The sequence below is a fragment of the Algoriphagus aquimarinus genome (assembly GCF_007997215.1).
Taxonomy (GTDB): domain Bacteria; phylum Bacteroidota; class Bacteroidia; order Cytophagales; family Cyclobacteriaceae; genus Algoriphagus; species Algoriphagus aquimarinus_A.
This window is the reverse complement of record NZ_VORW01000016.1, coordinates 57,672-98,871: the sequence shown is the minus strand read 5'-3', so window position 1 is coordinate 98,871 and position 41,200 is coordinate 57,672. Positions and strand designations below refer to the sequence as shown.

Annotated in this window: 31 protein-coding genes and 1 pseudogene (1 of these 32 running past the window's edge); 15 read left to right on the top strand and 17 right to left on the bottom strand. The window is 40.5% G+C overall.

What is annotated here, in order from left to right; translation table 11 throughout:
* The first annotated feature begins 400 nt into the window (after window positions 1-400).
* The gene (locus ESV85_RS17385; protein ID WP_146919846.1) at window positions 401-592 is read left to right on the top strand and encodes a hypothetical protein; all 192 of its coding nucleotides are present in this window, start codon (window positions 401-403) and stop codon (window positions 590-592) included.
* Window positions 593-600: 8 nt separating this feature from the next.
* On the opposite strand, the gene ESV85_RS17380 is transcribed toward ESV85_RS17385, so the two are convergent.
* On the bottom strand, window positions 601-2,418 hold the full coding sequence (locus tag ESV85_RS17380) for an alkaline phosphatase (protein WP_146919844.1): 1,818 nt from the start codon (window positions 2,416-2,418) through the stop codon (window positions 601-603).
* 252 nt (window positions 2,419-2,670) lie between these two features.
* Between ESV85_RS17380 and ESV85_RS17375 the strand changes: the two genes are divergently transcribed.
* Window positions 2,671-3,750: a phosphatidylinositol-specific phospholipase C1-like protein gene (locus ESV85_RS17375; protein WP_146919842.1), complete on the top strand. Its 1,080-nt coding sequence runs from the start codon at window positions 2,671-2,673 to the stop codon at window positions 3,748-3,750.
* Between the two features lie 17 nt (window positions 3,751-3,767).
* Window positions 3,768-5,603, top strand: a complete 1,836-nt coding sequence (locus ESV85_RS17370) for a metallophosphoesterase family protein (protein ID WP_191322043.1) — start codon at window positions 3,768-3,770, stop codon at window positions 5,601-5,603.
* A 258-nt stretch (window positions 5,604-5,861) separates the two neighbouring features.
* Here the strand turns inward: ESV85_RS17370 and ESV85_RS17365 are convergent, their stop codons facing one another.
* Window positions 5,862-7,607 (bottom strand): RagB/SusD family nutrient uptake outer membrane protein, encoded by a 1,746-nt coding sequence (locus tag ESV85_RS17365; RefSeq protein ID WP_146919839.1) that lies wholly within the window; start codon window positions 7,605-7,607, stop codon window positions 5,862-5,864.
* 45 nt (window positions 7,608-7,652) lie between these two features.
* A complete protein-coding gene (locus tag ESV85_RS17360) occupies window positions 7,653-10,739 on the bottom strand; it encodes a SusC/RagA family TonB-linked outer membrane protein (protein WP_146919837.1) in 3,087 nt (1,028 codons plus the stop codon).
* A 231-nt stretch (window positions 10,740-10,970) separates the two neighbouring features.
* Between ESV85_RS17360 and ESV85_RS22785 the strand changes: the two are divergent.
* From ESV85_RS22785 to ESV85_RS17340, 4 genes and pseudogenes are all read left to right on the top strand, one after another.
* Window positions 10,971-11,159, top strand: a pseudogene (locus ESV85_RS22785) (IS1595 family transposase); the annotation flags it as partial.
* A 397-nt stretch (window positions 11,160-11,556) separates the two neighbouring features.
* A complete protein-coding gene (locus ESV85_RS17350) occupies window positions 11,557-13,350 on the top strand; it encodes a hypothetical protein (RefSeq protein WP_146919835.1) in 1,794 nt (597 codons plus the stop codon).
* Window positions 13,351-13,633: 283 nt separating this feature from the next.
* Window positions 13,634-14,776, top strand: coding sequence for an acetylxylan esterase (locus tag ESV85_RS17345; protein WP_223276034.1), 1,143 nt, complete (start codon window positions 13,634-13,636; stop codon window positions 14,774-14,776).
* Between the two features lie 61 nt (window positions 14,777-14,837).
* Window positions 14,838-15,836 (top strand): sialidase family protein, encoded by a 999-nt coding sequence (locus tag ESV85_RS17340; RefSeq protein ID WP_146919831.1) that lies wholly within the window; start codon window positions 14,838-14,840, stop codon window positions 15,834-15,836.
* 236 nt (window positions 15,837-16,072) lie between these two features.
* On the opposite strand, the gene ESV85_RS17335 is transcribed toward ESV85_RS17340, so the two are convergent.
* From ESV85_RS17335 to ESV85_RS17315, 5 genes are read right to left on the bottom strand one after another with little or no spacing between them, the layout of a single operon-like run.
* Entirely contained in the window at window positions 16,073-16,528 is a 456-nt protein-coding gene (locus ESV85_RS17335) for a DUF4268 domain-containing protein (protein ID WP_146919829.1), read from the bottom strand.
* Window positions 16,529-16,530: 2 nt separating this feature from the next.
* Window positions 16,531-17,394 carry a ChaN family lipoprotein gene (locus ESV85_RS17330; RefSeq protein WP_146919827.1) on the bottom strand — a complete coding sequence of 288 codons (864 nt, stop codon included), beginning with the start codon at window positions 17,392-17,394 and terminating at the stop codon, window positions 16,531-16,533.
* Window positions 17,387-17,752, bottom strand: a complete 366-nt coding sequence (folB, locus tag ESV85_RS17325; RefSeq protein WP_146919825.1) for a dihydroneopterin aldolase — start codon at window positions 17,750-17,752, stop codon at window positions 17,387-17,389. Before folB ends, ESV85_RS17330 begins: the two co-directional genes overlap by 8 nt.
* Window positions 17,752-18,696 carry a DivIVA domain-containing protein gene (locus ESV85_RS17320; RefSeq protein ID WP_146919823.1) on the bottom strand — a complete coding sequence of 315 codons (945 nt, stop codon included), beginning with the start codon at window positions 18,694-18,696 and terminating at the stop codon, window positions 17,752-17,754. The genes folB and ESV85_RS17320 overlap by 1 nt, the downstream gene beginning before the upstream one ends.
* A gap of 3 nt (window positions 18,697-18,699) precedes the next feature.
* Window positions 18,700-19,614, bottom strand: coding sequence for a WD40 repeat domain-containing protein (locus ESV85_RS17315; protein WP_146919821.1), 915 nt, complete (start codon window positions 19,612-19,614; stop codon window positions 18,700-18,702).
* A 35-nt stretch (window positions 19,615-19,649) separates the two neighbouring features.
* On the opposite strand from ESV85_RS17315, the gene ESV85_RS17310 reads away from it, so the two are divergent.
* Window positions 19,650-20,279, top strand: a complete 630-nt coding sequence (locus tag ESV85_RS17310) for a 4'-phosphopantetheinyl transferase family protein (protein ID WP_146919819.1) — start codon at window positions 19,650-19,652, stop codon at window positions 20,277-20,279.
* Window positions 20,280-20,858: a redoxin domain-containing protein gene (locus ESV85_RS17305; protein ID WP_146919817.1), complete on the top strand. Its 579-nt coding sequence runs from the start codon at window positions 20,280-20,282 to the stop codon at window positions 20,856-20,858. It begins immediately after the preceding gene.
* Here ESV85_RS17305 and ESV85_RS17300 read toward each other — a convergent pair.
* The 3 genes from ESV85_RS17300 to ESV85_RS17290 all read right to left on the bottom strand — a co-directional run bounded on the left by ESV85_RS17300 (window position 20,852) and on the right by ESV85_RS17290 (window position 24,443).
* Window positions 20,852-21,697, bottom strand: coding sequence for a transglutaminase-like domain-containing protein (locus ESV85_RS17300; protein WP_146919815.1), 846 nt, complete (start codon window positions 21,695-21,697; stop codon window positions 20,852-20,854). The two genes, ESV85_RS17305 and ESV85_RS17300, sit on opposite strands and share 7 nt — an antisense overlap.
* Before the next feature lie 57 nt (window positions 21,698-21,754).
* Window positions 21,755-23,350, bottom strand: coding sequence for an acyl-CoA carboxylase subunit beta (locus ESV85_RS17295; RefSeq protein ID WP_223276035.1), 1,596 nt, complete (start codon window positions 23,348-23,350; stop codon window positions 21,755-21,757).
* 292 nt (window positions 23,351-23,642) lie between these two features.
* Window positions 23,643-24,443, bottom strand: a complete 801-nt coding sequence (locus ESV85_RS17290; protein ID WP_146919811.1) for an N-acetylmuramoyl-L-alanine amidase — start codon at window positions 24,441-24,443, stop codon at window positions 23,643-23,645.
* A gap of 106 nt (window positions 24,444-24,549) precedes the next feature.
* Here ESV85_RS17290 and ESV85_RS17285 point away from each other — a divergent pair, with 106 nt between their 5' ends.
* Window positions 24,550-27,243, top strand: coding sequence for a putative LPS assembly protein LptD (locus ESV85_RS17285; RefSeq protein ID WP_146919852.1), 2,694 nt, complete (start codon window positions 24,550-24,552; stop codon window positions 27,241-27,243).
* A 10-nt stretch (window positions 27,244-27,253) separates the two neighbouring features.
* Here the strand turns inward: ESV85_RS17285 and ESV85_RS17280 are convergent, their stop codons facing one another.
* Window positions 27,254-28,468, bottom strand: coding sequence for an arginine deiminase family protein (locus tag ESV85_RS17280; protein ID WP_146919809.1), 1,215 nt, complete (start codon window positions 28,466-28,468; stop codon window positions 27,254-27,256).
* A gap of 521 nt (window positions 28,469-28,989) precedes the next feature.
* On the opposite strand from ESV85_RS17280, the gene ESV85_RS17275 reads away from it, so the two are divergent.
* Entirely contained in the window at window positions 28,990-29,730 is a 741-nt protein-coding gene (locus ESV85_RS17275; RefSeq protein WP_146919807.1) for a DUF4197 domain-containing protein, read from the top strand.
* Between the two features lie 313 nt (window positions 29,731-30,043).
* Window positions 30,044-30,544 (top strand): GreA/GreB family elongation factor, encoded by a 501-nt coding sequence (locus tag ESV85_RS17270; RefSeq protein ID WP_146919805.1) that lies wholly within the window; start codon window positions 30,044-30,046, stop codon window positions 30,542-30,544.
* A gap of 169 nt (window positions 30,545-30,713) precedes the next feature.
* Here ESV85_RS17270 and ESV85_RS17265 read toward each other — a convergent pair whose 3' ends face one another.
* Both ESV85_RS17265 and ESV85_RS17260 read right to left on the bottom strand, forming a co-directional pair.
* Window positions 30,714-33,140 (bottom strand): ABC transporter permease, encoded by a 2,427-nt coding sequence (locus tag ESV85_RS17265; RefSeq protein WP_146919803.1) that lies wholly within the window; start codon window positions 33,138-33,140, stop codon window positions 30,714-30,716.
* 291 nt (window positions 33,141-33,431) lie between these two features.
* Window positions 33,432-34,358 carry a DUF4097 family beta strand repeat-containing protein gene (locus ESV85_RS17260; protein WP_146919801.1) on the bottom strand — a complete coding sequence of 309 codons (927 nt, stop codon included), beginning with the start codon at window positions 34,356-34,358 and terminating at the stop codon, window positions 33,432-33,434.
* Window positions 34,359-34,775: 417 nt separating this feature from the next.
* Between ESV85_RS17260 and ESV85_RS17255 the strand changes: the two genes are divergently transcribed.
* Window positions 34,776-35,762, top strand: coding sequence for a bestrophin family protein (locus tag ESV85_RS17255; RefSeq protein ID WP_146919799.1), 987 nt, complete (start codon window positions 34,776-34,778; stop codon window positions 35,760-35,762).
* 118 nt (window positions 35,763-35,880) lie between these two features.
* Here ESV85_RS17255 and ESV85_RS17250 read toward each other — a convergent pair whose 3' ends face one another.
* The 3 genes from ESV85_RS17250 to ESV85_RS17240 all read right to left on the bottom strand — a co-directional run bounded on the left by ESV85_RS17250 (window position 35,881) and on the right by ESV85_RS17240 (window position 40,084).
* Window positions 35,881-36,576 carry a head GIN domain-containing protein gene (locus tag ESV85_RS17250; protein WP_146919797.1) on the bottom strand — a complete coding sequence of 232 codons (696 nt, stop codon included), beginning with the start codon at window positions 36,574-36,576 and terminating at the stop codon, window positions 35,881-35,883.
* Between the two features lie 259 nt (window positions 36,577-36,835).
* On the bottom strand, window positions 36,836-39,262 hold the full coding sequence (locus ESV85_RS17245) for an ABC transporter permease (RefSeq protein ID WP_146919796.1): 2,427 nt from the start codon (window positions 39,260-39,262) through the stop codon (window positions 36,836-36,838).
* Between the two features lie 117 nt (window positions 39,263-39,379).
* The gene (locus tag ESV85_RS17240; RefSeq protein ID WP_146919794.1) at window positions 39,380-40,084 is read right to left on the bottom strand and encodes a head GIN domain-containing protein; all 705 of its coding nucleotides are present in this window, start codon (window positions 40,082-40,084) and stop codon (window positions 39,380-39,382) included.
* Window positions 40,085-40,410: 326 nt separating this feature from the next.
* Here ESV85_RS17240 and ESV85_RS17235 point away from each other — a divergent pair, with 326 nt between their 5' ends.
* Together ESV85_RS17235 and ESV85_RS17230 are read left to right on the top strand one after the other, a co-directional pair.
* Entirely contained in the window at window positions 40,411-40,824 is a 414-nt protein-coding gene (locus ESV85_RS17235) for an OsmC family protein (protein ID WP_146919792.1), read from the top strand.
* A gap of 95 nt (window positions 40,825-40,919) precedes the next feature.
* On the top strand, window positions 40,920-41,200 hold the 5' portion of the coding sequence (locus tag ESV85_RS17230; RefSeq protein WP_146919790.1) for an endonuclease/exonuclease/phosphatase family protein. Its footprint extends 634 nt past the window's final position; the window shows 281 of its 915 coding nt (coding positions 1-281); its start codon is at window positions 40,920-40,922; the stop codon falls past the right edge of the window.

Here is a 41,200-nt window from a genome sequence, read left to right as displayed (position 1 = left end):
TGAAAGCCAACCAAACGGCCCTATTTCCAACCTAGTGGGCTTACATTCCAATTTCACCCAAAAATCTCCTCTGATTAAGTTCTTTTCAACCTCTCTGAGAAATTCTTACTTTAGTCGGACACTAGTGATTTTTTATAAAAGGTAAGCAGAGCAAAAATAGGCCTTTCGTACTAATTAATTTATATTTTTTCATGCTTTGCTACCAAATAAAGACAGAAGACCCTCTGATAATTTATCAACAAGGTGTTGGACACTTCTCCGGCATTCCAAATTGTCCGAAACACAGGTATTCGTGTACGATATTGATACAGCAAATCATTACTTATCATCACTCATTTCCAATTAAGCCCTATTTCCGAATATGGAACAGGTATTGAAGTTAGGTTTCTAAACAAAAAATATGATAAGCTTCCTACTCTGGTGTATTCTATTCGTGCTATGCTGGCCATTGGCGATCATAGGCTTACTTCTTTATCCTATCTTCTGGTTGATTTTGCTTCCTTTTAGACTTTTGGGCTTTGCTGTAGACCTATCGTTTGACTTTATCAGAAACCTCTTTATGCTTCCTTTTACTATAGCAGGAAGAAGGTAAGAAGAAGGTTATTTCTGGTGATATCGTTTTACTAAGTTCATGACCTTGTGAAATACGGCTGAGTTCTCATATACTCCTCTGAAGTCATCTGAATGAGCTCCATAGGCAAATACCGGAACCATTATACCGGTATGGTCATCGCTATGATAAGCCAATTCCACAGTTGCCGAAGCTATATCTCCCTGCGGAATGGACACTCCACCTGTCTCGTGATCTGCAGTGATGATTAATAAGGTATTTGGGTTCGTATCCACATACTGAATCACTTTCCCGATTACCTCATCAAAATCCAGCATTTCAGAAACAATCGTTGAAGTACTATTGGAATGTCCCCCCGAATCAATATTTGCTGCCTCCACCATCAAGAAGAATGGAGCCCCTTTTTGATCGAAAAATTCAAGTGCGAATGCTGTGCTGTTTAACAAAAAATCGCCTCTCCCATCCAACTTTTTTGGCAGAGAGCCTTTTGCTGCAAAATAGCCAACACGACCTGCCTCAGTCTGTTCTAAACTTTCAACTAGGGTAAATCCTGCGCTTTTCAGGTTTTCAAGCTGGGCTTCGAACGAATCTCTTCCCCCACCGATGAATAGATCCAATTTACTTGTTGATAAATAAGCTGCAATCTGATCAGAATCATCGCGCTCCGGATGATGTGCATAGAAGGATGCCGGAGTAGCTCCAGTCAACTGATCTGTGGTGATGATTCCACTTGAGAATCCATACTCATAAAGAATATCTGGCAAATTACTTAGCCATTTTTCTTCCGTATCAACTCCTATCGCACGGTTATTTGTTTTCTCACCAGTCGCATAGGCAGTTGCTCCTGCAGCAGAGTCAGTAGTAAAATCATCTGCCGCCTGAGTTTTGATCAAGCCCATGTTCTTCAACTGAGTAAGGTTGAGTTGATTTCCATTAGAAAACAATGCAGAGGATATCTGTGCCAATCCATTCCCGTCCCCTATCATCAAAATCACATTTTTCACAGGCATTTCAGCTCCGTCTGCTTCAAAAGTCGGCTGGTAGATCTCATGTATTGAAGTATTTTGATAGATATTTTCACCCAACTTATTCAAGTAATCTGCTGCCTCAATCGGATGATCGGTATTGATATAATCCTCTCCCATTTCATGGAAAGCCTTCCAGGCAGACTTGCTATCCGGAGAACCCCAAAAGCGGACTGGCTTATCAAAACTATGAACTAGTTCAATGAAGTCCTGAAGCTTTACTCGTTGCTCCTCCACCATTCTCCCTTTTCCATTCCAGATGGAAAATTGACGAAAGCTCAGACTCACCATCCCAATTTTGTCCCAGGGTAGATCTTTTGTCAATTCCATGCTCTGGTAATCAAAAAGCATCCATGAGGGGTAATTCTTATAGTCGGCAGGCTTTGGTCTATTTCCTGAAATTATCAATTTCAATCCTCCAGGATTATCCTCAGAATAGAGAACATCTTGATAGTTCTTCATACTTTCCTCCAGTACTTCCAGTGTAGTATATCCCTCGGTTTTGAGATCTACTAGCAAATGAAAGTTGATCTTGCCTATCAATCCATTTTTCATTCCCTCAGCGATAGGATCTAAATAAAGACTTTCAATGGTTCGCTTTGGATCGATGCTAGCGGCTTCATGTGCTGCCATCAGTTTACCATCTTTCAAAATCACATCTACTTCGATAGACGATGCTCCTGCTGAATATGCCGTCCAAAAAGGGACAGTCTGTAAATAATCGTTGTGAGAGTGGATTTGAAATTTCTCTGAATTCTGGGCAGAAAGCTGAAAAGTAACTAGCAGAAGCAGAAAAAGCGGAATTGAAATAAATTTATTCATTCCTAAAAATAGCCCATTAGATAGGATTTAAGGCAACTCTAAAATGAAAAAGCAAAGGCTTAACATATTGATAAAGTATGGATTCATTATACATGAATAAATGAAGCGACTGAAATTCTCAGCACCTTGAAATTAAGTCAATTACAAGGATTTATAGCTTTCTCTCCCATTTTGAAATCATAACAAAAACGTGAAACAATATTTCAGAATTTCATTTCAAAAAAATGAATCTTGCTTCTTAATCCTAATACTATGAAATCCACACCGAGCTTCATTATTACGCTTTTAAGCTTATTATTTTCGCTACAACTTTCCGCCCAAAACCTCAAGCTAAATCAGATTCAGGTAATCGGCAGTCATAACAGTTACAAAAGTCAAATGGCTCCAGAGCTGCTTACCTACTTAGCCAAAGTGAACCCATCTGCTTCGCAGAGCTTAGAATACGCCCATATTCCTCTAGAGTCTCAGCTCGATCTTGGTCTTAGAAATCTTGAACTTGATGTATATCATGATCCTGAAGGAGGAAAATTTTCTAACCCGAAAGGCTTGGAAATCATCAAAGCAAGCGGAGGAACCCTTCCTGAGTATGATCCTAACGATGCGCTTTCTAAACCTGGATTAAAGATGTTTCATGTGCAGGATCTAGATTTTCAATCTCACTATTTACTCTTTGCCGATGCACTGCAAGCGCTTAAAAAGTGGAGCGAAAGCAATCCTGATCATTATCCGATTTTTATTTTGATCAATGCAAAAGATGGAAATATTCCGGGCACCCGTCCCACCCTTCCCTTTACGGCAGCAGCTTTGGATAGCATTGATTTGGAAATCAGAACACATTTGGGAATGGATCATTTGATCACACCAGATATGGTGAAAGGGAAATATGCAAATTTGGAAACAGCTGTACTCGCCGGAAACTGGCCAAATGTCGATAATGTTAGAGGTAAATTTCTTTTTGTGCTTGATGAAAACGAAGAGAAAACAGATCGATACCTGAGTGCAAAACCAGAACTGAAAGATGCAGTGCTTTTTGTAAACAAAAAGGAAGGCAATTCTACTGCTGGATTTAGGATAATAAATAATGCAGTGAAAGATGAGGCCTATATCAGAGAGCTAGTCAAAAAAGGTTACATGATAAGGACTCGCGCGGATTCAGATACGAAAGAAGCAAGAGCTAATGATTTCTCCACATTTGAAAAAGCCAAAGCCTCAGGAGCACAAGTAATTTCTACGGATTATTACCAGCCTTCCACGTTCTTCAAATCTGATTATAAAGTTATTTTTGAAGAACAAGGATACGAAAGACCTAATCCTGTTTTGGTCAAGAACTAGAAACACATCTCCCCATTTTGAATAAAAACCACATTCTTCCGACTATCCTTGGGGTTGCATTACAATTAATCTGCACCAATACTACTTTGCAAGCCCAGACGGAAACGAACGAAATCGCTTTTCTCTCTGACATCCATCTTCAAAACGTATATGCCGATCTAAAGTCAGAAGAGTTTAAAGGCGTCTTCAATCCAGCCACTGGCAAATTCGCCACGATTCGAACGATGAAAAGCCAGTTGAATTCCACACGACTTTTCAATGAAACCTATTTTGCTTTCATCAGCGCCTTGGAAGATCTGAAGGAAAAAGGAATCAAAATAGTAGTGCTTCCAGGCGACTTCACGGATGACGGACAGCCGATGAATGTATTGGCATTGAAGAAAATTCTTGATCAGTACGCTAGGGAATCGGGCATGCGATTTTTCCTGACCACCGGAAATCACGATCCAGTCAAGCCTTTTGGTGGAATAGCAGGGAAAAGTGATTTTCTCGGAGTTGATGGATCTGAGCAAGCAATTGCGGGCTCTTTGGATTTCTTTTCTTCTTTCCATATTGCCAAATCTGATCAGATCAACTATTGGGGATATCCGGAAATAACCAAAGCGCTAGGAAATCATGGGTTTTTCCCCAGCCAAAAAGACATTTTCTGGGCTCATCCATTTCAGGAACTCGATTACGATAATTACACTTTTGATCAAGCGAAAGCTTCGGCTATTCTGGAACGGAGAATGTATCAAGCGGGAAATTCAGGGCTTTTTTTGCCAGACGCCAGCTATGTGGTCGAGCCTGTAGAAGGAATCTGGCTACTAGCTCTGGACGGGAATGTTTATACTCATACCGGTGCAGAGTCTAGCGAAAATTGGAAGGGATCATCCGTGGGTTTTAATCAAGCATCTATGCATAAGATCCATCAGCTAGACTGGATCAATAAGGTATCCAATGAAGCTGAAAAGCGTGGTAAAACCTTGATCTCTTTCAGCCATTATCCACTAGTGGAATTTCATGATGGGGCTTCTGACGAGATGAAGTCGCTTTTCGGATCAAGAAAATTTCAACTTGAACGAGTTCCTACTCCTGAGACGAGCAAACTTTATTCTGAAGCAGGCATCAAAATACACTTCGCTGGGCACATGCACATCAATGACACGGGACTCTACCAAGACCCAACCAATATCATGTATAATATTCAAGTGCCTTCTCTGGCAGCTTTTCCGCCTGCGTACAAAATTTTAAAAACCACCAATATTTCGCAATTGGAAATCGAAACAATTTCGCTCACACAAGTAGATCACATGAACGAGTTTTTTGATCTCTACCGAATGGAGCATAACTGGCTTCTGGAAAAGCAAGATCCCGGAATCTGGGACAGCACAATTCTAGCTTCCAAGGATTACTTTGAGTACACCAGAAATCATCTTTTGGAGCTGACAAAATCTAGATTTATTCCTTCGGATTGGCCAGCCGATCTTGCTTTACTTTTGGAATCAATCAGCAATGAAGAACTACTGGACTGGGGCCAAATGAATGAAAAAGACGGGGATTTTTTTCTGAATGAAAAACTTGAATCCATAAAAAAACAAACCTCTTCCAATCCAGACAATCAAAAGATCATCGATGATTTTTATCTTTTGAAAAATGGTGATGAAATAGGAAAAAGACTGATTTCGGAGGATAGAATTATTTTTTATAAAGAGTTTCTTTCTTCTGTATCAAAGAAAACTTACAGTGCGGAAACCAATTTAAATACTGAGTTCGTGCAGTTCTTTGGCATTTTCCAAAAGCTTTTTGACTCTCTTCCTTCTGATCACTTTAGTATTGATCTGGAAAAAAACATGATAGAAAGAATAGATTAGGTAGTTGAAATTGAAGTAATCAATGCCTAGTTCCTTCGGTTTGTGTCTCCACAAATACCTTATTCCCAATAAGAGTTATTTAAAAAACTCTGATACAAATAAAAAACTACTAACCCCTGCTTCTGGAGAAGCAGGACAACGCCACCTCTTCGTATCCGATATCGGGACGCCGTGCACACTGCGAGTATAAAAACAACCATAACCGAAAAAACCGATGAGAAATCCCCATCGGCTTTTGGTATTATAGGTTAATGGGTTTTAGTAACCTTGGTTTTGTACTAAGAATCCATCTTCGTTTGATGCTCCGTCAATCGCTTTTTGAGGAATCGGAAATAACCTTTTGTTGACATCGGTATTGTTCTTTTCCGTCCAACTGCCTTCATATTTCCCGAATCGTATTTGATAGTTTCTTCTATGACCTTCCCAATACAGTTCAAATCCAGTTTCTCGGAATAAAATATCAAGATCAATAGCATTCAATGCCGCTGGTGTCTGTGCCGGACGTGCATTTCTGGAAGTTCTCAAGGTATTGATATCTGCCAGAGCACCAGCATTGTCACCTTTTCTCAACTTAGCCTCAGCGCGCATCAAGTAAATCTCGCCCAAACGAACCAAGACTAAATCAACGCTGCTGTAGCTACAACAATTGGGAGCTGTATGGCTAAACTGATATTTTGAGAATCGATATCCCGCATTATGTAAGCTACCCTCGTTTGTGAAATCTACCTTGAGCGTATGGTCAACATAGCGAATGTTTGCTCCACTACTTCTTTTATTGATAACTGGATAGATCCTTACTTTACCCGCATCGTCAGTCAAAATATTTCCTCCCCCGTCTTTTCTAGGACCCCAAATAATATTGCGAAGTATTCCCCTGTTTATTTCAAAATCCGTGGCCTCTATGGAATAGAAATGATCCGAATCATTGGTTGGGTTCACTCCTGTAAGATCCTTAAGATTCTCAGGGATAATTGTATTCTCTTGGAAAAAACGAGCATCGGCGTCAGCTGGATCCACATCTCCATAAGCGTCTACCCAGGTCTGATAAAAATCAGGAGTAACTGCTACCGCATCGGTTCCACGTGTGTTTGGAAATTCCGGTCTTGGAATTAGATCGCCGGATATAGGCCAGTAAGCCCATCTACTGTGCTCTGTCGCAAGAACTCCTCTTTGATCAAGAGAAAATATGATTTCGGAATTCGTGTAGTTATCGTCATTGAACAGTTCAAAATATTCTGCGGACAAAGAATACGGTCCACCGATAATATTGCTTGTGTATTGGATTACCTTATCCATATCACCTGATTGAAAGTCAGGTGTGCCATATGGATTTCGATAAACTGCAGCATTCAAATATAAACGGGCCAATAAAGCACTTACAGCATGCTTGTTCAATCTACCAGGTCCCTTATCGCTTTTAATCACGTCCACCACAGACAATAATTCGCTTTCAATATAAGTGATCGCCTCTTGTCCCCTAAGAAGTTCTGATGTTTCGCTAGATGCGTTTTTCTTGAAAACAAGCCCCCAATTATCAAGAGCCAGCATATTAAGATAGGCCTTCATGGCTACCATTTCATAAAGTGCATCTTGGGCGTTTGTATTCCCATTTTCAACTTCTAAACTCAGTCTTTCCTCTGCCAAAACTGCCCTAGATAATGTCAGGGTAATGTAGGTCCAAGCATCTCCTACCAAGCCATTACTTGGCGTCATAAGATGCTGATGTACCGAAATAAACTTACCTCCATCAAACCAATCCGTACCCCCACGATAGGGAAGGATACCTTCATCTGAGGCAACCTCTTGAAGTCCAAAATTAACTGTGTGTAACCATACCTGACGGAGCATACCATAGACGGGAGCGATGGATCCACTGACAACTTCCGCTTGGCCAGTTCCGGTCAAGGACTCATCTAGAATTTCTTCATTTAAGTCTGTACAACCGATGAATGCGAATACAAGTGCAACTATCGGGAGTATTTTGTGAAATCTTATATTTTTCATTTTAGTGTGCTTTTCTATATGATTTAATAATCATCAATTTTCTTTTTAGAACATTAAATTAAGACTGAGCGAAAATGTTCTTGCTCGTGGATAGGTAAAACGGTCTATACCAAAAGTTTGAATTCCAGCTGAAGTGGATCCAGTATTTACTTCAGGATCAAATCCTGAATAATCTGTGATTACAAATAAGTTTTGGCCTGTCAATGCAAATCGGACATTTTGAAACACATTCTCCAGACCGATCTTTTCTGTATTCAGACTATAAGCAAGCGTAGCGTTGTTCAATCTAAAGAAAGAGCCATTCTCTAAGAAGCGAGTTGAAACAGTATTGGAATTGTTAAACGACTCCTCAGGAAACTCAGCGGCGAAATCCGTTGCGTTATTTGATCTGGATAATTGTGCTTTAGTGAACAGTGACATGGCCGTATGATTATAAATCTTGCTTCCTGATGTACCATTAAAGTTCAACCCTAGATCAAAAGCTTTGTACTTAAAATTCATATGAAAACCATAGATGAATTTTGGAATTGCACTTCCCACCACACTACGATCATTGTCCAATACTGCACCATCTCCATTGATATCCTTAAACTTGTTCTGCCCATCTTCTCCAATCCCATCAAACTGAAGCATGTAGAATGCACCGATAGGCTCATTATTGATATAGCCGTTGATAGTCGCGCCTGTCTGACCAGCACCTTGAGCTGCGCCAGTGGTCAATACCGAATAGGGTGAATCTTTCACCTCATTTTTAATGAAAGTAACATTACCTCCAATAGTATAGGAGAAGTTGCTCTGCATATCGCTAGTGTAATCCAAGCCCAATTCGAAACCAGAGTTATGGATTTTCATATCCTGGATGTTGTTCCAATAGGTAGAGGTAGGCTGTACAGGGTCGGCAGGAACTACTTCGAGCAAGATATTGGAAGACACTTTGTTGAAATAATCCAACGTACCTGTCAATCGGCTATTAAAGACTGAGAAATCAATTCCCAAATCAACTTGAGTAGATACTTCCCATTGCAAATTTGGATTTGCCAAACGTGTAAATACAATTCCATACGGGTAACCGTCCAATGAATTGGCATCTGTATCAATTGGATAAGTACTAAGACTGCCGCCTCCTGTTGCTAATCTATCCTCTGAATAACTGGCTTTTGTGATCTTGGAAGGAATCTCTTGGTTACCAGTTTTACCCCAGCTTGCACGCACTTTTAGGTTGTTGAAAACAGAGTTGGCCATAAAAGCTTCCTTGCTTAAATTCCATCCCAATGCAAAGGATGGGAAGTATCCGTATTTGTTATTATCACCAAACTTGGAAGATCCATCAGCACGAAACGTAGCCGTAAACAGGTATTTATCAGCGTATATGTAGTTCAGTCTACCAAAGTAAGATTGCAACTCGTTCTTAACCGCGGACGAATTTACCGTAGTAGGATACTCGCTAGTACTGTTATGGTCTTGGAACCTAGGTTCAATATTATTGTCTGCAAAACCCCGGTAAGAAGTTATCCTTGTTTCATCCAAAAACGTCTGATAAGAATGTCCCGCCAATACGGTTACGTTGTGTTGATAATTATTCCAATTATAGGTAAGTGTATTCTCGACTAACTTATTGGCATTTGTACTTATAGCCTCGTCGAGCGAACCGTCGGAAATATTCGACTCATTTATGACAGCCGTATAAGGCTTGTACTGCTGGTATCTATCTGTGCTGGAGTAATCAACACCGAGGTTCAACTTGTACGTAAGACCATCCAGTATCTCGATTGAGGGAGCAATAGTCGCCAGAATACGGTTATTGGCAGCTTGATCACTATACAGATTATACCTAGCTAGTGGATTTAATGCATTTGTATTCAGCAACGTCGGCTCACCATCTGTGTATGGAGCTACTGTAGGGTTTAGGCTAAGCATATCACTTATAGTCGAGGTAATGCTAGGCCGCAAATTTTCGGTATGAGAAGCCGTCAAATTGTAGTCTACATTCATCCTGCCTTTGAAAGCCTTTTGATTCATGTTAAGTTTTCCTGAGTAACGTTTCAGATCGCTATTCTTCAGAATTCCTTCCTGATCCTGAAATCCTACAGAAGTGAAATAGCTAAAGTTCTCTTTGTTGGCTCCGCTCATCGAAAAATTGAGATCATTAGAATAACCAATTTGGCTTAATTCATCCTGCCAGTCTGTATTAGCTCCAAAGTCATCCAAAGCTCCACCCGCGGCAACCACTTGCCTACGAAATTCATCGGCACTGAATACATCAATTTTATTAGACATGGACGACATCGCCGTGGAAGCAGAAAAATTCATTTGAGTGGCTCCTGCTTTCCCTTTTTTAGTGGTAATTACCACAACCCCGTTGGATGCTCTGGAACCATAAAGAGCCGTTGCACTGGCATCCTTTAGGACTTCCATACTTTCAATATCATTAGGGTTAAGGAAGCTTAGTGGATTGGAAGCAATTCCTGTAGAGGAATTGTCGAGCAAAAAGCCATCGACTACGTAAAGCGGCTGCGTGCCCGAACGCAAACTACCAATACCCCTGATAATCACATTTTGAGTAGCACCTGGTTCACCACTAGTTGCAGAAATATTCACACCGGCCATTTTCCCCTGCAAAAGATCAACTGGATTCGTAATCACACCCTGATTGAAATCTTCTCTTTTAACAGAACTAATGGCACCAGTGACGTCTGACCTTTTTTGGGAACCGTAACCAACCACAACCATTTCATCCAATTGCGTGGCATCTGGTTCTAATTGGACAGCTATTTCTGATTGCCCATTCACTGAAATCTCTTGCAGAATATATCCCAAATAAGAAATTTGAAGAACTGAACCTTCTTCAACATCGATAGAAAATTTCCCGTCAAGATCAGTTACTGTGCCGTTTGTAGTTCCTTTAACACGAATTGTTGCACCGGGCAGTGGAGCTCCTATTTCATCCGTTATCGTACCGGAGATTAATTGTGGAACGGAAACTAAACCGGAAAACGGGGCATTCAATTTCAATGCCGCCTCCCTTTCAATACCCTTGGCGACAAGCGGGTATGGATTAGTAGTTAATCCAGCACAAATAACCATACATGCAGAAGCATAGATGATTTTAGATAATCGTAATTTTGAATGCATAAAATTTAAGCGTTGGATGACTGATAATTATTCAATACAGTTTATCAAAGAGCCTGTCATAGCAGGTTCTTTCTTTTAATTATGAATCAAAAGTAAATAATATACCATGCTATAATGTTAAGAGAGTTTTAGCCTTATATTAATTATACAAAGGCAAATGTTGAGCATTATATTAATTTATAGACCAACGCTTTCTATTATAGAAATAGGAAAAAAGTAGCCATTTAGACCTTAAAATGGGTATTAGAAGCAATCAGCAAGCTGAAAATAAAACTATCAAGAATTAACTATATGATAACCTACAGGTATCTTCAGAACTACCTCAATGAGTTCTCCTACAAGCTAAACAGAAGAAATTATGGAGAAAAAATATTTGACAGATTAGTTCTCGTCTTAAATTACCCTTATACAAAATCATAAGGGCACACAAATAAATATATAAACTTATATATAAAGCTCTATGAAATTATTTGACCCTCGTTAATTAAATAAAACAGTATCAAGGATATTCTCTACTATATATAACAATTTAATAAAACATAAATCATATAGAGCCATGCATTTCTAAAATCATAAATAGAAGTTATTTTTAAACTATGAAGAACCGGTTCTTTATGAACACTCAAATTCTGATTTCAGTAATTAGGCTTTGAAATCAAGAAGGGTTGTAATTTTCTTGTAAACCGACTCCACCCCTCAACCTCCTTCCCAAACTCTTGGAAGCTTTGAAAGCTTGGCAAAGAAAATGCTATAAATCAACTATATTCTTTAAGGCACCAAAAAAGCAGCCTTCTTTTTCTAAAAGAAATTAATAAACGTGTCTAAATTCTCATTTAAAGCTCTTTTTACCCTACTTATACTAGTTGGCATAAGTGTAGAAATTTTTGCCCAAGATGCGAATGACACGTCAAAGGTGTCGATCACTCAAAAGGCACTGGACAAAGGCATGGATTTTATCACCAAATCTAATAGGGACACAGTACTGGTAGAAAAAGCGGAGGCAAAATTTCTTCCTTATGCAGGGATGATCATCCGAAATATTGAGGTTGAAACCATTGGGTTTGAATTTTCTATCTATGGACGTCAGAAGCCAATAGTCCAGAAAGTAGGTAGAATTGCAAATAAACTCCATACAAATACCCGAGAGAAAACTATCCGCCAACACCTATTCATCAAACCAAACGGACAGTTAAACCCATACAAACTCGGTGATAATGAGCGATTCCTGAGGGATCAACCGTTTATTCTTGAAAGCCGGATAGTAGTCACACCTGTAGATGGAACTGACTCTGTGGATCTAACCGTGGTCACCCGGGACATTTTCAGCATTGGTGGATCTGTAGGTGGAAGCATCCCTACTGCGCCACTTTTCAAAGTATATGATGCCAATGTAGATGGAAGGGCTCAAGGTTTCGAATTTAACATGCTATATGACCTTGAACGAAGCCCGAAGACAGGTGTAGGAGTGGCTTATTCCAAAAGTAGTTTGATGGGAAGTTTAGCTGATTTTATGGTCTACTATACACAGCTGAATTCAGGGGTAAGTCAAGGAGAGGAAATCGAATATTCTACGGGGATCATGCTGGAAAGGCCTTTAGTTTCCCCCTATTCCAAAATGGCAGGCGGTGCCAGTTGGAGCCAGAATTGGTCAAGAAACGTAAGATCAAAACCTGATTCCTCCTTTCTAAATTACAAATACAACATCATGGATGTATGGACCGGCTACAATTTCGGTTCGGAGAAAACCTTCAAGGATAGACGAAGGGAATTTCTTGCTTTACGCCTTTATGATGGAGATTTTGTGAATCAGCCAGAACAAAAGGAAGTGATGGATGAGCGCAGATATCATGACAGCAAGGGAATTCTAGCAGAATTCAGCCTTTATCAACAGGACTTCTTAAAGACCCAATATGTCTATGGTTTTGGCCGGACGGAGGACATTCCCTTTGGTTACAACCTTTCCACTACCGTGGGATACATAAACACGATATCGGTTTCTAGACCTTATGCAGGAGTTAATTTCAACTATAAAGGAGCTTCAAAAAGCGGAAGCTTTTACGAACTGACCCTGAATGCAGCTAGCTATTTTCGAAGTGGTAATTGGGAAGATGGCGTGCTACAGGCTGGAGGCACATTCTATACTCAAGCGTTCTCGATAGGCAAATACAAAATCAGGAATTCCGCTTCGGCTTTCTATACAAAATTATTTGACAGAGTAGACAATGACTGGTTGACGATCCGAGGCAATACTATTCCCGGATTGCGCGTAGAAGAAGTGGATGCTACAAAAAGATACTCTTTAGGCTTTGAGTCGAGCCTTTTTACTCCTTGGTCTTTGGTTGGGTTTAGGGTAGCTCCTTTCACTTCCTTTTATTGGGCCAAATTGAAATGTCCTAGCTGCGAAAATCAATATCAAAACTATACAGGAATCAGCCTTGGGATGCGAGTGCGAAATGAAAACCTGATCTTCGGAACCATGGAAATAAAAGGAACCTATATCCCTACGGATGACGAAGGAAATTCCAAATTCGCTTTTAGCTTTCGCAAAAACTTAAGGTTCAGAAAATCAGACACCTATGTGTCTGCTCCAGATTTGATCAATTATAATTGAGTTCAGCAGTTCGTTCATAGCTTATCTAGCTTCATCAATCAGCAAGTATTTCTACTTTAGAAAATAGGGTAAAAGACCTATTTGTTGAATTCAGGGAATGTTTAAATTATTAGGGAAAATGCCGGACACAAACTCATAAACTTTGGCAAAAGACAGTAATTCATTAGTTTTTAATAAATTACTCTTACTTATTCCAAATCCTTAGAATTCACATCACTTCCGATTCATGGCATTTAAAACTTATCTGATTCTTTTCTTTTTATTAGTCAACAATTCATTTTCCATGGCCCAGCATAACGCTAATTACGACGAAAGTAAGGTTCCTGACATCACGCTTCCAGACATTTTTGTAAGTCTCAGAGGCAAGCTAATCAGCACACAGCAAGATTGGGAAGAGATTCGCAGACTTGAGATTCTGGATCTTTTCCGAGAACATGTCTATGGAAATATCCCGAGTGACTTTGATCATATTTTATATTCAGAAGTGCAGGAAAGCCAAAATCCATATCCGGAAAAAGCCATTCTAAAAGAAGTGAATATAACAGTATCCAGAAATGGAAAATCGCACACGATGCGCCTGAACGTGTTTCTTCCCAAGAGTGGAAAAGGTCCGTTCCCAATTTTTCTACTAATCAATTATCAACCCAAATATGCAGATGGAAAGCTAGTAGAGGAAGGTTATTGGCCAGTTTCAGAGTTGATTGATAGAGGATATGCTACAGCATCCTTTCATGGAGAGACGGTGGCTCCGGATGATGCCGAAAGATTCTCTGAAGGAATTCTAAATACACTTTATCCCGAAGAGTTGGACAAGGCAGATGGCATGAGAACTTTTGGAGCTTGGGCGTGGGCAGCAATGCGGGCAATGGATTATTTCCAGCAGGATCCAATATTTGATACTAGAAAATCTGCATTGGCTGGTCATTCACGAGCTGGAAAAACGACACTTTGGGCCGCCGCGAATGATACGCGCTGGTCAGTGGCCTTTCCAAATGAATCAGGCTGTGGCGGTGCTGCAATTTCCAGAAGAAAATATGGAGAAACAGTGGCTGTAATCAACACCAGTTTTCCTCATTGGTTTACAGATAACTTTACAGCCTACAACGGTCAAGAAGAAGATTTGCCGGTGGATCAGCACATGCTAGCTGCACTAATTGCGCCACGTGCGCTGTATTTCGCCAGTGCTAGAGGAGATCAATGGTCAGACCCAAAAGGTGAGTACATCTCCATGCAATTGGGATCGCGGATTTATTCTGAGATCTACAATCAGGAGGTTAACTTCCCATTAGCTTTTGAAGAAATAGGCTCACCTATCATTCAACCTTTCGCAGGCTATCATATCCGTGAAGGCAAGCATAATTTAACCTGGGAGGATTGGGAACATTTTATAGATTTTGCTGAAATTCAGTGGAAGCAAATCAGGTAAGCACCGGACACCACCTCTTTTTCAAAATAGTATCTTATTTAATCAAACCCATAATTAGCTCATGCAAACCTTACTTTTCATTTTATCTCTCTTCAGCTTTTTCCCTAAACCTGACAAACCAACTGTGAAAATCCTCAGCTCTGGATTCATCTATGAAGAAGCGCCTTTCCCTTCATGTCATGCTTCCACCTTAGTGGAGACAGACCGAGGAATAATGGCTTCCTGGTTTGGAGGGAGTTACGAAAGACATCCTGATGTAAGTATTTATACTTCTCTTTTAGAAAAAGGAACTTGGTCTACTCCCAAAATGGTAGCTGATGGAGTGGAAAACAAAGACTTCCGAAATCCTACTTGGAACCCAGTCCTTTACCAGAATCCGAATGGACAACTCGTGCTTTTCTACAAAGAAGGTCCAAATCCAAGAGAATGGTGGGGACTATACAAAACATCAGATAACGGAGGAAAGACCTGGTCTAAAGCCATTCAAATTCCCCCTGGAATGCTGGGCCCCGTCAAGAACAAAGCCGTGACTTTGTCGGACGGCACACTTCTCCACCCAAGCAGCTTCGAAACAAATGGCATTTGGAGTATGCATGTGGAAACTACTACTTCTGATATCACAAATTGGAAAAAGATAGAAATCGACAACGGCGCTTTTCATGCAATCCAGCCAACGATATTAACTTATCCAAATGGAAAACTTCAAATGCTCGCCAGAACTCAAGAAGATGTGATCGGAACGACTTGGTCCTCGGATAATGGTAAAACTTGGTCTACTGTAGAATCCACAGGATTGATCCATAACAATTCAGGAATAGATGCGGTAACATTAAAAAGTGGGATACAATTATTGCTATGCAATCCTATCAAGAACGGTAGAAACAAGCTTTCTCTGATGATGTCCATGGACGGAGTAAAGTGGGAAGAATTATATGTGTTGGAGGATCACCCTAAAGGTGAGTTCAGTTACCCAGCTATCATTCAGGCGAAGGATGGGACGATCCACATCTCATATACTTACAATCGCGAGAAGATAAAACACGTGGCTTTAATCATCTGATTTTAGTGAGCTGTTCGATTGATTCGCATAAGAAAATTCTGATGGACTAGAATCATATTGAGCGATGATGTCGCTCTCCCTCTCATGCTTTTAAACACCATATACAATACCGAATTAGCATAAATACATGACCTAATAGAGATTATCTGCATCCTTACGAATTCAGATAAATTGCATGAATTTGTGCCCTCCGCGTAATTCTCTGCGTCCACCGTGGTTTGAAACTAACCAACTAACTAACTCTCAAACCCGGGCTTTACCATTTCCCAAAACTCATCCAAGGCTATAATTCTTGGCTTGAGAAAGGAAATGATTTCTGGCCAATCCATCTCATCCATCACATTCACTGCAGGTAATATTTTCTCTATCCTAGAAACCGTCTGCCCAAATTCATTGACCTGATGTAGTTTCCAGCTCCATTCCTCGTCTAGAGTTGACTCCAAGATCTTACGAAGTTGCCCAAACTGATCGAAATACAGTTCCTGCAATTCTTCGTCATGGTGACCTAATTCAATTCCTATAGACGCAAAGTCACGCTCGGCTTTCATCCTGAAATAAATGTCACGAACACCCGTCTTGTAATTAGGCCAATTTATCCTTCTTCCCTCTGCATTCGGGATGGGCTTCATGTATTGCCCGAAAGCAATCCAAAATTCCGAACGGATTCTCGATGTTTCAGCTTTATTGTACAAGACTAATAGGTTGTATGGCTGTCGCTTGGTAGGACAAGAATAATCTCACCAGAAGTTGCATTCGCATCGTCCAGCTTGTCGATTTGGTCTTGAGTCACCATGTGAATATTCAAAATCTTAATAGCTGGAAACTCTTTTTTCAGGTACCAAAGTATACCTTCTCCATCTTTGGAATGATAGGAACCATTGATATGATATACCTTTTTTCCTTTGGAAAGAGGTTCAAAAAGCGACTCAGCCATAGTAGCATCCTTCAATGCCTGAGCCTGAATCATAAAGTCAGAATTCCCCGGTGCTCCGTGCATCATATCCTTCATAGCCAAATAGCCTGGCATATTCATATCCACTACTACTGGCAACTTTGCGAAATAATTCTTCGCCTGAGGCGATAGTGAATCCAAAGCGACTAAGCCAGCCTTACTGACTAGAGAAGCATATTTTCTCGGAACATTCGTCGCTATAAATCTCAGTCCTTTCTCTTTCGCGTAGCGCAAAACAGGACGGTAATCGGTATTATAATTCTTCCAAAGATTCGCCTCTCCTTCGAAATTACTCTCTGTTATTTGATTGGCAAACCATTCGTCCAAGTTCAGCTGATCTTCGCGCTCAAAAATCTCTGAGCCTACGACAAGATCAGGGTTTTCTGCCTGCAATCCTTTCAGAACTTGCAACTGCAACCAATGACCCACGCTGTTATTATGGAGTTCTCCAAAGAAAACAGCATCTGCATCCTTTGCTTGTTTAAGCACATTTTGGAGGTCTATTTTTTTTCCTTTATTGTTAAAAAACTGGTAGGCCTCACCCTGAGCTTTGCTCGTTCCAAACGAACCCAAGACAAATAGGACTGCTAAGTAATAATTACGCATAATCTTCAGGATATTGAATTTGCACAGAGGAGAAACTTACTAATCCACCCAGTGCGGGGTGATGCTTTTTAAGTGTTAACCTAATTTTGGTGGTGTTAGGATATGCTTCCAGAATATCTGTCACGATCACATGGCCTAGATGCTCCAGTAGCTTCACCTTTACATCCATTCTGGCTTTGATCAGTTTGTACAACTTGGAATAATCCACGGTCGCACTCAAATCATCGTGAAGCATCGCCTGGCGAAAATCTGTTTCCAGTTCAAGATCCAACGTGAAGCGATTCCCTAGAATAGATTCCTCTGGATATGCACCGTGATACGCATGAAATTCAATCCCTTCGAGACTTACTTTTCCCATTAGTCAAATTGGTCAAAAAATGATCCCGATTGGTTCTTCGGATCTTCGGTATGTCTTGGTTGAGAAGCTTGTGGTTTTAATTCCTCTACGATTGGCTTTTGCTTCACCTCTTCCAGTTCTTCTATATCTTCTTCAAGAGCTTCATCTTCCAGTTGCATCTTGGTATCCTCTATTTCATCTTCATTGATTTCCATCTCCAAATCAGGCGTAGAATCGTGCTCTTCAAGTTCTAGGTCCTCTTCGATAACTTCCATCTCAGCCATTAGATTCTCTTCGATTTCCTCATCTATAATCTCTTCTTCATACCCGAGATTCTCCAAATTGCCAAAAGTAAAAGTCTGAGATCTACTCAGTTCATCTATAGCACGAGCGTGCGCTTTAGCATCGATTCTGGAAAAATGTGCTTCAGAAAGATCGATTTGATTGGCAGTATCCTGAGCTATTCTTCTCAGGCTTTTTACCATAGATTCTCTTTGCTCAGCTAGCCCTTCATATGAACGCACCAAGCCCTGCATGCTTTCCCGCAGCTGTACGATAGTTTCTTTTGCTTTGACCTCAGCAGCAGTTATAAGTGCTGCAGCCTGCTCTTCGGCCTGTCTTCTAGAGTCAGCTACCATCTGATCTATATGTTTGGTAGCATTATACGCAGTTTCATTGGCATCCGCTACAATCAAATCAGCTGCCTCATTGGCTTCGACTATGATCGCTGCTCCAGTATCTTCTGCAGTTTTCAGGGTACGGAAAAGAGACTCCTCCACATCCTTTAAACGCTTTGCCTCAGCTTCTGTATTTTGAAGCTTAGTCTTAAGCTCCATATTTTCTTTGTGAAGCTGATCGACTACTTCACTGATTTCATCCAAAAAAAGGGTTACTTCTTTTTTCTCATATCCTCTGAATCCAACTTCAAAGGTTTTTTGCCGAATGGCTGCTGGTGTGATCTTCATGTGTTAATTCGCTTCGATTTGCCAAATAGAAATAGTACGGTCGTCTGACACGGAAATGACGTTGCCTTGATAGCTACTCCAAATTACCTTGTTTATTGAAGTGCCGTGGCCTGCATTTCTTGCTTTGTCGATGACCTTGAGGAGTTTTTTCTCACCTGCATCCCAAATCTTTATCGATTTGTCCATGGAGCAGGTGACTAGGAGATCTCCGTCCTCCTTGAAATATAAATAATTAATGGCATACAAATGTGCCACAATGTTTTCTTGTAGAGAATAGCTGTCAGTTTCCCAAAATTTTAATCGTGCATCCCTTCCTGCACTCACCAAAATTGATTCATCCGGGGAATAAGAAAGTGCAAAAACTGAGTTGGTATGTCCAGTCAAATTAGCAATCGGATGAAAATCGTTTGATAAATCTAGAATCTTCACTGTATGATCGCTCAAGCCAATAGCCAGCTGACGTTTATCTTTAGCCAAAGACATGACTCGAATGCTCTTCGTGCTCAGCTTGATATGTTTCTTTATCGTTTTGGAATTGATATCCACTACGATCAACACTCCATCTCCTGTACCAATATAAGCTTCATCGCCGAATATTTTGATATCAAAAATCGCTTTATCAGTCAGTTTCAGCGACCAAATTTCCTTGCTTTCATTCAGGTCGATGACATGGATACCTTCGAAGTTATGCCCCACAAAAAGCAAGTTTCGGCTATAGTCTACCGATAGTGCATACACCGAGTGTGGAAGTCTCGCGATCAACTTGCCATCTTTAGGATGATCCAGATCCCACTCCACCACCATTCCATCTCCAGCTCCTGTGTAAAAATATCGGGGATCACAGCCTTCTGTCAGTGCATAGATGCAGTCATTGTGCCCGGTTAGTGTTTGTAATTTATTAACTTCTATTTTTGACATATATTGGACGGAGACTTTGGGTGCCCTGCTGGCCTATGCAAACAAAAATAGAGAAAATAGATTCTTCCTCGGCTTTAGCTATCAAGATTATCGAAACTCAGGATGAAAATGAGCTGGATTTCCTGAGCTTTCGTGAAAAACTATCTTACGCCAATATTTCTCATCAGGAAAAAAAGCGAGAATGGGCCACAGCCCGCATGGCAATCCGGGATGCTTTGGATGTATTGCACATTCCTTATCCAGGCTTTTTCAAAGATGAACATGGTAAATCTCAAACGATGAACGGGCATGGATATATGTCACTTTCGCACACGATGGGCTATGCAGGGGCAATTTATCATCGCGACAATCCAGTCGGAATTGATATGGACTTGATCCGGGAAAAAATATTACGAATTGGATTCCGGTTTCTGGACCAATCAGAATTAGATTTTCTGGCAAAAGACCCACTGGATTACACGATGGCATGGTCGGCAAAAGAATCTATCTTTAAGTGTCAGGGAAAAAGAGGTGTATCCTTCAGGGAAAATATACTTTTAGAACCATTTGACTCGAAAACTGGAATCATCAAAGGTAAGATCCGAGGTACGGACTTTACGGATCATCATTACACAGTACAAGTTCGGGTGATCTCGGATGTTGTGCTCACTTACACTATCTGGTAAATGAAAAAACTTAGCTTATTATTCCTTATTCTCCTTTTCACTTCTGTATCTCTTTCTGCTCAAGGCCTAGAAGGAATAAATCTAACTGATGCAGTCACGGGCAAAGTCATCAATATTCAGTCTCAGGTGAAGGGAAAAGGCTTAGTACTGATTTTCCATAGTTTGGCATGTCCTTTTGCCAAACTGTATGAATCTCGATTGATTGCTTTGCGAAGCAAATACCAAAGTCAAGGTTTTACTTTTATTCTAGTGAACCCTGAAGTCAGCGGAAACGAAGAAGACAAAACCACGCTGCGCACCTACATTGATCAATCGGACATCAATATGCCCTACTTGATAGATGAAAATCAAGTGCTCAGTAAATTCTATAAAATCACCAAAATTCCTGAGGTGTTGCTGATTACTCCCGGAGGCAATGGAAATACGATCAGCTACAGAGGTGCAATAGACAACAATCCACAGGCGGAAACTGCCGTATCAGCAAAGTACCTAGACAGGGCGATGGACTCTTTATTAAAGGGCGAAGCTCCAAGTCCAGGCCAAGCCAGAGCCGTAGGCTGCAACCTACGTACCTATTGAGAGTTTAGCAGTGTAATAAGCTCCTGTATTTCTTGCACTTTATCTGATTCCCCTAGTTTCTCGAAGGCGTTTTCCAGATTTCTGAACATCCGTAGCATAATCTGAAGATGTGCACAAGGCTCAAAGTATTCCTCCTTAGGGTCGATCTTCAATTGCTCCAAGTAGTTAAAAATATCTTTTCTACTGAATATCAAACCCTTATTAAAAGCATTGATATAAAAATTGATATCAGCTGATTTATAGGTAAGTACGAAGAGATTTGGGAGATTCACACCATAAATCGGCAACCCAAGTTTCTTCGCTACCAGCAGGTAGATAGAACATAAAGTCAGTGGATTTCCACGCTTGGAATCCAGCACAGACGAGAGCATGCTATTGGCAGGAGAATGAAAATTCTTGGTATTTGCTGAAAATCGAAGCGTATTATACAAGACATTGTTGATTGCCCGCACCTGCTCGTAAGGAGTCAGATCATTTTTGAAAGCAGTCCATACATCGAAGTAAATCTGATGCATTTCGGCATTCAGCTTGGAGTATTCCAAATCTGGATATTGGTAGGTATTGATAATCCAGAGTCCAGTGAGTAAGTCTCGGTCATCCGTATCTCTCCAGTCTGTCAATCGAGCTTTCAATAATGAAAACTGAAGATCGTGAACCAACTCTTCTATCTCTTTTTGAATATCCGGATTGAAGCTACTCTCCCACTTTTTTTCCAGAAATGGAATAATCTCATTTCCAAGAGAAGTTATCCGATCCCGCACGTGCATTCTCACTTCACGATCAGAATCATCCAACAAGGAAACCAAGGCATTTAATTCTCCGGGTGTCAAATCACTCATAGTCAAAAGGCAAAGGTTAATGGAATAAAACCGTAAAATAAGATACTAAAAAATATCTTAAGTCTGAATCACTCCTACATTGAATCTTTCTGTAATGGGAGCATGATTTGCAGCTTCTATCCCCATGCTGATCACCTTTCTAGTTTCCCGAGGATCGATGACTCCATCTACCCAAAGTCTTGACGCTGCATAGTAAGGACTCAACTCCTCGTTGTATTTGGAAGTGATTTCGTCTAGCAATTCCTTCTCGTCTTCAGGAGATATTTCCAGACCTTTTTTCTTCAAACCGGCAACCTTGATTTGCAAAAGCGTATTTGCTGCTGCTGCTCCTGACATCACCGCCATCTGAGCTGTAGGCCAAGAGTAAATCAGCCGAGGATCATAGGCTTTTCCGCACATCGCATAATTTCCTGCTCCGTACGAATTGCCTAGAATAAAGGTAAATTTCGGTACCACTGAATTCGCCATGGTGTTCACCATTTTCGCTCCATCCTTGATGATGCCTCCATGCTCAGCTTTACTTCCTACCATAAATCCACTCACATCCTGCAAGAATACCAAGGGAATTTTACGCTGATTGCAATTCATGATAAATCGTGCTGCCTTGTCTGCTGAGTCTGAGTAAATCACTCCACCCATCTGCATTTCGCCTTTGGCAGTTTTGACGATCTTTCGCTGATTAGCCACTATCCCCACTGCCCAACCATCAACTCTAGCGGTTCCACAGATCAGCGTTTTACCATAGTCCTCCTTGTATTCATCAAAGTCTCCAGCATCTACTAAACCCTTTATGATTTCCAGCATATCATAAGGCTTCACGCGCTCTGTAGGAAAAACATCTACAAGTTTATCTCCTGACATCCCAGGATCTCTAGATTCAGCCCGGTCAAAACCTGCAATGGGATTGTGTCCTATTTTATCAAAAATCTTACGGATCGCATCCAAGCAATCCTGATCTGTATCGTACTTATTGTCCGTCACACCGGAAATCTCGCAGTGCGTAGTTGCTCCTCCTAGTGTCTCATTATCTATTGTCTCTCCTATGGCTGACTTCACCAGATAAGAACCTGCCAAGAAAATAGATCCCGTCTTATCCACGATCATCGCCTCATCTGACATAATAGGGAGATATGCCCCACCTGCCACACAGCTGCCCATGATCGCAGCAACTTGGATAATTCCCATAGCAGACATTTTCGCATTGTTTCGGAATTGACGACCAAAATGCTCTTTGTCCGGAAAAATCTCATTTTGCATAGGCAGAAAAACTCCAGCGCTATCCACCAAGTAGATAACTGGGATTTGATTGTCCATAGCGATTTCCTGTGCACGTAGGTTTTTCTTAGCTGTCATCGGAAACCATGCTCCAGCCTTTACCGTCGCATCATTGGCCACGATCATGCACATTCTTCCGCTGACATAGCCAATCCCGGTAACCACGCCGCCAGACGGACATCCACCCTCCTCCTCATACATTCCATCGGCTACAAATGCTCCAACTTCTAAAAAATCAGTATTCTTATCTCGTAAATAATCAATCCGCTCACGTGCAGTGAGCTTACCTTTTGCATGTTCTTTTTCTATTCTTTTGGCCCCGCCTCCCAGCTTTACTTGCTCGTATTTAGCCTGTAAATTCTGAAGTAAATTTTCCATACTTGGATTAAAATTTCCGGTAGTTGCTCTCATTAGTCAATTTTGGGTTTAGTAATCAAAACTATCGCACCTAAGGGATAGTTTAATTTCGAAGTTAAAAAAAACAATCCTGAAAATAGCGAACAGTCCCTTTCGCAGTATTCAGTCTTAGAAAAGTCATCCAGAAATCTCTGTCACAAACTACTATACTAACATAAAGTGAACTTGGTGTTGCTGAGTGTTTTTTGTCCCTAAAACAAAAGCCCTTTTCCATACATGAAAAAGGGCTAAGTAACTATGAGAAAACTAGGGATTAATTTTTCTCAATCGATTCCTTATAATCTCTGATCGATCTATAAATCGCTGAAGCCATGTACTCTTTACCTTCCTGACTCATTAGGTATCTCTCTTCCTCAGTATTAGAAAGGAAACCAAGCTCAACCAAAACTGATGGCATAGATGGAGTCCAAAGGACATAGAATGGACCTTGCTTTACACCACGGCTTTTTCTACCTACCCGCTCTCTGAATTGTGTTTCTACATTATCCGCCAAATTCACAGAATTCTCGAAGTGAACTTTTGACATTAAGTTGAACATCATGTAGGATTCAGGAGAAGAAGGGTCAAAACCTTCGTAGTTCTCCTCGTAATTATCCTCTAGGAGGATTACAGAGTTTTCTCTCTTTACTATATCAAAGTTGGCATCAAAGTGTTTGGTACCCATCACAAATGTTTCTGTCCCGAAGGCAGATTTGTTTGGAGCTGAGTTGGAATGAATGGAGACAAATAGATCTGCTTTGTTATTATTTGCAATCATAGGCCTTTCTTTCAACGTAGGAAAGCTATCATCCTTACGGGTATAGACTACTTCCACATCAGGCATATTTTCCTTGATATATTTCCCAACCAGCAGAGTTACAGCTAGGTTGATATCTTTTTCCTTCGACCTTGATCCTACATTACCTGGATCTTTTCCACCGTGTCCGGCATCGAGAACGATTTTTTTCATCCGAAACTTCGGCATCATCGTTTCGTTGTTGATAAATCCGCCAAACACCAAGGGAATGCATAAAATCAGACTAAGAAGAATTTTTTTGTTTTTGGACCGTTCCATGAGGGCAATAAAATTAACTTTACACGAAATTTCACTCAAATTAAATAAAGCGTAAGCAACAGTGCAGGGATTCAGGCTCTTTTTATTTTGCTTTTTTGGGCTATTGATCGTTCCGCTAATAGCGACTGCGCAAAAACCCGTTCGACAGCGTCAAGAGAAGCCTCTTACGCTTCCAGATACATTAATGCCACCTTCGGGAGATCTGATAGCTCTGGATACTGTACCCAGTCCTGCTGATACGCTTGCGCTTACTGACTCGACAAAAATTATGCCCAGGAGTGATATCTCTACAGATATTACTTATTACGGAGAAGATAGTATCGTTTCGGATTTCACAGAGAACAAAGTCTACCTCCACAAACAAGCATGGTTTGAATACGGAACGATGAGACTAGAAGCTGATCTGATCATCATCGATTGGAAAAACTCTGAACTGTATGCCTCAGGTGTGACTGATAGTTTGGGAAATGTAACCGGAAACCCATTTTTCAAAGACGGATCAGCTTCCTATGAAATCAGGAAGGAAATGCGCTATAATTTCAAAACTCAAAAAGCCATCATCAAAGATGTGGTCACTGAGCAGCAAGATGGTATCCTTCGAGGGGAAACCATTAAGAAAATGGAAAATGGCAGTGTTTATCTAGCAAATGGGTATTACACTACCTGTACACTCACCACACCTCACTACCACGTTTCTTCCAAAAAAATCAAATCTGTAGAGGGTGGCCAGGTAGTATCAGGGCCTTTCAATCTCTATTTTAACGGCATTCCTACTCCGCTCGGCTTACCTTTTGGTATCATTCCAAATACGCCTGAGGAGAAGGCCTCAGGACTTATTTTCCCTTCTTATGGACAGGAGCAGAAACGGGGTTTATATCTAAGGGATTTGGGATACTACTTTGCAATCAATGACTATGTACACAGCAGGGTGACTGGAGACATTTACTCCAATGGAGGTTGGGGTTTAAAGTCCCAAACTGTATACAAAAAACGATACAGATTTGGAGGATCTTTCAATATTGACTTCCAAAAATTCAAATCTCCAGAAACGGAATTGAATCCTGTGGACTACAATACATTCCGAATCCAATGGTCTCACACTCCTGTATCCCGTGGAAACAGTAATTTTTCTGCTTCGGTAAATGCTGGTTCTACCAGTTATTTCAACAACATCATCAACCCAAACAGCTACATTAATAATGTGACTTCGGATTTGTCCTCGAATATCAATTACACCAAAACTTTTACAGGAACTCCATTCTCTTTATCAACGAGTATGAGGCATTCCCAAAGTGTGCAGACTGGTGAAGTGCAACTGAGTTTACCGACTATGAACCTCAGTATGAATAGGCAAAGCCCATTCAAAAACGTGAAATTCGAGCCTCTGAAAACCTTAAATATTGCGTATACTTTTGATATGCAAAACACGATTACCAATAAGGTCGAGAAGAATTTCGGTGTAGATCCTGACTTGGTGGAAAATTCTGGTGAACCAGAACTGGTAGATTTCACACCAGCTAACTTTGGCTACTTGCTGGAGAATGCAAATAATGGCGCTAGAAATAGAATCCCTGTGAGTTCTAATTTTACACTTTTCAAGTATTTCACCGGCACAGCTTCTACCAGCTTAACCGAACTTTGGTATCTCAAACGTATCAATTACTTCTATAATCCTGAAGAAGGGCGTGTAGATAAAATCTTGGAAGATGGCTTTAACCGGGTGACATTCTATTCCAGTTCCTTCAGTCTTGCCACCAATATCTACGGGTACTTTGATTTCAAAAAAGGTAAAGTAAAAACGATCCGTCAGCATATTCAACCTTCAGTTAGTTTTAATTTTACTCCAGATTTTTCAGATCCTTCTTTTGGATATTACCAGGAGGTGCAGACAAATGCAAAAGGAGATACTCGTTTAATGTCCCGACATACTGGATTCGCTTACGGTGGTGCTCCAATGGGAGAAAGCAGGTCAATGAGTTTTAACATTCGTAGTGTGGTGGAAGCAAAAATCCTAGACAAAACCGACTCCATCGAAGGAACTGCCACCAAGAAAATCTCCCTATTAGAAAATATAGATTTTGGATCCAGCTATAACTTTGCCGCAGATTCATTCAATCTTGCTCCTATTAGGATCAGTGCACGGACAAGTTTTTTCAACAGGAAATTATCTGTGAATATGAGCTCTACGCTAGATCCTTATGCCACCACGACTTATACCAATACAAGTGGCACTGAATCCTTTCGCTCCGTCAATAAATTTGCATGGAAAAATGGACAGGGACTGGGAACTATCCGAAATGCATCATTGAATATGAATGCTTCTATCAATCCCAATTCTGCCCAAAATCAAGCAGAAGTGAGAGATGAACTCACGGATAATTTTATGCAGACAGGTGGAGTGATGAATGATTTTGTGCAAAGTGAAATTAATAGAATTGCAACAGATCCTAGCCAATACATCGACTGGGATATTCCTTGGAACGTCTCATTTGGCTATGTTCTATCCTATAGCAATCAAGTGACAACCGGAAGAAAAAACATCACTCAAACCATAAGCATGAATGGTGATTTCTCTTTATCTGATAAGTGGAAGATCAACTTCAACACTGGTTTGGATATGCAGACTAGAGAGCTTACCCAAACCATGGTAGGAATTGCAAGAGATCTTCACTGCTGGCAGATGAATGTGAACTGGATTCCTTTTGGTCGATTCACTTCCTATAATATCGACATTCGAGTGAAATCAACTATCCTTCAGGATTTGAAAGTATCTAGAAGAAGGTCATTTTTTGATCGATAATCCGACATCGTTAAACTCTCGACCTGCTAATCGGCATGGTCATACATCGTGGACCGCCAAGACCTCGGGAAAGTTCAGAAGAAGGAATCTCTAATACCTCAACTCCCATTTGTCGCAATGCCCGATTCGTGTGCACGTTTCGATTGTATGAAATCACCCGGCGTGGGCCTATCGCAAAGACATTTGCCCCATCAAACCACTGCTCGCGCATCGCATAATCTGGATTGCCAGCTGCTGTGTGCAGTATCTCTAAATGCGGAATTTCCCGTTCTAAAACGGTGAGTAATGACTCCTTCAACACTTCCCGCTTGATATGGACTTTATCATCTTTGATCTCTTTCAATGTATAAAGGGAGGTCTGAAGCACTGCATTCATCGCATCAGGATAGGTTAGCACCAGATTTTCATCCAAAATCGTGAACACCGTATCCAAGTGCATAAACTGACGCTTTTGTGGTAGATGCACCTCATACACACGCTCTACAGTTCCTTCGGCTAGCATCGCCTTGGCAGCATGATAGATTGCCTTTTCATCTGTTCGCTCCGAATTACCTATGGCTACGGCCTTCTGTGATAGTACTATGATGTCACCACCTTCAATGCTCGGAGGATTATCATGTCCAAGAACTGGATATAGTTTGTTGATATTGTCTTTAAAATCCGGATGATTTTCAAAAATAGTCCGAAGCAGATCCGCCTCACGCTGTCTGCCTTCCATACGCATACTTGAAAAAATGATTCCTCCCGGAGTCAGTGCCATAGGATCTCGCTGAAAGTACAAGTTAGGACAAGGAGAAATCACAAAAGCATATTCCATCAATTCACCGACATTGAGATTTGGGAGCTTTTTTCTGAGTTCGTGAACTTTCAGTCCAGCGGTCAAAATCCCGGCACACTCCGCCGTAGAATATCGCACCAAAATTGCTTCAGCTAAATGCACCATTCCTGAGCGATTCAAAGATTCCTGCAAAAGTTTGAGCAAGACTTCCTGATCATAAAGGACACGAATCAACAATTCACGTAACTGATAAACCTTAGCTCCCGTGGATTCTTTGATAAGATTTGAAAAGAAGTCATGTTCCTTTTGCAGTGCTTCCAAGTAAGGCACATCGTCAAAAAGCAGAAATTCCTTATTGTAGGGAGTCAACCTATCAATTTCCTTTCCGGGTCTATGCATCAAAACTGCTTTGAGCGTACCGAATTCTGAATTAAGTCTAAGATTCATAGGATTACGTATTTTACAGTAATTGAATTCATAAATTATCAATAATTCAATGAATTACCTAAACTAATAACAATTCAACAAATAGTATTCTATTCCCCACTTTGAGATTTATTTTTAATCAGTAGTGCCGTTCATCCTGAAAAAATTTAACACTAACATTTACAACAGATTTTTTTTCAGGTATAGTACAAATTGAAACAGTCATATTTCATTTGGTTATACTATATCCAAAGAGAAAATACTCTTTTCACAGTTCTGAATTTCATGAATATCACTCAGAACAAGCTATTCCTTCCGATTATATCCAGTAATAGCAATCCAATTTGCGTAAACATGATCAAAAATCCGGTAGGGGTTAAAAGAGTCTACTAAACAAGTCAAGTAGGCTAATATCAAGTTCCAAGTCGTAATTTTCAACCTAAATCAAGTGTGACGAGCGAATCTCCTCTCTCTATTTTTCTTAAATTCCCAATTGAGGTATCATTGTTGAATAGTTACAGAATTCACCTAAGCCAAATCCTATGAAATTAGAAAATACCACATTCAAAAAAATTTCCATCACTTTCACACTGGTCACTGCGATGCTGCTGGGAAGTTGCGATACGCTGAGTCAATTGGGTAGTGCTTTGGATCTTGGGACTCCAACTGAATCAGAGATTAATTCAGGGTTAAAGCAAGCGCTGGAATATGGGACAAGTTATGCCTCAGATCGCCTTTCGAAAGAAGATGGATACCTAGGAAATATAGCCGTCAAAATATTATTTCCTGAAGAAGCTAAAAAAGTAGAAAACACGCTACGCTCCTTTGGTCTTGGGGACCTTTGTGATCAGGTAATTACGAGCTTAAATAGGGCAGCTGAAGATGCAGCCATCGAAGCAAAACCGATTTTTGTAGCTGCTATTAAGGACATGAGTATTACTGACGTAAAGAATATTCTTCTGGGATCAAATAATGCCGCTACACAATATTTTGAAGGAAAAACTACTACTTCTTTAGAGGGGAAATTTAAACCTATCATTGAAAGCAGTTTGACCAAAGTTGGTGCGACCAAATACTGGAGTGATGTAATCGGGAGATACAATAAAATCCCACTGATGACACCAATCGATCCAGATTTATCAAGTTATGTAACTCAAAAAGCCATCGATGGATTGTTTTATGAGATTGCAAAGGAAGAATTGAAAATCCGGGAAAATGCCGCTGCCAGAAGCACCATATTACTTCAAAAAGTATTTGGCTATGCCGAAAAACAGGGGAAATAAGAAACTAAACAGGCTATTATTCATAGGTTGAAAGGTCTGAATTCTGGAGTTCTTTTTCATGTAGATCAAGAACTCCAGAGTTCAAATCCTGATTTTTTTGACTACTCCTGTTGAATATCTTCTCAATGATGTAGGGATAAGTGTAGTTAAAGACTATACATTTTTGGATACACAATTCTTGATTACCACGTAAAATCCCCTTTCGCTTTTCATTTATGGACAGCCTATTAGGACTATGTGATCCAGTCATCATGAAACTTAATTGTCTTTCTATTCATTATTTAGGGTAGCATATACCTAAACCAACGAACTCATGAGTAGAGGATTTGTAAAAGAAGAAGATCAGGAAGAAACACCCTTAGTGCCACCTAGAGCGGATTTGCCAAATGGTATCACCAATTACATCACTCCAAATGGGATGGAAGAATTGTTGGCCGAAAAACAGGCATTGATCAATGAAAAAAGCTCGATAGAAGCCGCCACCGAACAAGAAAAGCGGATAGCATCAAATTATATTTCTTCGAAACTACATCTGCTGGAAGATAGAATTGCTACGGCCAAAGTAGTGGAGTTAGACAAGCAACCTAAAGATGAAATCCGCTTTGGAGCTATTGTCACACTTAAAATCGGTAACAGCACAAAACTTCAAAACTACCAAATAGTGGGAGTGGATGAATCCGATATTTCAAAAGGAAAAATCTCCTTTATCTCTCCTATTGCCAAAATTCTGATTGGCCTAAAAGTAGGAGAACAAGCAGTTTTAAAGCTGGCTAGGGAAAATAGAACGTTTGAAATCATGAAGATTAAGTATTGAGCGTAGCCAACGGTTTAAACTGAGGCGGGAGTGTACCAAACCTTCGAGGTTCAAAAAAACTTCAAAGGTTAAGCCCTCATTACACATCAAAAGGAGCTTTTAGAACAGGGAGTCCCAAATCTCCTCTATGAAATCCGAAACTTGTGCTGAGCGAAGTTGAAGCATCGATCTACTCACTTTTCAAACTATTCACTGGATTCATCATCGCAGCCTTGATGGCTTGAAAGCTTATCGTAACCAAAGCCACAATCACGGCTAGTATACCAGCAACCAAGAATATCCACCAATGAACGGACACCTGATAGGCAAATCCTTCCAGCCATTTGTTCATCGCAAACCAAGCCACAGGAGTAGCGACTGCGATCGCCACCAAAACCAACTTGATGAAGTCTTTGGAAAGCAACCCAACGATGCTTCCGATATTTGCACCCAACACTTTTCGTATGCCTATCTCTTTGGTTCTCTGCTCGGCTGTGTAAGTAGCAAGCCCCAACAATCCCAAGCAGGCAATCAAAATCGCCAAAATAGAGAAGGTGGTAAAAATCTGTCTGAACCTGAAGTCTGACTCATATTGCTTATTGAAATCTTCATTCAAAAAGCTATAGATAAACGGACGATGTGGAGCTAGTTGCTTCCACACTTTTTCGACTTCTGACAGCGTAGCAGGGATATCCTCTCCCGATACCTTCAAACTCACATACCTACTGGCATACGCTTCAAACGGAAGGGTCAATGGTTCCACTTTGCTGTGCAAGGAGACATAGTTAAAGTCTTTGACTACCCCGATTACTTCCCCAGATCTTCCCCACTGGTCAAACTTTTTTCCAACGATATCCGCAGGATTAGCATAGCCATATTGCCTAGCAGCCGCTTCGTTCAGTACCAAAGCCGACGTGGAATCCGAAGGATAATCTCTGGAATAAGATCTCCCTGCGACTAATTCAAGATCGAAATGATTAATAAAATCCAAACCAACCTGAAAAACACCCTGACCCATCATGACCATCTCTCCTTCAGGGGTTTCAATAGTTGTTCCGGCATTTGGGAAATAGCTACCAGGCACAGACCTTGAAAATGCCACCGATTGAATAGTTGGGATATTCTCCAATTCATTTTCCAACGCTGATGACACATTATTGACTTGCTCGTCGTAATTGTAGTCGATCACAAGCATTTGCTCCTTGTCAAAACCCATATCCTTATCCAGCAAATGGCTCATCTGAGAATACACGATGATTGTACCTGCTATCAAGGCAATAGAAAGACTAAACTGAAAGACAACCAACCCTTTTCTCAAATTCACTCCGCGAGCATCTGATTTTTTGATGCCTCTCAAAATAGAAACCGGTCTGAAACTCGACAGTACAAATGCTGGATAGGATCCTGCCAAAAGGGCTATCACTACTACTATCCCAAAAAACACTGGAATGGTCTGCCAATTGATCACACTATTTACCTCAAGCACTTTTCCCGTAAGATTATTCATCATTGGTAGCGCCACTGATACGAAAATCACTGCGACTATAGCAGCGAGAATCACAATAATCAAGGACTCTCCCAAAAACTGAAATATCAGGCTGTTTCGATCTGCACCGATTGATTTTCTGATCCCTACTTCCTTTGCCCGCTCCATGGATCTCGCCGTGGATAGATTCATAAAATTGATCATGGCTATCGCCAAAATGAACAATCCTATGATAGAGAACACATAAATATTAGTCAGCGAACCCGTATCGCCTGGCTGCCGCTGAGCTACGGTTCTGAGATAAACATCTTTCAATGGCTCTATCGCTATGGTATAATTTGGTCCGTTGTCTTCGCCTGCTCTTTTTTCAATAAAATCAGGGACTTTCGCATCAAAATTCGCCTGATCAAATTGCTCATTTACTAAGAAATAAGTATAGGTATCGACATAGCCCCAAGCATCAAAAACCTCTGGCCTGGACTGCTTAAATGTACTGAGAGAAAGTAAGGTGTTGAACTTAAAATGAGAATTGGAAGGTAGATCTTTCATAACACCGGTAACCGTGTAATCTCCAGAATTTGCTCTTCCTGCTGCTTCACTACCCTTTATGGTTTTTCCCAATGCAGCTTCATCACCAAAGTATTTCTTGGCAGTGGACTCAGTCAGGACCACAGAGAAAGGCGCGACTAGAGCAGTCTTTGGATCGCCTTGCAATAGCTCCCAACTGAACACATCAAAAACTGTGGAATCCATAAAAAACACTCCGTCTTCCTGCTGCGTTTGATCATTTACGGTGAAAAGAATATCTGCTCTACCTGAGAACTGAACGACATTTTCGACCTCAGGAAAATCAAGCTGAAGAGCAGGTCCAACAGGTGCATTTCCCCACACCCAAAAGTCTTCTGTGGAATTTCCTTCTTCCACTCCATCGACTGCCGATTCACCATGAAGAACCCGATAGATCCGATCTCCTTTTTCATGGTAGTCGTCATAGGAAAGTTCATCCTGCACAAACATGAAAATCAGCACACAACAAGCCATGCCAACTCCCAATCCTAAAATATTGATAAATGAATACACCTTCTTTTTTTGAAGATTTCTCCAGGCGATTTTAAAGTAGTTTTTGAGCATTTTTTATGGATTGAAAGATTGATAGAGTTGAAAGGTGGTAAAGTGTAACTATATGTCTGACTGAGCGTCCCGATATTGGGATCGAGGACAATAATTTTACCTAAATTTAAAAGAGCCTTCGACTTCGCTCAGGCTGACACCGTCATCTCTCTTTTGTAAATCCTAAATTTTTCATCAAACAAACCTAAGGTAGCTATCGGGATCGAAGTCTTTTATCGCTATATTTTCTTGGCTCTTGTGTCTTGATTCTAGCATCTAGAATCTTAAGTCTCATGTCTTGATACTAGCTACTCAATTAAACTCCAGATTGATGCTGCCGCCGGAACTTTGCATGGTTACCGGAATCCCGCCTCCGTTGATTTTGCCTAAGATTCTATCCTTCTTCACTTCTCCACTGAAATTGGAAAGCTTGGAATTCACTCTTCCTCCACTCAGGTCAAGGTTTAATCCCAATCCATCAGGAACTACCGCTGTTATACTTCCTCCACTGCTTTTCATGCTAAGTTCTTTTTCCAAATTGGAAAGCTGCGCTCTGATGGATCCTCCGCTGGTATTTGCAGAAATGCTTCCACTGATTTCTTCCAAATTGACGCTACCTCCTGAAGTATTCACTTTCAGATCACCGGTTAGCAGATTGACTTTTACTGATCCACCACTACTCTGCACATCTACGTTTCCTTCGAAGTTCTCAACTTTTAAAGAGCCACCGGAACTGTGGGTATTTACATATCCCCTGCTGTTTAACACTTGAATACTTCCTCCGCTTGTGGCTATTTCCTGATTTCCGTTTATTCCTTCCACTGAAATCGAACCTCCACTGGATTGGAATTTGGACGACATTTCAGTTGGTACTTGCACCTTAAATGAAAGGATCAACTTACTTCGCCCGATATTATTTTTCTTTTTCACAATCACAGAGATGGTGTTTCCACTTTGACTGATGTCAAGGGTATAATTCTCCAATTCTCTTTCCACCACTGCATCTTCCGTTTCGATTTCTTTTCCGTCGTATTTCACATACACAGCTACGATCACCTCATTTCCATTGCCTCCAGTTACGGCTACGGATGATCCAGAAGTTTCTACTCTGAGGTTACCAGAACCATTCAGTGTAAACTCTTTGGTCAGATAAGGATCAGCTTGGAATTCTGAAGCGCTGACGCAAAAAGAAATTAGAGTCAGGACTAGTAAGGCGGGGAAATAGTTTAGCTTTTTCATGGATTAGAAAAGTTGGATTATATGTCTGGTTCAAGTCTTGTTTCATTTTTGGTTCAAGTCTCCGACTTGGACCACATATTATTCTGTAGACATGCATGCAGCAGATCTACTTTAGCTCTCTATTAGTAATTCCACTATTGTGCCACTAAAAACAAGTCTCAGACGCATTAAAAGGGGCTTTTAAAATAAAAGGCATCTTAACCTCGGACAATTTTATCCGCTTTCGGGCGATACTAATCACTATAAACTTATAGAAGCCAAGCTTCCAAGTAGTCTATCGTAATAGGCTTTATGCATATTTTATCAAGATGTTTATGATAGTAAGATGCTTATAGTGAGAAGCTTTTAGCCTTATTAGGTTTAAATTCTATTGTCATCTATTGGATATTTTAATATCTTAATCGCAAACAAATTTTTATGTACGTAAAGAGATATTACAGTTTTTGGATGACCGTGCGCTGGTCTAAGTTTTCATTGATCTATGGTTTACTATATTCATTTGTCATCATACTTCTATATGAGATCACCAATATTCCATTTTCACTTCCATGGCAACCAATATCAGTAATAGGTATTGCCGTTGCCTTTTTCCTTGGATTCAAAAACAACAGTTCTTATGACCGAACTTGGGAAGCGCGAAAAATATGGGGAGCTATAGTCAATGACAGTAGGACATTTGCAACTGGAATTCTTAGCCTACCAAGTTCCAACCTACCTTTTGAAAGCAAACGACAACTAATCCACAGACATCTGGCTTGGGTCCTAGCACTCAAGCATGCGATGAGAAAAGAAAAGTCTTGGGAACATAATCTACCAGTAAATAAGCTGAATTTCATTCCTGGTTTCATCAAAGAATACAATGATGGTGTTTATATGGAAATCAATAAATACTTATCTGAAGAAGAAATTTCGAATTTGAAGACCAAGTCCAATATTCCCTCTCAGATACTCAAAAATCAAAGTAAGGAAATTGGTCTTTTGAACGAACAGAAGTTTATCAGCGATCATAAGCAAGTTTGGCTTCACGAGTTGATTGGGAATCTATATACCAACCAAGGAATGAGCGAGCGAATCAAAAACTTTCCATTTCCTAGGCAATATGCCTCCACAGGATTATGGATCACTTACATATTTTGTGGATTGATTCCCTTCGGTTTGCTGGACATTTTTGCGGAGTCTAGGGCATTGCACTATTGGCTAACCATACCGTTTTCTGCTATTATTATCTGGACATTCTTTGTAGTGGATAGAATTGGAGATTACTCCGAAAATCCATTTGAAGGAGGTTACAACGATGTGCCTATCTCATCCATTGCTCGGGCTGTGGAAATTGACCTACTCGAAATGCTGGAGGAGGAAAATATACCAGAACCATACGCAGTTGAAAATGGATTTTTGATGTAATCGAGTTTGAAAGTAGAAGGGTAAAAAATTATAAAATGTGAGATTAATTGAGATACAATTCACACAAAAAATCCCTCAAACTTTCGCTTGAGGGATTGTAAAGTGAACATTCACCTTCTTATCTTTTTCTTAAGCTACTAGAGCCTGAAGTTCTTACTTCTCCTAATCTCGGCGAACCTAAATAAGTCACATCTCCTGAGCCGGAAGCACTCACAGACACTTTACCTAAGTCACCTACATGCGTATCTCCAGAACCAGACTTGCTTACATTCAATTCTCCGATTGCTAGATTTTCTCCATGGAAATCACCTGAACCTGATTGTTTGATCTCAGCTTCTTCCACTGATCCACCCTTGATCTTAAGGTCTGCAGAGCCTGAAATAGAAACTGACAATTCCTTAGCTTCAAGCTTGTCCATGATGATGTCACCAGAACCCGAAATACCAGCAGAGAATTCATCAGATCTCACTGGAGAAGTTACTTCTATTGTACCTGAGCCAGAACATTTCACACCTTCAAGTTCCTTATACGTGATGTAGAATTTCAATTTCACATTGTTATAACTTCCTTTTACCAAACCGACACTCAATACATCTCCGTCGATTTCAGTTTTGACTTTATCCAGATCCACTCCCCTGGCTTCTATTCTTATTTCTTCCTTGTTTCCCTCCGTCATGATTACCTCCCAGCTACCGCCAGAATGTACTTTGGTGAAATGCCCAGGAGTTCTGGTTTCTGTAGATTGAGCTTGTGCGCAAGATGCCATCACCAATACAGTGAATGCAAATGCTAAAATTTTTGAATAGGTTTTCATTTTGAAAATATTGAAAGATTTGAAAATTTTAAAGACTTGTCCGCCGTGGCGGATTGGAAAATTTAGTAACTGGAAAATTGAAAGGTTGCAAAGTGGAAAAGTTCTAAAAGTGCTATAGAATCAGGTCTCTTTTATTAGATGCAATTATTCTACACAAGGTTGCACGTGAATATAAATTCCGCTTTTCAAATACTTGCATCTAGTCTCTTCTTGATTCTAAAATCTCAAGTCTTGATACTAACTACTTGCTACTTCTTAATCACTCACTTTTAATACTCTTCACAGGATCCTCCCATGCGGCCTTCAATGACTGAGACATAACTGTGATGGCGGCGATTGCACCAGCTATCAATCCAGCCCATAGGAAAACGGTCCAGCTGATACCGATTTTATAAGCGAAATCATTCAACCAGTTAGACATTCCAAACCAAGAAACAGGAATGGCAATAAGAAATCCTATCATTACTAGCTTCAGAAAGTCTTTACCCAGTAGCACTAGAATATTAGAGGTCTCTGCTCCCATCACTTTTCTGATGCCTATTTCTCGGGTTCTCTGCTGTGTAGCGAAAGTAGTCAGACCAAATAATCCTAGAATAGAAATGACCACGGCTAAGCCAGAGAAGAAAGTGAAAATGGTTTTCACCCGCTCTTCTGCTTCATATTGTCTATTGAACCCCTCATCCACAAATAATGGCTCGAATGGGAAATCAGGCCGAAGTGCGGCCCATTCTTCCTTCAAATAGGACAATGTTTGCTCCTTATTTTCAGCATCTACTTTTAAGCTAATACGATTATATATATCCTCAGGAATCATAAATACTATAGGCACGATCGGCTGATGCAAAGACTCGAAGTGGAAGTTTTTCATGACCCCAGTCACGAAGCCTCGCCTTCCTCCATAGTAGAATTTTTTACCAATAGCCTCTTCAGAGCTTGCCCATCCTATTTCTTGGATAGCAGCTTCATTTAGTATAAAAGCTTCTGTAGAGTCACTTGCAAGGTTAAAATCAAAATCTCTTCCCGTCACCATAGGAATCCCATAAGTTTTCAAGAAATTATGACCTACCTCTATATCTGCAATCCGCACATTGAGCTGTGTCATTTCCCCATCAATCTCAGCGGTACTTCCTTGGGAATCCAAGAGTCTGCCAGAGGGAACTCTACTAGAAATACTGACTGATTTGATTCCTTGGTGTCTTTCGAGTCTGTCCTTCAAAATCAGGTAATTTTCCTGAATAGCAGGGCTGGAAGGTAGCACGACGATATCCTCTTTCTCAAAACCCAAATCTTTGCTTTGCATGAAATCCAACTGGCGAACAACCACCAGCACCGCGACGATGAGCACTACCGAAATAGCGAATTGACCCACCACCAATACTGAGCGGAATTGCTCATGACCTTTGCCTGCTTTGAAAGCTCCTTTGAGCACTTTGGCAGGAGAAAAACCAGAAAGAAACAAAGCAGGATAGCTCCCTGAAACCAAACCCACCAAAACCACCAAGCCTGTCAAACCCACGATGTATTCAGGGTTGTTAAGGAAATTTAGACTAAGTTCTTTATCTGTAAAATTGGAAAAGGTGGGCAAAAACAGATAAACCAACACCAGTGCGAAAACCATGGAAATAATGGTCATCATAAACGACTCTCCCATGAATTGTCTAATCAGACGGCCCTTGTCTGCACCCATCACTTTGCGCAAGCCTACCTCCATAGATCGCATAGAAGATCGAGCCGTGGACAGGTTCATAAAGTTGATGCAGGCGATCAACAAGATAAATAGTGCTACTGCTAGGTAAATATAGACGTAGTCAATATTGCCGTTAGGCTCCATCTCAGAATCTAGATTTGAATATAAATGCACATCAGTCATAGGCCAAAGAAAAAGCTTGGTACCCTTCGACATCGGAACTCCTGACTGAGTTTCTCCCATGTATTTATCGATCAATCCTGGAAGTTTTGCTTCTAATGACTTGTAATCCACTCCTTCATTGAGCAGTGCATAGGTGGAGAAATTATTCCCTCCGTAATTGCTCATAAATGCATCTTGACCACCGTAGAAAGCAACTACCGGAGCCATGGAAGCTAAAAAGTCCGCATGAAAATGGGAATTATCCGGCATATCTTCCATCAGTCCGCGAACCTGAAAAGTAGCCTCCTGCCCAGCAAGGTTCAATTCCAATTCTTTTCCGATGGGATTATCTTCTCCGAAGTATTTTTTGGACATAGTCTCAGTGATGATCATACCATCTGAATTAGCAAGTGCATCTTTGGACTCACCTTCTAGCATCTTAAAGGAAAAAATATCAAAGACCTCAGGGTCTGCGAAGAAGAAATTTTCCTCTTCGAATGCCTTATCCTCGTATTTGATCAAGGGATCGAAGTGAAAAAATCTGCCTACGGTCTCCACATCATCTCCAAAATCAGACTTGATCAATGGTCCAAAAGGCGGAGCTGTATGCCCAAGATGCAAACTGATTTGTCCATCTGGATTGAACCAAGCCCTGGAGACTCTGTAAATCCGATCAGCATTTGCATGGTACTTATCATAGCTGAGCTCATGCTGTACAAACAAGAAAATCAAAATGCTCACTGCCATTCCAACCGCTAACCCAAACACGTTGATAAACATGTAAAGCGGGTTTTTTCGAGTATTTCGAATCAGGATTTTTAGGTAGTTTTTGAGCATGATTGGATTACAAAATTGAAAGATTATAATTAGTTGGATAGAGTTACTAAGTTTTAAAAGCTGGAAGAGCGAAGTGCAATTCTCCAGTCTACCATCCTCTGTCTTCTGTCTTTAAAACTACTTCCTCACTACTTTTCCAGACCCTAAACTCCCTTTATTAATATCGGTAGGATCTCCATTGTAATAAACACTTCCTGAGCCAAGTGAACCAACGGTAAGTTCGCCTTCTACCCCTATATAAGTATCTCCAGAACCTGTTTTGCCGACTTTCACATCTTTGCCCTTCAACGCTGAGGCTTTAAAATCTCCTGATCCTACTTGTCCAATATTGACATCAGAAGCAGTACCGCACGATATCAATACATTACCTGAGCCAGCCATTCCCACATTCAAATCACCAGTAGTTAGCATCGCCATTTCAATAGTTCCCGAACCAGCCTGTCCTATGCTAAATTCCCGGGCAGAGATATCAGATCTAATAATCATATTTCCCGAACCGCTTAAACCCAAACTTTCCAGATTTCTGACGGTAACATAAGCAGTGAAATTTGCATGATCATCATCATCGGAATCATCCAATTCGATTGTAAGACTTCCATTTTCGATTTCGGTGATTACCTCGTCCAAATCAAATCCTTTGGACACCAGTTTGACTTCATCCTTTTCTCCAAGAGTGATGATCACATCCCAAGAACCTTCGGAATTGATCCCAGTGAATTTGCCAGGCGTCCGTATTTCTGTTTGAGCTTGTACTGTGGTCCCCATCAGAAAAAGTAAAAGGACAAAAGCAGATATTTTAGAGAAGTTCATAGTGAATTGCATATAGTTCTATTTCCCTAATACTTTTCAGAGATTGTGCCAATGCCAAAAAATGCCTTCACGCTCGATTTAACAGTATTTCACACAGTTAGTCTGTCCGAGCAGAGCCTTTTTTGTGCGGGAGCGAACATTATCTTTTTAGGAATACCCAATATTTCTAAAAAATCAACAGTGAAATAAACTGAAGCTTAAAGTTGAACTTTGATGAGATGCAAAAGCAGCTAAGAAGGTTGAGGTACTATCATTTTTGTTAAAAAGAATGAATAGCTTCACCAAGTGCGGAGCATGAAATAAGTTAGCTATCCATAAAACGAAAAGACCACCGACCAATGAAATATTCTAGCAAAGCAAATTCCTCATCCAAAGATAAGGCTTCCATTAAGATCAAAGATTCGCATATTGAGTTTGGGATTACTCCAGCTTCAGCTGATTTGCTACCCAACCCGGCTGAATTATTTTTAGGCTCAATATCGGCTTGTATTCTGAAAAATGTGGAGCGTTTTTCATCTTTGATGAACTTTGAATACTCACATGCAGAAGTAACAGTCACTGCAACCCGCCTGGAGAAACCTCCACGTATGGATGAGATTAGCTATGAATTACTCGTTTATAGTCAAGATCCCTCACTGAACATCAAACTACTTCAAAAGAACATTGAAAACTTTGGGACAATCGTGAATACTGTTAAGTCTTCCTGTTCTATCCGAGGTGAGATCAAGAAGATGGATGGCGATTTAAGGTAGAATTCATTAAAAATCATTGTTCTTTTTAGAATTGCCAAAAGAGCAAAGTACATTGAAGGTCTACCCTATCTTCCAATAAAAACCCTATTCTAATAATGTGTTTGCGCAAACTACTTTTCTGCTTTTTAATGCTAGTGGGCACAGAAACCCACGCCCAAGACAGGAGTTTCACAGTAATGGCTTGGAACATTCTGCATGGAGCTAATGACATTGATAACGGAAAGGAAAACGCGATAAAAATCATCAAAGAAATCGATCCTGATGTCATTTTGATGGTAGAAACTTATGGATCAGGTTTGTCGATTGCTCAATCTTTAGGCTATAATTTTCATCTCATTGCCCCAGAAGGCACTGCCCTAGATGACAAGAATGTCAA

Excerpts from the sequence above, each read along its gene's own strand:
- ESV85_RS17385 (WP_146919846.1), top strand. The coding sequence starts at position 401 with ATGATAAGCTTCCTACTCTGGTGTATTCTATTCGTGCTATGCTGGCCA.
- ESV85_RS17380 (WP_146919844.1), bottom strand. The coding sequence starts at position 2,418 with ATGAATAAATTTATTTCAATTCCGCTTTTTCTGCTTCTGCTAGTTACT.
- ESV85_RS17375 (WP_146919842.1), top strand. The coding sequence starts at position 2,671 with ATGAAATCCACACCGAGCTTCATTATTACGCTTTTAAGCTTATTATTT.
- ESV85_RS17365 (WP_146919839.1), bottom strand. The coding sequence starts at position 7,607 with ATGAAAAATATAAGATTTCACAAAATACTCCCGATAGTTGCACTTGTA.
- ESV85_RS17360 (WP_146919837.1), bottom strand. The coding sequence starts at position 10,739 with ATGCATTCAAAATTACGATTATCTAAAATCATCTATGCTTCTGCATGT.
- ESV85_RS17345 (WP_223276034.1), top strand. The coding sequence starts at position 13,634 with ATGGCCCAGCATAACGCTAATTACGACGAAAGTAAGGTTCCTGACATC.
- ESV85_RS17340 (WP_146919831.1), top strand. The coding sequence starts at position 14,838 with ATGCAAACCTTACTTTTCATTTTATCTCTCTTCAGCTTTTTCCCTAAA.
- ESV85_RS17330 (WP_146919827.1), bottom strand. The coding sequence starts at position 17,394 with ATGCGTAATTATTACTTAGCAGTCCTATTTGTCTTGGGTTCGTTTGGA.
- folB (WP_146919825.1), bottom strand. The coding sequence starts at position 17,752 with ATGGGAAAAGTAAGTCTCGAAGGGATTGAATTTCATGCGTATCACGGT.
- ESV85_RS17320 (WP_146919823.1), bottom strand. The coding sequence starts at position 18,696 with ATGAAGATCACACCAGCAGCCATTCGGCAAAAAACCTTTGAAGTTGGA.
- ESV85_RS17315 (WP_146919821.1), bottom strand. The coding sequence starts at position 19,614 with ATGTCAAAAATAGAAGTTAATAAATTACAAACACTAACCGGGCACAAT.
- ESV85_RS17310 (WP_146919819.1), top strand. The coding sequence starts at position 19,650 with ATGCAAACAAAAATAGAGAAAATAGATTCTTCCTCGGCTTTAGCTATC.
- ESV85_RS17305 (WP_146919817.1), top strand. The coding sequence starts at position 20,280 with ATGAAAAAACTTAGCTTATTATTCCTTATTCTCCTTTTCACTTCTGTA.
- ESV85_RS17300 (WP_146919815.1), bottom strand. The coding sequence starts at position 21,697 with ATGAGTGATTTGACACCCGGAGAATTAAATGCCTTGGTTTCCTTGTTG.
- ESV85_RS17295 (WP_223276035.1), bottom strand. The coding sequence starts at position 23,350 with ATGGAAAATTTACTTCAGAATTTACAGGCTAAATACGAGCAAGTAAAG.
- ESV85_RS17290 (WP_146919811.1), bottom strand. The coding sequence starts at position 24,443 with ATGGAACGGTCCAAAAACAAAAAAATTCTTCTTAGTCTGATTTTATGC.
- ESV85_RS17280 (WP_146919809.1), bottom strand. The coding sequence starts at position 28,468 with ATGAATCTTAGACTTAATTCAGAATTCGGTACGCTCAAAGCAGTTTTG.
- ESV85_RS17275 (WP_146919807.1), top strand. The coding sequence starts at position 28,990 with ATGAAATTAGAAAATACCACATTCAAAAAAATTTCCATCACTTTCACA.
- ESV85_RS17270 (WP_146919805.1), top strand. The coding sequence starts at position 30,044 with ATGAGTAGAGGATTTGTAAAAGAAGAAGATCAGGAAGAAACACCCTTA.
- ESV85_RS17265 (WP_146919803.1), bottom strand. The coding sequence starts at position 33,140 with ATGCTCAAAAACTACTTTAAAATCGCCTGGAGAAATCTTCAAAAAAAG.
- ESV85_RS17260 (WP_146919801.1), bottom strand. The coding sequence starts at position 34,358 with ATGAAAAAGCTAAACTATTTCCCCGCCTTACTAGTCCTGACTCTAATT.
- ESV85_RS17255 (WP_146919799.1), top strand. The coding sequence starts at position 34,776 with ATGTACGTAAAGAGATATTACAGTTTTTGGATGACCGTGCGCTGGTCT.
- ESV85_RS17250 (WP_146919797.1), bottom strand. The coding sequence starts at position 36,576 with ATGAAAACCTATTCAAAAATTTTAGCATTTGCATTCACTGTATTGGTG.
- ESV85_RS17245 (WP_146919796.1), bottom strand. The coding sequence starts at position 39,262 with ATGCTCAAAAACTACCTAAAAATCCTGATTCGAAATACTCGAAAAAAC.
- ESV85_RS17240 (WP_146919794.1), bottom strand. The coding sequence starts at position 40,084 with ATGCAATTCACTATGAACTTCTCTAAAATATCTGCTTTTGTCCTTTTA.
- ESV85_RS17235 (WP_146919792.1), top strand. The coding sequence starts at position 40,411 with ATGAAATATTCTAGCAAAGCAAATTCCTCATCCAAAGATAAGGCTTCC.